58 protein-coding genes and 1 riboswitch (1 of these 59 cut by a window edge) are annotated in these 54,730 nt (G+C 71.1%); of the genes, 12 read left to right on the top strand and 46 right to left on the bottom strand.

The window, feature by feature from the left end:
• Together ACIBAG_RS07575 and ACIBAG_RS07570 are read right to left on the bottom strand one after the other, a co-directional pair.
• Positions 1–686: the 5' portion of a M15 family metallopeptidase gene (locus ACIBAG_RS07575; RefSeq protein WP_399102100.1), read on the bottom strand. Its footprint begins 82 nt before the window's first position; 686 of the gene's 768 nt are visible here — the first part of the coding sequence; it begins with the start codon at positions 684–686; the stop codon falls past the left edge of the window.
• A gap of 48 nt (positions 687–734) precedes the next feature.
• The gene (locus ACIBAG_RS07570; RefSeq protein ID WP_399102098.1) at positions 735–1,532 is read right to left on the bottom strand and encodes a GNAT family N-acetyltransferase; all 798 of its coding nucleotides are present in this window, start codon (positions 1,530–1,532) and stop codon (positions 735–737) included.
• A gap of 112 nt (positions 1,533–1,644) precedes the next feature.
• Here ACIBAG_RS07570 and ACIBAG_RS07565 point away from each other — a divergent pair, with 112 nt between their 5' ends.
• Together ACIBAG_RS07565 and ACIBAG_RS07560 are read left to right on the top strand one after the other, a co-directional pair.
• Positions 1,645–2,025 (top strand): BlaI/MecI/CopY family transcriptional regulator, encoded by a 381-nt coding sequence (locus ACIBAG_RS07565; protein WP_399102096.1) that lies wholly within the window; start codon positions 1,645–1,647, stop codon positions 2,023–2,025.
• Positions 2,026–2,028: 3 nt separating this feature from the next.
• Positions 2,029–3,006 carry a M56 family metallopeptidase gene (locus ACIBAG_RS07560; protein WP_399102094.1) on the top strand — a complete coding sequence of 326 codons (978 nt, stop codon included), beginning with the start codon at positions 2,029–2,031 and terminating at the stop codon, positions 3,004–3,006.
• Between the two features lie 48 nt (positions 3,007–3,054).
• On the opposite strand, the gene ACIBAG_RS07555 is transcribed toward ACIBAG_RS07560, so the two are convergent.
• From ACIBAG_RS07555 to ACIBAG_RS07545, 3 genes are all read right to left on the bottom strand, one after another.
• The gene (locus ACIBAG_RS07555; RefSeq protein WP_399102092.1) at positions 3,055–4,302 is read right to left on the bottom strand and encodes an MDR family MFS transporter; all 1,248 of its coding nucleotides are present in this window, start codon (positions 4,300–4,302) and stop codon (positions 3,055–3,057) included.
• The gene (locus tag ACIBAG_RS07550; RefSeq protein WP_399102090.1) at positions 4,299–5,429 is read right to left on the bottom strand and encodes a PLP-dependent cysteine synthase family protein; all 1,131 of its coding nucleotides are present in this window, start codon (positions 5,427–5,429) and stop codon (positions 4,299–4,301) included. Before ACIBAG_RS07550 ends, ACIBAG_RS07555 begins: the two co-directional genes overlap by 4 nt.
• 133 nt (positions 5,430–5,562) lie before the next feature.
• On the bottom strand, positions 5,563–6,003 hold the full coding sequence (locus ACIBAG_RS07545; protein ID WP_399102088.1) for a hypothetical protein: 441 nt from the start codon (positions 6,001–6,003) through the stop codon (positions 5,563–5,565).
• A 280-nt stretch (positions 6,004–6,283) separates the two neighbouring features.
• Here ACIBAG_RS07545 and ACIBAG_RS07540 point away from each other — a divergent pair, with 280 nt between their 5' ends.
• The gene (locus ACIBAG_RS07540; RefSeq protein ID WP_399102086.1) at positions 6,284–6,826 is read left to right on the top strand and encodes a hypothetical protein; all 543 of its coding nucleotides are present in this window, start codon (positions 6,284–6,286) and stop codon (positions 6,824–6,826) included.
• Positions 6,827–6,851: 25 nt separating this feature from the next.
• Here ACIBAG_RS07540 and ACIBAG_RS07535 read toward each other — a convergent pair whose 3' ends face one another.
• From ACIBAG_RS07535 to ACIBAG_RS07520, 4 genes are all read right to left on the bottom strand, one after another.
• Positions 6,852–7,616 (bottom strand): TIGR03943 family putative permease subunit, encoded by a 765-nt coding sequence (locus ACIBAG_RS07535; RefSeq protein WP_399102084.1) that lies wholly within the window; start codon positions 7,614–7,616, stop codon positions 6,852–6,854.
• Positions 7,613–8,617 carry a permease gene (locus tag ACIBAG_RS07530; protein WP_399103249.1) on the bottom strand — a complete coding sequence of 335 codons (1,005 nt, stop codon included), beginning with the start codon at positions 8,615–8,617 and terminating at the stop codon, positions 7,613–7,615. Before ACIBAG_RS07530 ends, ACIBAG_RS07535 begins: the two co-directional genes overlap by 4 nt.
• A 239-nt stretch (positions 8,618–8,856) precedes the next feature.
• Entirely contained in the window at positions 8,857–9,621 is a 765-nt protein-coding gene (locus tag ACIBAG_RS07525) for a CbtA family protein (protein WP_399102082.1), read from the bottom strand.
• A gap of 24 nt (positions 9,622–9,645) precedes the next feature.
• Complete coding sequence (locus ACIBAG_RS07520) at positions 9,646–9,867, bottom strand: CbtB domain-containing protein (protein ID WP_399102080.1); 222 nt, start codon at positions 9,865–9,867, stop codon at positions 9,646–9,648.
• A gap of 60 nt (positions 9,868–9,927) precedes the next feature.
• Positions 9,928–10,006, bottom strand: a riboswitch (cobalamin riboswitch).
• A gap of 151 nt (positions 10,007–10,157) precedes the next feature.
• Here ACIBAG_RS07520 and ACIBAG_RS07515 point away from each other — a divergent pair.
• Positions 10,158–10,763 (top strand): histidine phosphatase family protein, encoded by a 606-nt coding sequence (locus ACIBAG_RS07515; RefSeq protein WP_399102078.1) that lies wholly within the window; start codon positions 10,158–10,160, stop codon positions 10,761–10,763.
• A gap of 122 nt (positions 10,764–10,885) precedes the next feature.
• On the opposite strand, the gene ACIBAG_RS07510 is transcribed toward ACIBAG_RS07515, so the two are convergent.
• From ACIBAG_RS07510 to chrA, 4 genes are all read right to left on the bottom strand, one after another.
• Entirely contained in the window at positions 10,886–13,375 is a 2,490-nt protein-coding gene (locus ACIBAG_RS07510) for a family 16 glycoside hydrolase (protein ID WP_399102076.1), read from the bottom strand.
• 218 nt (positions 13,376–13,593) lie between these two features.
• Positions 13,594–14,376 (bottom strand): ABC transporter permease, encoded by a 783-nt coding sequence (locus tag ACIBAG_RS07505; RefSeq protein ID WP_399102074.1) that lies wholly within the window; start codon positions 14,374–14,376, stop codon positions 13,594–13,596.
• The gene (locus ACIBAG_RS07500) at positions 14,373–15,065 is read right to left on the bottom strand and encodes an ATP-binding cassette domain-containing protein (protein WP_399102072.1); all 693 of its coding nucleotides are present in this window, start codon (positions 15,063–15,065) and stop codon (positions 14,373–14,375) included. The genes ACIBAG_RS07505 and ACIBAG_RS07500 overlap by 4 nt, the downstream gene beginning before the upstream one ends.
• A 3-nt stretch (positions 15,066–15,068) precedes the next feature.
• Complete coding sequence (chrA, locus tag ACIBAG_RS07495; RefSeq protein ID WP_399102070.1) at positions 15,069–16,472, bottom strand: chromate efflux transporter; 1,404 nt, start codon at positions 16,470–16,472, stop codon at positions 15,069–15,071.
• A 188-nt stretch (positions 16,473–16,660) separates the two neighbouring features.
• On the opposite strand from chrA, the gene ACIBAG_RS07490 reads away from it, so the two are divergent.
• The 7 genes from ACIBAG_RS07490 to ACIBAG_RS07460 all read left to right on the top strand — a co-directional run bounded on the left by ACIBAG_RS07490 (position 16,661) and on the right by ACIBAG_RS07460 (position 22,806).
• A complete protein-coding gene (locus ACIBAG_RS07490) occupies positions 16,661–17,194 on the top strand; it encodes a Chromate resistance protein ChrB (protein ID WP_399102068.1) in 534 nt (177 codons plus the stop codon).
• The gene (locus ACIBAG_RS07485) at positions 17,191–17,625 is read left to right on the top strand and encodes a chromate resistance protein ChrB domain-containing protein (RefSeq protein ID WP_399102066.1); all 435 of its coding nucleotides are present in this window, start codon (positions 17,191–17,193) and stop codon (positions 17,623–17,625) included. Before ACIBAG_RS07490 ends, ACIBAG_RS07485 begins: the two co-directional genes overlap by 4 nt.
• A 69-nt stretch (positions 17,626–17,694) precedes the next feature.
• Entirely contained in the window at positions 17,695–18,387 is a 693-nt protein-coding gene (locus ACIBAG_RS07480) for a DUF488 family protein (protein WP_399102064.1), read from the top strand.
• Positions 18,388–18,516: 129 nt separating this feature from the next.
• A complete protein-coding gene (locus tag ACIBAG_RS07475; RefSeq protein ID WP_399102062.1) occupies positions 18,517–19,302 on the top strand; it encodes a hypothetical protein in 786 nt (261 codons plus the stop codon).
• A gap of 1,225 nt (positions 19,303–20,527) precedes the next feature.
• Positions 20,528–20,965, top strand: coding sequence for a DUF4259 domain-containing protein (locus ACIBAG_RS07470; RefSeq protein ID WP_399102060.1), 438 nt, complete (start codon positions 20,528–20,530; stop codon positions 20,963–20,965).
• A gap of 138 nt (positions 20,966–21,103) precedes the next feature.
• Positions 21,104–21,943, top strand: coding sequence for an SAVMC3_10250 family protein (locus tag ACIBAG_RS07465; RefSeq protein ID WP_399102058.1), 840 nt, complete (start codon positions 21,104–21,106; stop codon positions 21,941–21,943).
• A 296-nt stretch (positions 21,944–22,239) separates the two neighbouring features.
• Entirely contained in the window at positions 22,240–22,806 is a 567-nt protein-coding gene (locus ACIBAG_RS07460; protein WP_399102056.1) for a DUF3291 domain-containing protein, read from the top strand.
• A 48-nt stretch (positions 22,807–22,854) separates the two neighbouring features.
• Here ACIBAG_RS07460 and metF read toward each other — a convergent pair whose 3' ends face one another.
• From metF to ACIBAG_RS07435, 5 genes are all read right to left on the bottom strand, one after another.
• Positions 22,855–23,772 (bottom strand): methylenetetrahydrofolate reductase [NAD(P)H], encoded by a 918-nt coding sequence (metF, locus tag ACIBAG_RS07455; RefSeq protein WP_399102054.1) that lies wholly within the window; start codon positions 23,770–23,772, stop codon positions 22,855–22,857.
• A gap of 220 nt (positions 23,773–23,992) precedes the next feature.
• Positions 23,993–24,343, bottom strand: a complete 351-nt coding sequence (locus ACIBAG_RS07450; protein ID WP_399102052.1) for a DoxX family protein — start codon at positions 24,341–24,343, stop codon at positions 23,993–23,995.
• 113 nt (positions 24,344–24,456) lie between these two features.
• Positions 24,457–25,062: an NADPH-dependent FMN reductase gene (locus ACIBAG_RS07445; protein WP_399102050.1), complete on the bottom strand. Its 606-nt coding sequence runs from the start codon at positions 25,060–25,062 to the stop codon at positions 24,457–24,459.
• A gap of 68 nt (positions 25,063–25,130) precedes the next feature.
• The gene (locus ACIBAG_RS07440) at positions 25,131–26,003 is read right to left on the bottom strand and encodes an aldo/keto reductase (protein WP_399102048.1); all 873 of its coding nucleotides are present in this window, start codon (positions 26,001–26,003) and stop codon (positions 25,131–25,133) included.
• Positions 26,004–26,055: 52 nt separating this feature from the next.
• Entirely contained in the window at positions 26,056–27,597 is a 1,542-nt protein-coding gene (locus ACIBAG_RS07435; protein WP_399102046.1) for an MFS transporter, read from the bottom strand.
• A 67-nt stretch (positions 27,598–27,664) separates the two neighbouring features.
• Between ACIBAG_RS07435 and ACIBAG_RS07430 the strand changes: the two genes are divergently transcribed.
• Entirely contained in the window at positions 27,665–28,324 is a 660-nt protein-coding gene (locus ACIBAG_RS07430) for a TetR/AcrR family transcriptional regulator (protein WP_399102044.1), read from the top strand.
• A gap of 28 nt (positions 28,325–28,352) precedes the next feature.
• Here ACIBAG_RS07430 and ACIBAG_RS07425 read toward each other — a convergent pair whose 3' ends face one another.
• From ACIBAG_RS07425 to ACIBAG_RS07290, 28 genes are all read right to left on the bottom strand, one after another.
• Positions 28,353–28,838: a nuclear transport factor 2 family protein gene (locus tag ACIBAG_RS07425; protein ID WP_399102042.1), complete on the bottom strand. Its 486-nt coding sequence runs from the start codon at positions 28,836–28,838 to the stop codon at positions 28,353–28,355.
• 82 nt (positions 28,839–28,920) lie between these two features.
• Positions 28,921–29,151, bottom strand: a complete 231-nt coding sequence (locus ACIBAG_RS07420; RefSeq protein ID WP_399102040.1) for an acyl-CoA carboxylase subunit epsilon — start codon at positions 29,149–29,151, stop codon at positions 28,921–28,923.
• 14 nt (positions 29,152–29,165) lie between these two features.
• A complete protein-coding gene (locus ACIBAG_RS07415) occupies positions 29,166–30,725 on the bottom strand; it encodes an acyl-CoA carboxylase subunit beta (protein WP_399102038.1) in 1,560 nt (519 codons plus the stop codon).
• 83 nt (positions 30,726–30,808) lie between these two features.
• On the bottom strand, positions 30,809–31,636 hold the full coding sequence (locus ACIBAG_RS07410) for a 4'-phosphopantetheinyl transferase family protein (protein WP_399102036.1): 828 nt from the start codon (positions 31,634–31,636) through the stop codon (positions 30,809–30,811).
• A complete protein-coding gene (locus ACIBAG_RS07405) occupies positions 31,633–32,028 on the bottom strand; it encodes an acyl carrier protein (RefSeq protein WP_399102034.1) in 396 nt (131 codons plus the stop codon). The genes ACIBAG_RS07410 and ACIBAG_RS07405 overlap by 4 nt, the downstream gene beginning before the upstream one ends.
• Positions 32,025–33,326, bottom strand: coding sequence for an MFS transporter (locus ACIBAG_RS07400; RefSeq protein ID WP_399102032.1), 1,302 nt, complete (start codon positions 33,324–33,326; stop codon positions 32,025–32,027). Before ACIBAG_RS07400 ends, ACIBAG_RS07405 begins: the two co-directional genes overlap by 4 nt.
• Positions 33,327–33,342: 16 nt before the next feature.
• Positions 33,343–34,275: an alpha/beta hydrolase gene (locus ACIBAG_RS07395; RefSeq protein WP_399102030.1), complete on the bottom strand. Its 933-nt coding sequence runs from the start codon at positions 34,273–34,275 to the stop codon at positions 33,343–33,345.
• A gap of 69 nt (positions 34,276–34,344) precedes the next feature.
• Positions 34,345–35,760, bottom strand: coding sequence for an NDP-hexose 2,3-dehydratase family protein (locus ACIBAG_RS07390; protein ID WP_399102028.1), 1,416 nt, complete (start codon positions 35,758–35,760; stop codon positions 34,345–34,347).
• On the bottom strand, positions 35,757–36,764 hold the full coding sequence (locus ACIBAG_RS07385) for an NAD-dependent epimerase/dehydratase family protein (RefSeq protein WP_399102026.1): 1,008 nt from the start codon (positions 36,762–36,764) through the stop codon (positions 35,757–35,759). Before ACIBAG_RS07385 ends, ACIBAG_RS07390 begins: the two co-directional genes overlap by 4 nt.
• Complete coding sequence (locus ACIBAG_RS07380; protein ID WP_399102024.1) at positions 36,755–37,366, bottom strand: dTDP-4-dehydrorhamnose 3,5-epimerase family protein; 612 nt, start codon at positions 37,364–37,366, stop codon at positions 36,755–36,757. The genes ACIBAG_RS07385 and ACIBAG_RS07380 overlap by 10 nt, the downstream gene beginning before the upstream one ends.
• Positions 37,363–38,121, bottom strand: a complete 759-nt coding sequence (locus ACIBAG_RS07375; protein ID WP_399102022.1) for a class I SAM-dependent methyltransferase — start codon at positions 38,119–38,121, stop codon at positions 37,363–37,365. Before ACIBAG_RS07375 ends, ACIBAG_RS07380 begins: the two co-directional genes overlap by 4 nt.
• The gene (locus ACIBAG_RS07370) at positions 38,114–39,235 is read right to left on the bottom strand and encodes a DegT/DnrJ/EryC1/StrS family aminotransferase (protein ID WP_399102020.1); all 1,122 of its coding nucleotides are present in this window, start codon (positions 39,233–39,235) and stop codon (positions 38,114–38,116) included. The genes ACIBAG_RS07375 and ACIBAG_RS07370 overlap by 8 nt, the downstream gene beginning before the upstream one ends.
• Positions 39,232–40,248, bottom strand: a complete 1,017-nt coding sequence (locus tag ACIBAG_RS07365; protein ID WP_399102018.1) for a carbohydrate kinase family protein — start codon at positions 40,246–40,248, stop codon at positions 39,232–39,234. Before ACIBAG_RS07365 ends, ACIBAG_RS07370 begins: the two co-directional genes overlap by 4 nt.
• Entirely contained in the window at positions 40,248–41,411 is a 1,164-nt protein-coding gene (metK, locus tag ACIBAG_RS07360) for a methionine adenosyltransferase (RefSeq protein ID WP_399102016.1), read from the bottom strand. The genes ACIBAG_RS07365 and metK overlap by 1 nt, the downstream gene beginning before the upstream one ends.
• Positions 41,412–41,452: 41 nt before the next feature.
• Positions 41,453–41,638 (bottom strand): hypothetical protein, encoded by a 186-nt coding sequence (locus ACIBAG_RS07355; protein WP_399102014.1) that lies wholly within the window; start codon positions 41,636–41,638, stop codon positions 41,453–41,455.
• 41 nt (positions 41,639–41,679) lie between these two features.
• On the bottom strand, positions 41,680–43,170 hold the full coding sequence (locus ACIBAG_RS07350; RefSeq protein ID WP_399102012.1) for an FAD-dependent monooxygenase: 1,491 nt from the start codon (positions 43,168–43,170) through the stop codon (positions 41,680–41,682).
• A gap of 116 nt (positions 43,171–43,286) precedes the next feature.
• Positions 43,287–44,276 carry a dTDP-glucose 4,6-dehydratase gene (gene rfbB / locus ACIBAG_RS07345; protein WP_399102010.1) on the bottom strand — a complete coding sequence of 330 codons (990 nt, stop codon included), beginning with the start codon at positions 44,274–44,276 and terminating at the stop codon, positions 43,287–43,289.
• Complete coding sequence (locus tag ACIBAG_RS07340; protein ID WP_399102008.1) at positions 44,273–45,448, bottom strand: nucleotide disphospho-sugar-binding domain-containing protein; 1,176 nt, start codon at positions 45,446–45,448, stop codon at positions 44,273–44,275. The genes rfbB and ACIBAG_RS07340 overlap by 4 nt, the downstream gene beginning before the upstream one ends.
• Before the next feature lie 75 nt (positions 45,449–45,523).
• Positions 45,524–46,204: an antibiotic biosynthesis monooxygenase gene (locus tag ACIBAG_RS07335; protein ID WP_399102006.1), complete on the bottom strand. Its 681-nt coding sequence runs from the start codon at positions 46,202–46,204 to the stop codon at positions 45,524–45,526.
• 37 nt (positions 46,205–46,241) lie between these two features.
• Positions 46,242–47,111 carry a glucose-1-phosphate thymidylyltransferase RfbA gene (rfbA, locus tag ACIBAG_RS07330; protein ID WP_399102004.1) on the bottom strand — a complete coding sequence of 290 codons (870 nt, stop codon included), beginning with the start codon at positions 47,109–47,111 and terminating at the stop codon, positions 46,242–46,244.
• Positions 47,112–47,215: 104 nt separating this feature from the next.
• On the bottom strand, positions 47,216–48,730 hold the full coding sequence (locus ACIBAG_RS07325) for an FAD-dependent monooxygenase (protein WP_399102002.1): 1,515 nt from the start codon (positions 48,728–48,730) through the stop codon (positions 47,216–47,218).
• 2 nt (positions 48,731–48,732) lie between these two features.
• Positions 48,733–49,668 (bottom strand): aromatase/cyclase, encoded by a 936-nt coding sequence (locus tag ACIBAG_RS07320; protein WP_399102000.1) that lies wholly within the window; start codon positions 49,666–49,668, stop codon positions 48,733–48,735.
• Positions 49,669–49,688: 20 nt separating this feature from the next.
• On the bottom strand, positions 49,689–50,474 hold the full coding sequence (fabG, locus tag ACIBAG_RS07315) for a 3-oxoacyl-ACP reductase FabG (RefSeq protein WP_399101996.1): 786 nt from the start codon (positions 50,472–50,474) through the stop codon (positions 49,689–49,691).
• 117 nt (positions 50,475–50,591) lie between these two features.
• A complete protein-coding gene (locus tag ACIBAG_RS07310; protein WP_399101994.1) occupies positions 50,592–50,861 on the bottom strand; it encodes an acyl carrier protein in 270 nt (89 codons plus the stop codon).
• Positions 50,862–50,994: 133 nt separating this feature from the next.
• Positions 50,995–52,209: a ketosynthase chain-length factor gene (locus ACIBAG_RS07305; RefSeq protein WP_399101992.1), complete on the bottom strand. Its 1,215-nt coding sequence runs from the start codon at positions 52,207–52,209 to the stop codon at positions 50,995–50,997.
• A complete protein-coding gene (locus ACIBAG_RS07300) occupies positions 52,206–53,477 on the bottom strand; it encodes a beta-ketoacyl-[acyl-carrier-protein] synthase family protein (RefSeq protein ID WP_399101990.1) in 1,272 nt (423 codons plus the stop codon). The genes ACIBAG_RS07305 and ACIBAG_RS07300 overlap by 4 nt, the downstream gene beginning before the upstream one ends.
• Positions 53,474–53,803 carry a TcmI family type II polyketide cyclase gene (locus ACIBAG_RS07295; protein WP_399101988.1) on the bottom strand — a complete coding sequence of 110 codons (330 nt, stop codon included), beginning with the start codon at positions 53,801–53,803 and terminating at the stop codon, positions 53,474–53,476. The genes ACIBAG_RS07300 and ACIBAG_RS07295 overlap by 4 nt, the downstream gene beginning before the upstream one ends.
• Before the next feature lie 234 nt (positions 53,804–54,037).
• Positions 54,038–54,730, bottom strand: a 693-nt coding sequence (locus ACIBAG_RS07290; protein WP_399101986.1) for a biotin/lipoyl-containing protein, incomplete at its 5' end; no start/stop codon positions are given.

Below are 54,730 nucleotides of genomic sequence, written 5' to 3'. Positions count from 1 at the left end.
CAGACCCAGCCCTCGTCGGTGAACGCCTGCCAGACGACTCCGCCCTTGACTATCACGCCCTTGCCCGGGACGCGTTCGGCGTACTTCGCGCCGGCGGCCGGGGACCAGCACTTGCAGCGCAGGTCCTGCCACGGGTTCTGCACGGGGTTGATGTCGACGGCCCGGCCGTTGGCGTGCGGCGACTCCTTGACCGGGGCGTTGATCTGGTTCGGGCGGCGGCAGTTGTAGGCGGCCGTGTTGTTGGCGCTCAGGCTGGCGTTGTTGTCGCCGTCGTACGCCTCGACGCCCTGCATCTGGTAGATCGGGAACTTCGCGTCGAACAGCTTGGTGAAGATCCGGGAGATGCTGGCGGTGATGTCCTCGCTGACGACGAGCACGCCACGCTGGATCTCACCCTCGAAGTCCCAGTAGTTGGTCTCCACGCGGCGCAGCGTCTCGCGGGTGGCTGGGCAGCCCTCACGCCACATGCCGGCCTCCACCATGCGCTGCCACTGCGCGACGGTGATCTCCTTGGTCACGGGGTCCGCGGACGGCGGGGGCGGTGTGCTGCGGCTGGGGCTGGGCGAGGATTTCTGGTCGGGCAGCTGGGCCGGGGGCGCGTCGGGGCTGCCGCAGCCGGTGACCGTCAGCGCCAGGGTGAGCAGGACGGCGGCGGAGGCTCGGCGGGTGCGACGTGGGGCTCTCACGGGCGGGACGGTTCCTTTTTGGGACGGGCTCGGGGACGTGCGGCGGCGTCAGATCGGGTCGGGGCGGTGGGCGCCGAGGGGGCGGGCGTAGACGAGGAGGTGTTTGCCGTCGGGCGTGTGGGTCTCAGCGCGCCGCTCCCAGCCACGCCGTTCGTAGTACGGCCCGGCTCCCGCAGGCCCTGCGGCGGTGACGAGCGAGACGCGCGTGCAGCCCGCCACGACGGCGAAGTCCGCGAACCTCTCCATCAGCTGGCCACCTATGCCGTACGAGCGGGCCTCCTCGCAGACCGCGACATGCGCCAGGACCGCCTCCCGGTCGTGCACGGCGGGCGGCGCGGGTGCAGCGGAGGCGGAGGCGCCAGCTCGTCGGCCGGGCAGGAGTTTGCGGGCGTAGCGCGGCAGCCTCGTCCGCAGGAAGTTCACGGCCAGGGCGGGACGGACGGCGAGGGCCGCGGCGGCCCGGACCGCCAGCCCGGGTCCATGCGCACGCAGCAGATGGCGGCGGTGCAGCGCCGGATCGACGACTCCCACCAGGTATCCGACCGGCGCCCCGTCCACCTCGGCCACGAAGCCCACGGCATGCGGGCTGGTGAGGTAGGTCCGGGTGTGCGCGGTCAGGAACCCGGGCCCCAGGCGGGAGAAGAAGCCGTCGGGGAAGAGCCGGCGCTGCTCGCCCACGACGAACCGCAGATGCTCCGTGTCCATGAACCGCACGGACACGGGAGGCGAGACGGGCTCCTCGCTCACTCGCGGGGCGGGAAGGCGCAGCAGGATGGTGGAGCGGTCGGGGTCGGAGGGGGCAAGGGCAGCGTTCGGCAGCGCAGAGGCGCGAGGTTCGGCGTCCACATCCGCAAACTACTACGCAGCGTAGAAATAAATCTACTACGACGTGTAGAAATTCATGGGTGTACGGCAAACTGGTTGCCGCACGGCCGGACCGACCTGGGAGGGAGTGGGCGTGAGAGCGTTCGGAGAGCTGGAGGCCGAGATCATGCGGGTGGTGTGGCGCAGCCCGGAGCCCGTCGCCATCCAGACGATCGTGGACGCCCTCGGGGAACAGCGGCAGCTCGCCTACACCACGGTCATGACCGTCACGGAGCGCCTGCGGGAGAAGGGCTGGCTGACCCGGGTCCGGCAGGGCCGCTCCTACCGCTACTCCGCCGTCCGCACCGCCGACGACTACACCGCAGAGCTGATGGGTCAGGCCCTGCACGCCTCCACCGACCGGGCGGGCGCCCTGGTGCGGTTCGCCGGGCAGCTCAGCGCCGAGGAGGCGGCGGCCCTGCGCTCCGCGCTGAACGAGCCGCAGGCCGGTCCTGACCCGGCGGACGGGGGCTGAGCCGTGCCGGTGATCGCCGCCCTGCTGGCCTACGCCGCGCTGCTCGGCTTCGCCGGGGACCGGGTGCTGACCCGGGCGTCCTGGGCCTCGCGGCATCCCCGGGCCGCGCTGCGGGCCTGGCACGCCTGTGCGTTCACGTTCCTGGTCACCATCACCGCGACCCTGGTCCTGACGGCGCACGACCTGTGGGAGCACGCCGTCGTCTGGCTGTTCCACGCGGGCAAACCCCAGGTGCACGCCGCTTACGCGGGCTCGTGGCACATCGAGGGCGTGGCCGATGGGGCGGTGCTCCTGCTCCTGCTGGCCGCCACCGCGGTCACCGCCCTGGCGGCGCACCGCTTCCTCGCCGTGCGGCGGGAACGGGACCGGGCGAGGCTGATCACCGACGCCCTGGGCAGCCGGGGCGCGGGCGGGCTCGCCGACGTGCACATCCTCGACGACGCCGAGCCCACCGCGTTCTGCGTACCGGGAGGTCGCGGGCGGGACCGGATTGTCGTCAGCCGAGGCACCGTGGATCTGCTCACCGAGGAGCAGTTGGCGGCCGCCGTCACGCACGAGCGAGGACACCTGCGGCTCGCGCACCACCGCATGATCCTGGCCGCCGAGGTCGTGACCGCGGCGGTCGGCTGGAGCGGTGCGCTACGCGGTTACGCCCACCAGGTGCGGCGGCTGTCCGAGATGGCCGCCGACGATCACGCCGCCGCCGTCCACGGGTCCCGCACGGTTGCCTCCGCGCTGCTGGAGATGTGCACCGTCGGCCCACCGGCGGAGGGCTCCGCAACACTGGCGTTGAGCGGCCCGGACCCCGCCGAGCGCATCCGCCGTCTCCTGGCCGCCCGCCCCGGACAGGGCCGCCGCCTGCTACCCGTCCTGATCGGCTGCGCCACGGCCACCGTACTCGTGCTGCCGGCCGTCATGGTCCTCGGCCCCGCGTTCGCCGTCGCGGACACCGCCCATTGCCTGGAGCAGTGCCCGCGGTGACCTCCGGGAGGAGCCGGCACGAGCAGTCGCTGAGTGCAGCGGCCCCGACTACCCCGGCGCCGGAACCGGCGCCGGCCGCGCCGCGAGACACCCGGTGCGGTGCAGCCACTCCACCGATACCGCGCACACAAGCCCGGTGACCACCAGCACCGCCCACGGAAGCCAACGCACCCCCGTGTCGAACAGCGCCCCGACGGCCAGGTTCCCCAGCGAGATCGCGATGCCGGAGGCTGTGTTGTAGGCGCCGTAGTGCGTCGCGACCAGCCGGTCGCCGGAGAGCCTTACGACGGTGTCCATCTCGAACGGGTAGAGCAGCGCCCCGCCCCAGGCCAGCAGCGCCGCGCACACCGTCAGTCCGGCCACCCCGGCCACGGCGTCGTAGGCCCTGGGCAGCAGCGGCAGGAAGGCCGCCCCCATCACCACCAGCCCGTACACGATGGCCCGCGGCCCGGACAGGTTCTGCTTCGCCCAGGCCGTCAGCTTCAGCTGGCCCGACAGCGCGGCCAGAGCCGAGACGGCGAACACCGCTCCCGTCACCAACCCGGTCCGCTCACCGAAGAGTTCGCGGGCACGCAGCGGCAGGGCGAGGTAGACCTGGAAGGCTAGGACGTACGAGCCCGACATGGCGGCGGCGAAGAGCAGGAAGGGCCGGTTGGCGGCGATGGTGCGCCAGTCGGCGGCCACCGCACGCCACGCGGGCTCGGCGCCTCGGTCCTTCGGCGGGCGGGTCGGCAAGGCACGGGCCTGGAGGACGGCCAGCACCCCGAAGATGAGCGCCGCGACCGCGCACACCGCACTGAAGTCCCAGGCCAGCAGGGCGAGTCCGGCGAGCGGGCCGACGAGGATGCCCGCCTGGTAGAAGACATTGAAGGCGGCGAACGCCTCCACGCGCCGTTCCTCGCCGGCCTCCGCCACCAGATAGGCCCGCACGGCCGGATTGAACAACGCCCCGGCCAGGCCCGTCAGGGCCGAAGCGGCGATCAGCGCGGGCAGGCTGCCAGCCACCGCGAGCAGCCCGAAGGCGACCGTTCGCAGCGCGCACCCGGCAAGGATCATCGGCTTGCAGCCGTAGCGGTCGGCGAGGGTGCCGCCGACGAGGAACATGCCCTGCTGGGAGAGGTTGCGCACGCCTAGCACCAGGCCGACCGCCCAGGCCGCGAGCCCGAGGCCGTGGGCCAGGTGGTCGGCGAGGTACGGCATCAGCATGTAGAAGCCGAGGTTGATGGCGAACTGGTTCACCATCAGCAGCCGGGCCGGACGGTCGAAGGAGGCCACCTGGGCCCGCAGCCGCCTCATCGCACGCCCGCCTGCCGCGTGGCTGCCTCGCGCCCCAGCGGATCCCGTACTTGGCTGCATCGCGTCCATGCCGTCACGACGCACTCGTCCTGCTCGGCGATCTCGTCGGGCTCCGGCGGAGGCTCATGGCCCAGGAGGTCGTGTTCGCGGCACCAGGCGTCGTTGTAGACGGTCTCCAGGTAGCGGTGCGGACCGTCGGGGAAGACAGCCACGATCCGGGTGCCGACGGGACAGGTCCGTGCCACCCACCCGGCCACCAGCGCCACCGCCCCCACGCTCCAGCCGCCGGACGCGTAGTGACGACGGGCCAGCTGACGGCACGCCCACACCGCCTCGGCCGGGGCCACCCAGTGGACCTCGGCGAAGGCTTCGTAGTCCACGTTCGACGGGTGGATGCTCGACCCCAGACCGCGCATCAGCCGAGGCGCCGCAGGCTGCCCGAAGATCGTCGAGCCGACCGTGTCCACGCCGATCAGCCTCAGCTCGGGCCACGACTTACGCAGCCCCGCCGAGATGCCGGCGGAGTGTCCCCCAGTGCCCACCGACGCCACCAGGACGTCGATGCGCCCGAGCTGGGCGATGAGCTCGGCGGCCATCGGACGGTAGGCGGCCGTGTTGTCGGGGTTGTGGTACTGGTCCGGGCAGTACGCGTCCGGGGCATCGGCCAGGAGTTCGGCGACACGTTCGCGGCGGGCCTGCTGCCAGCCGCCGTCGGGATGCGGGGCGGCGACCTGGTCGACATGCGCGCCGAGTGCGCCGAGCAGTCGGACCATCGACGACTCCATGCCCGGGTCGGTGACGACGATGACCGGATGGCCGTACGTCAGCCCGGCCAGAGCGAGCCCGAGGCCGAGGGTGCCGCTGGAGGACTCGACGATCGGCGCTCCCGGCACGAGGTCGCCGCGGCGCCGTGCCTCGCGGATCATGTGCAGGCCGGGGCGGTCCTTGATACCGCCGGGGTTGGTGCCTTCCAGCTTGGCGTGGAAGCCGCGGCCCTGCGGGGCGAACGGCTCGTCGATCCACAGGATGGGGGTGTTGCCCACCAGGTGGGCGGGGCGGCGGGCGATCGGGGGAACGGGGACGTCGGCCCCGACGGGGACGAGGGATTCGAGCAGGGTGGGGTCCATGAACGTACGGCTCCTTCGCGCCCGATGGTCGGGCGGGCGCGGTACTGGCGGTGCAGGGGCGCGCGGGCACGCCGGACCGCGGGCCGACGCCGTTCATTGGCGGCGTGACCCGGTCAGGGCGTGCGGGTCGTGCCTACTGACGCCAGACGCAGTGCAGTGCACATGCGGATCGGCCGCCTGCCGGGTCGGGAACACCGACCCCCGGACCGGCGGCGTGCCCGAGCGGTGCGCTCGCGGCGAGCAGGCCGGTGGCAGGCTCCTCGATCTGCGGGGCGTGGGCCGGCCCGTCAACGGAGGACCGGACGCGGTCCACGGCGTGCTCGACGGTGTCCTCGTGCACTTCGTGATCGCGGTCGTGACCGTGATCGTGACCGTGGCCGGATCCAATCGCCTCCGCCTCGACCGGGGCAGCCGACTGCACCACACCTACGGCGGAGAACGGCTGGTGAGAGCCGAGGAAGCCCGGCCCGTGCAGGGCCCCCACCAAGTGGGACGCCACCAGCAGGATCAGCCCGATGAGCAGCACGGATGGCACGGGACGCTGGACGCGGCTGCCGACCATCACAGAGATCACACACGCAGCGTAATCAATCGATTACGCACGATGAGCGCGCGACGCGCTGCCGACGCCCGCCGACACAACCGAATCAGAGCCTCTGAATGCCCCAGTAGGCGGCGACGAGCACGACGACCACAGCCGCCACCACTCCTGCGGCCAGGCCGACACGACGCATCCACGGACTCACAGGCCATTGATTCCCACTGCAGATGACCCCAAGCCCCGTACCGCACGGCGGATGACCCACCGCAAGGCGGGGAACGCGGTCCCGTGAACGCCTCCGAGGAGGAAGACCATGGGTCCACAACGGCGATCACTCCCCGCCACCGTCGCGGCGGCCGCACTCCTCGCAGTCGCCGTCTCGTGCACGGACGACGAACCCCAGCCCCCGCCTCTGACCTCGACGTCGCCCGGCACACCGACTCGGACTCTGCCTCCCACCACCACCCAGCCTCCGACCCCGACGGCGAGCGCCCCCGAGGATCCGGCCGAGGCCGAGGAGGACGTCCGCGACGCCTGGGCCCGCTTCTTCAGCCCCGAAACCTCGGTCGAGGACCGGGCGAAGGTTGCGGAGGACGGCGGCTTGTACCAGCTCATGATCGAGGCGCTCGCCAAGGACCCGACGGTGCGCGCCCTGCGGGTTCGGGTCGATTCGGTGACCTTCACCTCCGACCTGCGCGCGCGAGTCGACTACACCCTGTTCTCCGACGACAGGAAGGTCGGGCCGGACGGCCCCGGGGCGTCCGTACGCCAGGACGACACCTGGAAGGTCTCCGCGAAGACCGTGTGCTCCCTGACGAAGTACGGCAAGGACATCCCTCCGGCCCCGATCTGCTGAGGGCACCGCCGGCTCAGCACAGCAACTACCGCTTCTCGTAGGGATTCTCGGGCTGCCCGACATGCCTGACATCGGTGGCGGCGAGCACGGGCGGCCACGCCTCCTCCGAGCCGAGCTTGCCCTCCGGGACCCAGGTGCCGGTGACGGACACCCAGTTGTCCACGGCAGGCGCGTCGGCCTTACGGATCTCGATCTTGTCCGGCCGTGCGTCGGCGGCACAGCAGGAGATGAGCAGCCGGGTCAGATACCAGGTGCCGTCGTCGTCCTTGGTGACGAACCCGGTCATCCGGATCGTGCGGCCCTTCATCGTCCGCCCGCTGTCGTAAAGAGCGCGGGAGGTGAACTCGCCGAGAGTGAGATCGACCGGGTCGCCCTTGGGCAGCGCGGGGAATGTACCGATGCCCTGAGCGGCGTACTTGGCGGCCTCCCGCTCGGCGCTGTACGCGCCGAGAGCGGGCGGCGGGAAGAGCAGCAGGGCCAGAGCGGGGACGACGAGCAGCCAGGCGACGCGGGGACTGTGGCTGTGGTCGTGCCCGTGTGCGTGCTCGTCCGGCTTCTCGTGCCCGTCGTGCTCATCCACCTCATGCTCGTGCCGGCCCTCGTCGCGAGCGGCCCGGCCGGCGGCGACCGCGCTCACAATCCCCAGCACCAGCAGCAGCACACCCGACGCGATCAAATACGGCCGCAGCCCCGGCTGCACGTACCGCAGGTACAGCTCGCTGAACAACGAGATCCGCAGCACCGCCCCCGCACACAGGACCAGCACCACCGCTGGACCGTACCGCCTCACAGCAACCACCACCCCACCAGCACACTGCTCACCACCGCGACGACCCACGTCATCGCAGAGAACCTGACCGCGAACGCCCGCCCGAACGTCCCCGCCTGCAACGCGATCAGCTTCAGGTCCACCATCGGGCCCACCACCATGAACGCCAGCCGCGCCGTCGGCGAGAACCCGCTCAGCGAAGCGGCGACGAACGCGTCCGCCTCACTGCACACGCACAGCACCACCGCGAGAACGGCTAGCAGCAGCACCGACAGCCAGGCCGAGCCGGTGAACACGTCCAGCGCTGACCTCGGTACATGGATGTTGAAGGTCGCCGCGGCCGCCGCTCCCACCACCAGGAACCCGCCCGCGTGCAGGAAGTCATGCTGCAACCCTGCCCGGAAGTCGCCCCAGCGTCCGCCGCCCGACGACGCCTTGGACGCCGTACGCCTCCGCTGTGGCAGCCACTCCTCCCGCCCGAACCGCACCCACAGCCAGCCCATGACGACAGCGGTGGCGAGGGAGGCGACGAGGCGGGCGGCGACCATCGCCGACTGGCCGGGGAAGGCGATGGAGGTCGCGACCAGCACCACCGGGTTGATCGCGGGCGCGGAGAGCAGGAAGGCGAGAGCGGCGGCCGGGGCGACCCCGCGCCGCATCAGGCTGTCGGCCACGGGCACAGACGCGCACTCGCACCCCGGCAGTACGACGCCGGCGGCACCCGCGACGGGCACGGCGAGCGCCTGGTTGCGCGGCAGGAGACGGGTGAAGACCCGCTCGGGGACGAAGGCGCCGATCGCCGCCGACACCAGCGTGCCGAGCATCAGGAACGGCACGCCCTGGACGACCACGGCCGTGAAGACCGTCCACCAGGCCGCCACCGGCGGCGTGTAGAGATCGAGGGCGAACATCGGGCCGAGGACCGAGCCGACCGTAAGGATCGTGACCAGGGCGAGGCCGCCCAGCACGACGTACACGAGGGTGCGGGCCACCAGCCAGATCCCGTGGGCCAGCCCCCGCACCGGTTCTTCATGACTCTCCTGGCTCACCGCGCCCCTTGCATCCCACCCCGCCTGCACAGACTGCGCCACCGTAGCGCCCGCCCGCGGGAAGCTACCGTTCGAGGCTGTGCCTCAGCCTGGGAGAGCCTGTGGGACGCGGGGTCCACCTGCCAGGACTCTCCGGAAACTCGAAGGCCCCGACCGGAACTTCCAGTCGGGGTCTTCAAGCGGACGCAGCCGAGGCTTTCGGAGTGACGTGCTCAGTGCGGCACGGGAGCCGCCTGCCCAGCAGGCTCGCCGGGCGCCGCTGTCCGAGGAGCCAGCACTCGCTCCGCCAGCACCCCGAAGACGAGCCCGAAGGCGGTCCACAAGGTCACCTGGACGGCGAGAGCCGCCAGGCGGAACTCCCACAGCACGGCGGCCGGGAAATGCTCGGGGACGTTGTTGTAGGACGGCAGGAACGCGTACGCGAACCCGACGACCAGGACGAAGAACGCGCCCGCGGCGAGCGTGGCGTTCCAGTTGCCCAGGCGTGGCACGAGGCGCTTGCCGAGGATCACGGTGGCGACGGCGAGCAGCACGCTGAGCACCACCATCAGGAAGTACAGGGCGGTACGTTGGCCGACGGTGTCGGGATCGCCGACGGCGGGCGGCTGGGCCGGGTACTTCAGGAACGGCACGAGGAACACGGCGATCAGGCCGGCCGCCGCGAGGAGCAGCGCGCTCGCGCGCGGCCCGAAGCGGCCGATGCGGCCCAGCGCGAAGCAGTACGCGAGGGCAGCGATGCCGCCGAACGCGACGCCGTACACCAGGACACCGGTGGACAGGCCGGCGGTGGACTGCATCGTGCGGCTGACCAGCTCCTCGCCGTGTTCGCCGCCGTGGGCGTGGGCCTCCTCGAAGGCGATGGCCGCGTCGACGCTCGGCTCGCCCAGGAAGTAGGAGACGACAAGGGCGAGCAGGCCCGCGGCGAGACCCGCGAGCATGCCACGCACCAGCAGATTACGGACGATTGCGGAGTTCATGGGCTCGTACGTTCCCCGCCGCCGTCAGTGGCAGGGGAAGCCGAGCAGGTGACGGGCGTCGTGCACCCACTCGTGGACGTCCTCTCCGCTCATCACGGAGGTGGCGCTCTGTTCGACGCCGACGAAGTAGAGCAGAACCAGCATGAGGATGCCGAAGAAGACCGCCCAGGGGGCGATCGCGCCGATCGGCAGCTTGGCGGGAATGGAGGTGGGAGTGGTGGTCGGCTGAGCGACAGACTGCGCCATGGCAGGCCCTCCTGGGGAACTCGCGTCCCGTCTCGGTGGTGCACAAGGACAACGGGGCGGGTCTGACTTGCCCTGCCCGCACCTGGGGTGCGAACCGGGCTTACAGTGGCGCGACCGTGCCGGAGTCTCACCGGCTTCCGCGGGACCGTCGTCGATGTCCGTCGTGGACATCGCCCGAGAACGTACCGCGAAGCAAGGGGGCGGCCAAGGGCGCAGGGGCGCACGCCTACGAGCCGTGAAGGACCTCAAATCGTGGGGGAGGCCGGGACGTTGAGCAGGGAAACGGGCATATGACGAGCCGAGTGACGTTGATCTCATCCGCGATCAGTTTGGCGCTGCGGGAGGCCCGGTTCGACGACGGCTGCCCGCTCGACGCCACCGGACTCCGGCACGCGCGGGCTGCGGCCGGAGCGCTCACGGCTGTGGACCGGACCTGGGTCTCCCCGTCGCTCCGCTGCCGGCAGACGGCCGAAGCGCTCGGACTCGACGCCGCGGTCGTACCGGAGTTGGCGGGACTCGACATAGGTCGCTGGCGCGGCGCGACCCTGGCGGACGTGACCGCGAAGGAGCCCGAGCAGGTCGCCCGGTGGATGGCAGACCCATCATCCGCCCCGCACGACGGGGAATCCGTACGGGAGTTCTGCGACCGGATCGCCGCCTGGCTCGACTCCGCCGCACGCTTCGACGGCCGGACGGTCGCCGTGGTGGATCCCGAGGTCATACGGGCCGCGGCGGTACGGGCACTCGGGGCGCCCGAGCCGACCTTCTGGCGGATCGACGTTCCGCCACTGACCGCGACCGAGCTCAGCGGACGTTCCGGGCGCTGGAACCTACGCCTCGGGCAGCCGCTCGGCGACACGCAGCCCGGGACTGGGCGGCTGACCGGGCTGTCGTAACCCAGGGCGGAGTAGGTGGCGATGACGCTGGACACGCTGAGCGGTTCCTGGGGCGAAAGGCGGGTGGCCCGACCGGGGCTGTTCTCCCGGCCGGGCCACGCCTCACGTCACCGGCCCCTCTGTCACAGCTCCTTGATCCGGATGTTCCTGAACCCGACCAGCCCGGTGTGGGCCTGCAGCCCGACAAAACCCGAGGCCGGGTCGGCGGTCGCGGGCTTTCCGCGCCAGGAGTCGGTGTTGGTGAACACCGTGGTCTGGGAGCCGTTCAACTTCACCGTGTAGGCGTCGCCGCGGACCTCGATCTCGCAGTCCGTCCACTGGCCGGCCACCAGCGGCGCCGGGCGCTGGTAGGACTGACCGCCAGGGACGCCCCCGGTCTCGATGTCGTAGATCGCGCCGGTGCGGTGCTTGTCCAGGCCGTCGGGTGCCGCCGTGTCGTCGATCTGGATCTCGAAGCCGGTGTGGACGGCGACCCAAGCCTGGTTCACGTACGCGTGCAGCTTGGCCGGGTCGGTCCGGTCGGGGACGGGGCGGCGCGGGTCCCGGGAGCGTACGAAGATCCCGGAGTTGTCCTGGACGGATCCGACGCGCAGTTGCAGGCGCAGGATGAAGTCGCTGAAGGACTGGCGGGCGTAGTAGAGCAGCCCGAGTTCGCCACCGGGCTGGGGAACGATGGCGCCGTCGATCAGGGCGAAGGCGCCGCCACCGACGCCGCGCCAGAGGGCGAAGGTCTTCTCGGTGCCGTCGAAGAGGTACCGGAACCCGCTTTCGGGAGCCGGGGGTTGGGGCGTCGGCACGAGGTGGTCGCCGGTGCGGCGGGCGAGGGCGACGCCGGACAGCATGGGATTCGGCGAGCCGATGGTGGGGAGCACGGCGGGACCGACGGCGTGCAGGTTGTCGCTCTCGTGCAGTCGGCCCCAGACGTCCGTGACCGAGGAGGACGGGTCCTCGCCCATCCACAGGGTGCCGCTCTCGTGGTGCGTGGAGGAGAGCGTGTCCCGGCGGGCGTCGCGCGTGGGCGGGGTGGGCTGCCAGCCGCCGCTGCCCAGGTACTGGATCGGGCCGCCGTCCGCGAGCATCAGCGCGATCTCGTCGGTGGCCTGGTCCATGGCCTCCCACAGCGCGAGATTGCGGCCCACCGGGTCGGCCGGGTCCTGCGCCTCCAGCCGGACCAGGGCCCTGGGCTGTCCGTAATCGAACGGACCTCGCGGGCCCTGGTGGTCCAGGGCGATCCGGTTGCAGGGGTCGGCAGAGGTCTTGTCGCCGGTCATCTCGCCGATGCCGCGCAGGGTGACGACGACCCATTCGTCGGTCAGGTCGCGGAAGCGGTCGAGGGTGTCCAGATCGGGGATCTTCTTGAACAGCTCCGCCTCGGAGTCCACGCCCATCGCGCCCACGCCGGACGCCGTGATCTGCAGGTGGAAGTGGCCGGTGCTGTGGTCGGTGTGGGTGTGGACGCCCTTGACGAACAGCGCGGAGACGGCGAGTTCCTGTAGGCCCGCGAGGGCCTTGCCCAGGGAGGCGCGGGGCAGCCGGACGGTGACGTTGGAGCGCATGTGCGCCATGAGGTTACGGCCGATCAGCCCGTGCGCGTTGGGCAGCGTGGCCAGGGCGAGCCGGGTGCTCTCCACCGTCCCGCAGGCGAGGAAGACGTGCCCGCCGGCGGGAACGTCCACCGTGCCCTTGTTGGTGACCACCCTGGTGATGTGTCCGCCCTGACGCTCCAGCCGGATGACCTTGGTGTTGTCGACGAGCATCAGACGCTTCTTCACGTCCCGCTCGGCGGGGCCGCCCACGACGCTCTGCTCCGCCTCCGTCTGGGCCAGCCGGGCCGCGCGGATCAGCAGCTGCATGCCGTTGAACTTGTTGAACGGGAAGAACCCCGGACGCGGGGACGCCGACTGCACGGCCAGCGGGGCGTCCAACTCCCGCAACAGCTGCTCCTTCTTCTGGGTCGCGGTCATCGGCGTACCGCGGTGTCCGACGAGAGCGGTCTGGCCGCCGGGGCGGGAGCGCAGGCCGTCGTACAGCCTGCTGCGCAGGGCCTCATGGAGCGGGCCGTAGACAAAGTCGTTGGTCTCGCTCGTGCCGATCTGCTCGGCGGCCGCGTCCAGGTAGGAGCGCGTGGGGTTGTGGACCGGTACGGCAGGGGTGGTGAGGTCGTCGGTCACGGCCTTGGGCCAGCCGTCCAGTTCGGTGTCGATGAAGTACGGCGACCAGCCGCCCCAGAACAACGACCGTCCGCCCGGACAGAACGCAAGACCGGGGAAGCGTTGATTCCACGCCTGCGGACTGTCGGAATTCCAGGGAACGCCCCAGACTTCTCCCGGATTCAATTGGGGCGGAAGATTCTGCGTGTGTTCCGGGAGCACCATGGGACCGGCTTCCAGAACAAGGATTCGATGGGCCCTCGAAGTGTCGTTGAAGAAGAGATGACTTGCGAGCACGGCGCCGAAACTGCCACCGCCCAGCACGATGAGGTCGAAGGGTCGCGCGTCCGCGTGACGGGCCGTATCAGTACTGGCCAGAGCTTCATCGAGGCCGTTGCAGACGTACCGGCCCATCACATCCAGAGAGAAGTCGGTGGACTGCGGAGCAACGCTGGTCGCCATGATCGATCCCTTCTTCCGTTCGGGCAGCATTTTTTACGGCGCAAGAGTCACTGGAGCCATGGTCACTGCAGGACTTTCGCCAGCCTTCGGCAGGAATGGCGCTCTCACCGACGCGCCTGACCCATCGGTTTAATCGTCAAAGGGAGAGCCGTCAACGATTCGGAGGAACTGCAAGGGAGCATTCCTCAACGGCACATGAAAAAGCTACCTGGAAGCCGTCAGATCGGCGACTGATCGGGGAGCGGGCGCAGGCGGTGAGCCTCGTCGAAGAGGACCCGTTCGGTCAGGCGAGCCGCGGTCAGCACGGCGAGGGCCGAGGCGGCCAGCAGCATGTACATCACGACGATCTGGTAGCGGATCGCCGTGAACGGGTCGACTCCGGCAAGGATGAGACCGGTCATCGCGCCGGGCAGGCTGATCAGGCCGACGGTCTTGGTGGAGTCGATGACGGGGACGAGCGCGGTGCGCAGCGCCGACCGCAGGTGCGGGGCGACGGCATCGGCGGCGGACAGACCGAGCGCGAGACGTGCCTCGACCTGGAGCCGCGCGGTACGCGCCTCGTCCCGCAGCCGGATCAGGACCACGGCGGTGAACTGCATCGCGCCGGAAACCACCATCCCGCCCACAGGGATGACGACCCTGGGCCGGGCCTCGATCACCTCCAGGACGAGGAGCACCCCCAGCGTGGCCGCGGTGCCGACGGCGACAGCCGTGGTGGCGGTGACCGTCGCGCGGGGCAGACCGCGGGCGCGGCGGCCGGCGACCTGCCCGGCGATGAGCGTCATCGCGGCGAGCCATCCGAACGCACCGGCCAGACCGGTGTGCTCGAAGACCAGCAGCAGAATCGCCCCGACCGCGGCCAGTTGGAGCCCGGCGCGTACGGCCGCGAGGGTGATCTCGCGCCCCAGTCGCAGGCGACGGCGCCAGGCGACGACCACGGTGAGCGCGACGAGGGACACCGAGGCGAGCACCCCGGCCCAGCCGGGCACCGCCGCGTTCACACGCCCTCCTGGAGAGAGGCGATCCGGTCGGCAGAGCCGGAGGTGATCAGCCGTCCGTTCTCCAGGACGAGGACGTGGTCGGCGATCCGCCGCACCTGCGCAGTGTCGTGGCTGACGACGACCACGGTCATCCCGTCGGCCACGAGTTCACCGATAACGGTCTCCACCGCCTTCGTGGCATGCGCGTCCAGTGCGGAGGTGGGCTCGTCCAGCAGCAGGACACGGGGTTCGACGGCCAAGGCCCGCGCCAGACATATCCGTTGCGCCTCACCACCCGATAGACCGGACGTCGCCCGATCGACCGCGCCTGAGGGCAGACCCATACGTCCGAGCAATGCGGCCGCCGCGTCCCCGTCCAAGTCGGGTCGTCCGACCCGCAGTTCGTCCAGCACTCGGTCGGTGAGCACGACCGGCCGCTGCGCGACGAGCGCGACCTCGCGCCGAAGCGCGAGCACGTCCCAGGCCGGCAGCGGGCGCCCTTGGTAGCTCAGCGCCCCGGCCGTGGGCTCCTCAAAGCGGTTCAGGAGCCGCAGCAACGTGGACTTGCCCGCCCCTGACGGTCCGACCAGCACCGTGCACGCACCGGCGGGTATCCGGCAGGTCACGTCGTCGAGCAACAGCGCGGAGGAGCGCCGTACGGTCACCCCGTCCAGGACGAGGACAGAACTCGGCTCCCCGGACGCCGACACGGATCAGCTTCCGGTCAGTCCGGCCAGTGCGGCCGCCAGTCCGAGGCCGGCGCACACGCCCAACGTGCGCAGGACACTCCAGCGCACCCGGAAGATCAGGACGACGGCGACGAACGCGATCCCGAGGGCAACGGGACGGAAGGTTCCGAGATCCGGCACTGCGAGGTGCAAGGGGCCGAAGGCGCGGTCGTCGACGGTGGTGAAGAGGGTGTGTTCGGCGAAGTAGAGCGCGAGGTTGGCGATGACGCCGACGACAGCCGCCGTGATGCCGCTGAGGGCGGCGGAGACGTGATGGTTGCCGCGCAGCCGCTCGATGTAGGGGGCGCCGAGGAAGATGAACATGAAGCAGGGCACGAAGGTGACCCAGGTGGTCAGCAGTGCGCCGAGCAGTGCAGCCGCCCACGGGTCGAGGGAACCCGGGTCCCGGTAGGCGCCGAGGAACGCGACGAACTGCACCACCATGATCAGCGGCCCCGGCGTGGTTTCGGCCAAAGCCAGGCCGCGCACCATCTCCCCCGCGCTCAGCCAGCCGTACGTCTGCACGGCCTGCTGGGCGACATAGGCGAGGACCGCGTAAGCGCCGCCGAAGGTGACCAGGGCAGTGCCGGAGAAGAACAGCCCCTGTGTGGTGAAGACACTGCCTATGCCCGTCAGTACGGTCACAGCGGCCACCGGGACGGCCCACAGCAGCAGGCCGACCAACAGGATGCGCACGGTGCGGCGGCGGGTCGGGCGCTCGTGATGCAGCGCGTCGTCGGGAATCAGCGGGGCTGGGCCGTCGTCGCCGGAACCGTGCGTGGCGGGCTTGAAGACGCCGGGCGACCAACGGGCAATCAGCCATCCGGCCACCCCGGCGACGACGATCACCACGGGGAACGGCACCTGGAACAGGGCCAAAGCCGCGAAGGACGCCACCGCGAGACCCACCAGCAGCGGGTGCGTCAGCGAACGGCGGCCGACCCGCCACACGGCCTGCGCGACGATGGCGACCACGGCCGGAGCAAGCCCGGCGAACAGACCGGTGACCGCGGCGGTCGAACCGAGGCCGACGTAGAGGGCGGACAGCGCGAGCAGCGCCACGACACCCGGCAGTACGAAGAGGGTGCCGGCGGCCAGGCCGCCCCGGGTGCCGTTGAGCAGCCAGCCGGTGTAAATCGCCAGCTGCTGGGCCTCGGGGCCGGGCAGCAGCATGCAGTAGCTGAGGGCGTGGTTGAAGCGCTGCTGGCCGATCCAGCGCTTCTCCTCGACGAGCGTCCGCTGCATCACGGCGATCTGTCCGGCGGGGCCACCGAAGGTCTGCAGCGAAATGGCGAACCAAGTTCGCAGGGCCTCACGGAACGGTATGAGATCGCCCCGGTCGGACTCGGTCTTCGGCGGTTCCGAGGCCGGGCGGTCGGTGGCGGTCATCCGCGGAGCTCCCCATCCAGGCGGCATCAGTAAAGTGCAACCATGGTTACACCATGATGCCGCGAGGTGGAAGGGAACGAGGTACCGGTGAACATGAACAGCTCGTTGCAGCCGTCGGCCACGGCTGAGCCGCGCCCGCGCCGTACGCTCTGGGCGATGGGAAATCACCGCCGCCCAGGACTCTCCGCGTGAGCGACCACGACAGCCCGGCCCCTCCGACGCCCAGCGCCCCGAGCCAGTGGGTGCTGCTCTCCTACCGGCTGCCCCGCGAGCCCTCGACACCGCGCATCACCGTCTGGCGCAAGCTCAAGCGCCTCGGCGTCGCCCAGATCAGCGACGGCCTGATCGCGCTGCCCGCCGACGCCCGCACCCGCGAGCAACTGGAATGGATCGCCGAGGAGATCACCGACTTCGACGGCGCCGCCACCCTGTGGATCGCCCACCCGGCCGCGCTCGCCGAAGAACGCAGGCTCGCCCGGACCATGGCCGACGCCCGCGCCGCCGAGTACGAAGGCGTACGCGCCCAAGCCGAGGAAGCCCGCCACCAGCCCGACGACGAACGCCAACGCGCCCTGCGCAAGCTGCGCGCCGAGCTGCGCCGCATCCAGCGCCGCGACTACTTCCCCCCGCCGCAACGCCGCACCGCGGAAGCCGCGGTGGAGGCGCTGCACCCAGCGCACACCGCGAACACCACCCCTGCTCCCGAGGAGAACTCCGCATGAAGTGGGCCACCCGCGCTGGCATCCACATCGACCGTGCCGCCTGCGCCTGGCTGCTCCGCCGCTTCGTCGACCCCGATGCCGCGTTCGTTTTCGTCACCGACCCGGCCGAAGTCCCCGCCGACGCAACGCCCTTCGACATGCGCGGCGCCGAACTCGGCCACCACCACGACGACTGCAGCTTCGAGACCATCCTGCGCCGCTACGACCTCACAACCGACGCCGCTCTCGCCCGCATCGCCGAGATCATCCACGAGGCCGACCTCGACGACGAACGCTTCGACGCCCCCGAGGCCCCCGGCCTGGACGTCGTCCTGCGCGGCCTGTCCATGATCGGCGACGACGAGCACACCATGGCCGTCACCAAGCCGCTCTTCGACGGCCTGTACGAGTACTACCGCCGAGCCACCCTCCTGGGCCGCGAACCGGCCTAGAGCACACGAAGGCGGGGATCCGCCGTGCGGCCACGCACCGGAAGTCAACGGCCGTTAGGATCACGGCCCATGGCCGGTCATCACTCAGCGCGTCCCGACGACCACACTCCCGCACGGCTCCTCGCCCTGCGGGTCCGGGAGCTGCGGGAGGCGCGGGGGTGGTCGCGCGAGCGGCTGGCCAAGGAGGCCGGTGTCGGCGTCAGCACGCTGGCACGGCTGGAGAACCAGGGAGCGATTCAGCCAGGTTTCTTCACCGTCGGCGAGCTCGCCCGAGCCCTCGACACCTCGCTCGACGAGCTGTTCCGGGAGACGACCAGCGCCGCGACGCCAGGGCTGTGGTCGGCCGGTTACGAGGGGCGTGACATCGACTCCTTCGTGGCCTCGCTCCTCGACTGCCGGATCGACGTTGTGGCGGACGTACGACTCACGCCGATCAGTCGTAAGCCGGGCTTCAGCAAGACCCGACTCGGACTGGCCCTGAGCGAGGCCGGCATCGAGTACACACACCTCCGTGGCCTGGGGAATCCCAAGGACAACCGGGCGCCGTTCTGGGACGGCCGCCTCGACGTGGGCAGGGCCCGCTTCCGCGGCGTCCTGCGATCCGACGAGGCCCGATCCGACCTCGACAGCCTCGCCGAACGCGCCCGCCAGTCTCGGGTCGCGGTGCTGTGCTTCGAGAAGGACGAGGAGCGCTGTCACCGTCAGGTGGTCCTGGAGACCGTCCGCAAGCGGGTCTCCGTGCCGGTGAATCCCCTGGCCTGACTTCGTCCCTCCCGCCCGCAGGCGCCCTTGCCCACGGCGCATGCCTCTCCTCCAATCGGTTCGGGGAGATCAGCGGAGGGGGCCACGATGGCGGCGAGGGCATCAGGAAAACGGCAACGCGCACGGATCATGATCACGGTCAAGACGTATCCGGAGCTGTCCAACAAGTACCGCGAGACCAGCTGTGTGGCCGGGATACGCCTGGATCAGGGGGCACCCCAGCATGTTCGGCTGTTCCCCGTCCCGTTCCGGCTGCTCACGGAGGACGCCCAGTTCTCCAAGTACTCGATCGTCGAGGTCGACGTAGAGCCGCACAATGAGCCGGGGGACTCTCGGCCGGAGAGCCTGCGGCCGGACCTGGACACTTTGAAGATCGTGGGCGCGGTGTCGCCCGACGAGGGCTGGAAGAACCGGTACCGGTACGTCGAGCCGCTGGTCGCCCCTTCGTTGTGTGCCATCAAGCGGGAGCAGGAGAAGCACGGGACCTCGCTCGGTGTCTTCCGGCCCGCCGAGGTCACGCGCTTCCGGCTCGATCCGGCCGAGCCCTGGTCCGCCTCCAAAGCGGCGTTGGCCGACCAACTCGATCTGTTCGAGCAGGACTTGAATCCTCTGGAGTGGGTGCCGCTCGACTTCCGGTACAGCTTCCGGTGCGCGGACGACGCCTGCCCGACCCACGACATGGGCCTGAAGGACTGGGAGGCCGGGCAGTCGTACCGCAAATTCCTTCGCAAGTACGGCGAGAAAGGCGTCCACAATGCGCTGCGCGAGGTCTGGTACGACCGGATCTGCGCCCCGAACCGGGCTGTTCACCTCTTCGTCGGCAACATGGCCAAGCATCCCAAGACGTTCATGCTGCTGGGCCTGTTCTACCCCGAGCTGAAGGTCGTCCAGAACGTCCAGGACAGCTTGTTCTAGCCGTGCTGCCATGCCTCTATGGGCGGGTCCAGCGGATTGTGCGGACGCGATCCGCACCACCAACCACGGCATCCTGGGGGAGCAGGCTCGCCAACGAGCTACCGCCCTCGCCCGGCCCCCCTGCCGGACGTTTGGATCGCGCATGGCGTCTGAGCCTGTCTTCGGCGGGGTCGGCAGAAAGGCGGGACCAACGGGCTCCTTCCCGAAAACTCCGGAAGATTCACTGGCGGCCGGTCAGACGATCACGTAAGCGCAGGTCAGAGGCACAGCAGACGTGCCCTCGCCAGGTGCCTTCTAAGCGCTTGGCCGCAGGTTCGAGTCCTGCCGGGGGCGCCCTCTTTCCGCCCTCCTTCGGGAGGGCGTTTTTGCTGCTCAGGGCCGATTTCGCGGCGGACGACGAAGCGCCGACCGGGCACTCCCCTGCCGATCATGGGAGGGCTCCGGGCCGTACGGCTGTCAGCAGGTTTTTGCGGGTGGCTGTGTCGAATACGTGTCGCCATGACGATCACACCCGCACTCGCCGTCTCCTGGCCGTGGACGGGGCGCCCAATGGCGCCGAGGGCGACAAGGCCCTGTACTTGGTTCGACGGCGGCGAGCTCACGCCGCAGGCAGTGGAGGGCAGCCTTCTCCAGGCCGACGAGCTGAAGGCCGTCAGGTTCGTTCTCCCGAACGAGATCACAGAACGGACCATCCCGCGACTGGCTCGCCGTAGCCTCACGGCGATCGATGCCCGCGCCGAAAGCGCGCCGGTCTGTCTCGAACACGGCCAAGTGCCGGGCGACGTAGCGGCGTAAGGGCGGCGGGGAGCGAGGGGCGCGGAAAAGCCGAAACACTCGGCCTCAGGCGCAGGGATCACCGTCCAGACAGACGACAGGATCCTCGCCATCCACAGGGCGGACAACGGCACCTGGGAGCAACCCGGCGGCGTCCTGGAACTGCATGAGGCACCACGGGAGGCGTCGCACTCGAGGTCCTCGGGGAGACCGGCATCACGTCGACGTCCGCCAGCTCAGCGGCGGCTAAAGGAAAATGAACACGCACGACCATTGAATCAGCCCAGAGTTCAGGGCGAAGAGGTCGTGCCAGAGGCGTGCCAGATCGTGCGGGGAACCACGGGGAACGCCGGGGAACAAGACCCGCAAGTAACCCAAGCTTCCAAGCTGATGCGCTTCGTTGTCAGTGGCCGTTGCGAAGATCCCGGTCAGCCAACTGCGAGAGGGAGTCATGGGCACATGGGACGTTCATCCGTTCGACAACGACACAGCGGCGGACTTCGCCAACGATCTGGACGACGCCACGATGGCAGAGCGTGAAAGCCTCATCCGTCGAGCTCTCCTTCGTGCTGCCGACAACCAGGACTACCTTGAGGCCCCGGAAGCCGAAGAGGCAGTGGCTGCTGCTGCCTTGGTTGCTGCCCGATGCTCAGTTGGCGAGCCAGTCAGCATTCCGTACGGTCCTGAGGAGCCGATTCCCACCCTGCCCGTCGAGCTCAGGCCGCTGGCTGTCGAAGCCCTTGAGCGAGTCCTCGCAGACGAATCGGAACTCTCGGACCTTTGGGGACAGTCGGAGGGCGGCGTAGATTGGCGAGTAGGCATTGGTCGACTTCGTCAGGTACTCGATCCGGCGCCCCAACCACCTGGGGATGCGCTGTTCGAGATTTGAGCCTGCGCACACCGCTGGCCCGGCCCAGGGCCGTCTGGGCCGGCGCCGAATCGCGCGTCACATAGGGCGTATGGAAGTCCGATGGGCTCGCTCCGCACGAACCGACGCCCTGGGGCCGAGTGATCTCCTTGCCTTGATATGCAGGCGCGTGCATCCACCTCGATAATGTCGATCGCCGGAGGCGTAAATGGATGCACCCCGAGGAGTGTTGTGCGCGAGCTCGTCTACCTCTCTCATGGCAAGCTCAGGCAATTTCTGCCTGAGCGACGCCTTCGTGCGCCTCGGGCGAAGTGGCAGCTCAGCACCCCTGTCGGCGGGGTGGGGTGGGAGCCGGAGGCACTGGATGTAGAGCGCGCGCGGAACGAACGTCTGCATCAGGTGGTTGAGCATGTGTCCGCCAGCGCCCGTTGGTTCACCGAGGGCGACTTACGGGCGGGCTCATGGGTCCAATTTGAAGCTCCGCTCAACTATCTGATGTTGCGTGGACCACTGGCTCCCGACATGGTGCTCTTCGTTGATCCCCCTCGTCCTGTCGAAGGATACGAGACAGGAGGGAGAGTCAGGCTGGTCCTGCATGGCTCCGCACGGCACTTGGTCGGCAGCCAGAACCCGGTCGTTGCCGAGCCACCGCCACTGGACATGGAGCAACTTGGCGCTCTGGGGGGCAGCATCGGAGGCAGCTTTGGCCGACTTGTGCTTCCTCCAGCCGCATCGCTGCTAACCAACTTGGCGGGTGAACCGGCGGTGACCAGTGACCTCCCAAGGCTGGGTGACCCGGAGGGTTGGCGTGAAGTCAGGACCTTGGCGGACGGAACTTGTCAACTCTTGACGACACTTGACGGCCAACTGCCCGCGGAAACGGCCGCGTGGATGTGCGGTTTCGCGCGTATTACAGCGGTCATTGACGCGCCGCCCAGCAGCGAGAGCGCCACGTACGTCGTCGGTACGCCACTGTATGTAGAGTTCGCCGCCGACTAGCGACTGGTCGGGGGAGCCGGTCGACAGCGGCTGATCACTGGTGCCCCGTGGCCTGCCCCCGCAATGACCGGTGCCAGAGGCCACTTGGGCAGGGAAAACGCAACTTCGACATGGCCCGCCGAGGCGGCTACCTTCACCTGGTCTTCGGCGATCGCCCACGGTCGCACAGGATTCCCTCCAGGCTGAGCCGCCCGCTGCGCGATGAGTTGGTCACGTCACGCCCCACGAATCCTCGCCCCCAGGCGTAAGCCACCGAACCGGGTCCACACCAGGCACCCCCAACCAGGGAGAGACGTATGCCCCAGCTTGCGCTGTACACATTCGGCGTCCTGAAGTCACCTCTCGCCGATCCCGGGCCTCTTACGCGCGAGTTCTACGACAGTGGTGAGGCCGTTTACCGGAAGATCAGTCAGCATCCCGGGTACCTCGCGCGTGCTGAACCGGCAGGCGGTGACCTGGGCGTGCTCTTCGAGGCGGACTGGGGTGCGTGGGGGGAGTTCGCCGTACCGGCTTGGTACGGCAAGGGTCGTACGGTGGAAACCACCGCCCTGGCCGCGACCCTCTCGCTCTGGACCGATCTGCGCTCCGCCTTCGACGCCGTCTATACCGGTCTGCACCGTGAGGCGTTGAACAGGCGTTACGACTGGTTCGAGAGGACAGGGCACCCGAATCACGTGACCTGGTGGGTCTCCGACGGCGTCATACCCACCTGGCAGGAGGGGGTTTCCAGGCTGGAACACCTCCACGACCACGGCTCCGCGCCGCACGCCTTCACCTTCCACGACGCGTTCGCCCCGGAGGGAACTCCGGCCAGGATCAAAGACACCGGGCAGCGCCGGCCGAGGAGCGGCCAGGTTCGCTGAGACGCCGCTACCAGCCGCATCCAAGCGCCTGGCCGCAGGTCCACGCCCCTACGCCGGCGTCGGTGTCGGTGTCCGCCGGCGGGTCAGGCCCAGGTTCTGGTGGATCTCGTAGGTCGCCGTCGAGCGGTTCAGGGTGATGTAGTGCAGGCCGGGGGCGCCCTCCGTCAGGAGGCGGGCGGCCATGTCCGTGGCGTGGGCGACGCCGATGCGGTGGCCCTCGGCGGGGTTGTCGCGGGCCGCGTCGAGGCGGTGGGCCAGGTCCTCGGGGAAGGCCGCGTTGCTGAGCCGGGCGAAGCGGCGGATCTGGCGGACGTCGGTGGCCGGCATGATCTCGGGGATGATCGGTGTGGCGCAACCGGCGGCCGCCAGGCGGTCGCGCAGCCTCAGATAGTCGTCGACGTGGAAGAACATCTGCGTGATCGCGTAGTCCGCCCCGGCCCGGCACTTGGCCACGAAGTGCCGGATGTCGTCGGTCCAGTCGGGGGAACGCGGATGGCGCTCGGGGAAGGCCGCGACGCCGATGCTGAAGTCGCTGATGTCCCGTACCAGGGAGACGAGTTCGTGCGCGTAGGTGAAGCCCTGAGGGTGGGGGATCCAGGGGCCGTCGGGATCGCCGGGCGGGTCGCCGCGCAGGACGAGGACGTCACGGACCCCGGCGTCCGCGTACTGGCCGATGATGTGGCGCAGTTCGGCCACGCTGTGGCCGACGGCGGTCAGATGGGCGACCGGCCGCAGGGTGGTCTGCGCCGCGATCTGCCGAGTCACCTCGACCGTGCGGTCCTTCGAGGAGCCTCCCGCCCCGTAGGTGACCGACACGAAAGTCGGTGACAGCGGCTCGATCCGGCGTACGGCGTCCCAGAGGTTGCGGGTCCCGGACTCGGTCTTCGGCGCGAAGAACTCGAAGGAGAACGTGGGCGTACCGGCTGCGAGGTCGCGGGCGAGCACCTCGCGCAGAGTCGTCGTCATGCCTCAAGAGCTTCTTCAATGCCGGAGATGGGGTCAATAAGCCTTATGTCAGAGAACCTTGTTGAGTGTCATGTTTTGTAAGGGCGATCAGGTAGACGGTGGGCAGGGGCCGTGACCTGACCTGACCTGCCCTGACGTGACCTGACGTGACGTGACGTGCCATCGGCCCGTACGCGTCGTCCGTACGGGCCGATCGACTGGTGCGCTCCTACGCGCGCCGTCACAGCGTGGCGAGGCCCAGTACCAGCGGGGCGGCCGACACCAGCACCAGGACGAACGGCACCGGAACGCCCTTGACGTCCTTGACGCGCAGGTGGGAGATGACCGCACCGATGAAGAAGAGCACCACGCCGACGGCGGCGGCGATGCCCAGCGGCCGGTAGAAGATGCCGATCAGCAGGCCCAGGGCGCCGGCGAACTTCAGCAGCGCCAGCATGGTGTACCAGCTGTTCGGCACGCCGAGCCGGGTCAGCGTCTCGACGATGTCCTTGTCCTTGACGAGCATGCTGCGGCCCGAGAAGACCAGCAGGACAGACACCAGGACGGCGAGCACGACGTACGCGATGAACATGACTCCTCCGGGGAGTGATGAGCGGGGTGGGGACGGTGAGGGAGGCAGGTGAGGGAAGGGGTGGAATGGGGGCGTGCCCACGAGGGGCGGGCACGCCCCCGTCCCGTGCCGCGTCAGGCCTGGGGGGCGTAAGGCGACTTGGCGCGGGCCTCGTGGAGGGCGTTGCCCCACCAGGCGAGCTCGTCGAGCATCACCTTGACGGCGCCGGTCGTGCCCTCGGTGTCACGCGGCGCGCCGTCCTCGCCGAACGCCTCCCAGTAGAACGGGAAGGCGACACCGTCGCGGATGGTGACGGCGTGCATCTCGGCGAAGACCTGGCGCAGCTGCTCGACGGCGCGCAGGCCGCCGCTCTGGGCGCCGTAGGAGACGAAGCCGACCGGCTTGGCCTGCCACTCGGTGAAGTGCCAGTCGATGAGGGCCTTCAGGGAGGCCGGGAAGCTGTGGTTGTACTCGGGGGTCACCACGACGAACGCGTCGGCCGCGGCCAGCTTCGCGGAGAGCGGCAGCATCGCGGCCGGACGCACCTCCTCGGTCGCCATGGCGGGCGGCGTCGCCGGGAGGGCGAGCGGCAGCTCCGTCTCGGAGAGGTCGACGACCTCGACGTCGAAGGCGCTGTGCTCCTTGGCCAGCCCGGCGAACCAGTTCGTCACGACCTCACCGAACCGGCCCTCGCGGACCGATCCGAGGATGACGGCGAGCTTCAGGGTCTGTGTGGACATGGTGAGTTGCTCCTCATCAGGATCAGGTTGAACGGAAGGGAAAGGGTGTGGAGTTGGGTGGCCGACGCTCATACGCCCGCCATGGACGCGGCGTCGAGCCGGGCCAGTTCGCCGTCGTCGAGGGCGATGCCCGCCGCGGCGACGTTCTCCTCCAGGTGGTCCAGCCGCCTGGTGCCGGGGATCGGGGTGACCGCGATGCCCCAGACCCGGGCCCGGTGGTGCACCCAGGCCAGCGCGATCTGGCCGGGCCGCACACCCCGTGCGCCGGCGATCTCGCGCAGTACGTCGGGCAGCTCCTCCCGGCCCGGGAAGGTCCGGGCGATCTGCGCCGAGCGGTCGTCCCGGGCGCTGAGCAGCCCGCGGCCGTTCGGCGAGAACGGGACGACGCCGACGCCGAGTTCGGCGCAGACCGGCACCATCGCCTCGATCCGGCGGGCGCCCAGCGACCACTCCGACTGCACCGCGGAGACGGGGTGGACGGCGTGGGCGCGGCGCAGTTCCTCGCCGCTGACCTCGCTGAGCCCGATGTGGCGCACCTTGCCCTCGGCGACCAGGTCGGCCATGGCGCCGATGGTCTCCTCCAGGGGGACGTTCACATGCGGACGGGCCAGGTAGTACAGGTCGATGACGTCGGTGCCGAGGCGCTTGAGGCTGGCCTCGCAGGACGCCCGGACGAAGGGGGCGTCGCCGCGCACCGACCAGCTGTCGCCGGGGCCGAAGACCACGCCGAACCTGGTGCACAGCACGGCCTCGGCACGGCGGTGGCGGATGGCCCGGCCGACCATCTCCTCGTTGCGGCCGCGGCCGTACATGTCGGAGGTGTCGATCATCGTCGCGCCGAGGTCCAGCGCGTGGTTGATGACGGCGGCGGCCTCGGACGGGCCGGTGAGTGTGGCCGGTTCGGTCATCCGCATGCAGCCGAGTCCCTGGGCAGGGGCCATGAGGCCGGTGGTACCCATGGGCATCACGGGGAGTGATGTGCGCATGTCCGCCTCAGCCCTCGTCCGGTACGGCGGCCTCGGCGGGCCGCGCCGTGCTGCGGGCGGTGGTGCCGACCAGGCGGTGGATCACCAGGCCGGACAGCACGCACAGGGCCGTCACCGTCCACAGGACGACATGCCAGGCCTCGGTGTACTGCTCGGCGAGGAAGGCCCGGGAGCCGCCGTCGAGGTTGCCCGCGGCCACCTTGCCGGCCTGCTCCCGGCCGCCGACCTCGGACTGCATCAGGCTGATCAGGGCAGCGCCGAAGACCGCGAGGACCAGCGCGTTGGCGCCGCCGCGTGCCGTGTTCAGCAGGCCGGAGGCCATGCCGATGCGGTCGGGGGGCACGTGCTCCATCGCCTGGGCGTCGACGAGCGCGGCGGACAGACCGTTGCCCACGCCGATCAGCAGCAGCGGGCCGACGAGCTGTACGGCACCGGAGTCCGGGGCCAGCACGGTCATCCAGGCGTTGCCGCCGGCGATGAGAGCGACGGCCAGGGCGATCAGGAGGCGGGCGGGCACGCCCTGGTTCACCAGCTTGCCGGCCAGCGGCGGCACCGCCAGGACCGGCAGGGTCATCGCCAGCATCAGGGTGCCGGCGTCCCCGGCGGAGAAGTCGCCCGCGCCCTGGAGGTAGGTCGGCAGGTAGACCAGGACGCCGACGGTGCCGACGGCCGTGGTCAGCGCGGCGAGCAGCCAGCCCGCGAAGGGGCCGCCGCGCAGCAGCGCCAGGTCCAGGACCGGGTGTTCGGTACGCCGTTCCAGGGCGACGAACACCACGAGCATGAGCAGGCCGGCGCCCAGGAAGCCGAGCACCCGGAGGCTGGTCCAGCCCGCCGACGCCACCTGGTTGGTGCCGTACATCAGGCCGACGATGGCGAGGACGAAGGCGACGGTCCCGGGCAGGTCGAACTTCGGCCGGTGCTCGGCGGAGGACTCCCGCAGGACCAGCGTGCCGGCCACCAGCAGCAGCCCCGCCCCGGCGAAGGCGCCGAACATCGCGCGCCAGCCGAGTGCGCTGACCAGCCAGCCGGCGAAGGTCGGGCCGAAGGCGAGGCCGACGCCGACCGAGGTACCGACCATGGCGAAGGCACGGGTGCGGGCGGGCCCCTCGAAGGTGCTGCCGAGGATGGCGCCGCCGCCGGCCATCACGCCGGCCGCGCCCACCCCGGACAGGGTCCGGGCCGCGTCCAGGACCAGCACATGCGGGGCGAACGCGGCGGCGGCCGTACTGACGACGTAGAGCACGGCTCCCACGGCGAAGATCCGCCGCCGCCCGAAGAGATCACCGAGCGAGCCCGCGATGAGCATCAGACAGGAGGCGGCCAGGAAGTAGCCGGTGACCACCCACTGCAGGGCGCCGCCGCTGCCGCCGAGGTCGGCGGCGATGCGCGGGAGCGCGATGCTCGTGCCGGACATGGCCATCGGGACGATCAGATAGCCGAGGAGCACGGAGGCCATGGTCAGTGCGGACCTGGCGCGTCCCCCGGCACCGGGAGGTAACTCGGCGCCGGACGGCACCGCTGCGTGGTCGAGCTTCCGCGAACCGCTCATGAAGGTAAAGTACAACGTGCATTGCAACGTGTAAAGTGGTCGTTGTAATCGACGAGGAGGTGCCGCAATGGCCAGTGCAGACAGCGGGCAGAACAGGCCGCGCAAGGGGTTCCCGGAGAAGCGGCGGGCCATCCTGGCGGCCTCCCGGAAGGTCTTCGGCCGGGTCGGCTACCAGGGCGCGAGCATCGACATGATCGCCACCGAGGCCTGTGTCTCGACGCGCACGATCTACAACCACTTCGAGAACAAGGAACAGCTCTTCGCCACCGTGCTGATCGACAGCTCGGAGCAGGTGGCCGCGGCCCACGAGGCGATGATCGAGCGCTGTCTCGGCGGCACGGCGAGCCCGGCCGACCTGGAGGCCGACCTGGTGGCTCTCGCCAAGGACTGGGTACGGCCGCGCCCGGAGTTCACCGAGCACTTCGCGATCGTCGCCCGGATCAACGCCGAGGGCGAGAACTTCCCCGGCGACCTGCACGACGCCTGGCAGAAGGCCGGCCCGCTGCGCGTCCAGCGCACGCTCGCCGCCCGGATGGCCCGGCTCGCCGAGCGCGGGCTGCTGCACGTACAGGACTCCGAACTCGCCGCACAGCACTTCGTGGTGCTGGTGACCAACACCTGGGGCCGCGACCGGGCGGGCGTGGACGCGCTGTCCGACGCCGAGACCCACGACATCGCCGCGGCCGGCGTCCACGCCTTCCTGCACGGTTATCTGCCCCGCGGCTGAACCGCCCCGCCGGGGGCCGGCCGCTCGCTCAATGGGCGGCGTCAGGCCCCTGGCCCGCGTTCCACACCAGGTCGAAGGTGAACCGCCGGATCCGCCATCCCACCGGGGTGCGCACCAGCTCGGCGTCGTAGTGCCCGCCGATGTCGAAGTGGGCGGCCGGCTCCTCCCGCTGCCGAACGTGCACCGCCATCAGATGGGCACGCACGCGTGCCCGGTCCTCGTCGCCGTCCGGGTAGAGGTCGATCGCGTAGTTCCCGGCGAGGTGATGGGTGCGCTCGAAGGTCGTACGGGCCATCTGCTGGAAGCCCGCGAGGCCGTCGAAGCCCTTGTACTCGCCGAACGGGAAGGTGAGCTGGACGTCGGCGGTGAACACCGAGTCGAACCAGGCGTCGTTGTGGCGGTTCGCGTCCAGGTGGTGCACATAGCGGTCGCACACCTCGGTGATCCCGGCGCGGTCCCCGAGGGTCCGCACCTGGGTGCGGAGGTACGCCAACTCGTCGTGGGCGGTGGTCATGGCTGCTCCTGATGTCGGATGGTCCGGGTCTTCAGCTGGTCCGGGTCGTTGTCCGGTCCGGGTCGTTGTCCGGTCCGGGTGTTCAGCGGGTGACGCCCCGCCAGCTGCGCGGGCCGTCGAAGCCCTGGGCCCGCTCCAGGCGGCGCCAGCGGGCGACGGCCCGGTGCCGGCGGGACAGGTCGTCGGGTTCGGCGCCGACCGCGGCCGTACGGGAGAGCAGGACCGCGGTGAGCGCGGCCAGTTCCTCGGGGTCGGGGCTGCCCTTCTCGATGCGGAACAGCTGAGCGGGAGTGGTGGTGTTCGCCTGGATCATCGGTACGTCCCCTGTCACTGCGGCGGGTTTCCGTGCTTGCGGCGGGGCAGCTCGGCGTCCTTGCCGGCCAGCATGGCGAGCGCGCGGCAGAGCACCGCGCGGGTCTCGCGGGGGTCGATCACGTCGTCGACCAGGCCGCGCTCGGCGGCGTAGTAGGGGTGGACCAGCTCGGTGCGGTACTCCTCGATCTTCCGGCGGCGCATCGCCTCGGGGTCCTCGGCCGCGGCGATCTCCCGGCGGAAGACCACGTTGGCCGCGCCCTCGGCGCCCATCACCGCGATCTCGTTGGTCGGCCAGGCGAGCGCGATGTCCGCGCCGATCGACCGGGAGTCCATCACGATGTACGCGCCGCCGTAGGCCTTGCGCAGCACCACGGAGATCCGCGGCACGGTGGCGTTGCAGTAGGCGTACAGCAGCTTGGCGCCGCGCCGGATGATGCCGTCGTGCTCCTGGTCGACGCCCGGCAGAAAGCCCGGCACATCGACCAGGGTGACCAGCGGGATATTGAAGGAGTCGCAGAACTGCACGAACCGCGCGCCCTTTTCGCTGGCCCTGATGTCGAGCGCCCCGGCCATCGAGGCGGGCTGGTTGGCGACGATGCCCACGACGTGGCCGTCCAGCCGGGCCAGCGCACAGACGATGTTGGTCGCCCAAGTGGCGTGGACCTCCATGTACTCGCCGTCGTCGACGAGTTCCTCGATCACCGCGCGGATGTCGTACGAGCGGTTGCCGTCCGCGGGGACCAGGTCGAGCAGCGTGTCGCCGGCTCGGTCCGCCGGGTCGGCGCCGCGCACCGTGGGCGGCAGCTCGCGGTTGTTGGAGGGCAGCAGGGACAGCAGGTAGCGCACCTCGGCGAGGCAGCTCTCCTCGTCGTCGTAGACGAAGTGGGCCACGCCGGAGACGCCGCCGTGCACGTCGGCTCCGCCGAGTTCGTTCTGCGTCACCTGCTCGCCGGTGACGGCCTGGACGACGTCCGGGCCGGTGATGAACATCTGGGAGATGTCCCGTACGGCGAAGACGAAGTCGGTGAGCGCGGGCGAGTAGGCCGCGCCGCCGGCACACGGCCCGAGCATGACCGAGATCTGCGGGATCACCCCGGATGCCTTGGTGTTGCGCCGGAAGATGCCGCCGTAGCCGGCGAGTGCGGACACGCCCTCCTGGATGCGGGCGCCGGCACCGTCGTTGAGCGAGACGAGCGGGGCGCCGGCGGCCAGTGCCATGTCCATCAGCTTGTGGATCTTCTGCGCGTGCGCCTCGCCGAGTGCGCCGCCGAAGATGCGGAAGTCATGGGCGTAGACGAAGACGGTACGGCCGTCGACGGTGCCCCAGCCGGTGACCACTCCGTCGGTGTACGGCCGTTTGGCCTCCAGTCCGAAGCCGACGGCTCGGTGCCGGCGCAGTGGCTCGACCTCGGTGAAGCTGCCCTTGTCCAGCAGGAGTTCGATCCGTTCGCGGGCGGTCAGCTTGCCCTTGGCGTGCTGGCGTTCGGTGGCCTTCGGGTCGGGGCCCTGACGGGCCAGCTCCCTGAGGTGGTCGAGCTCTTCCACTCGGCCGGCCGTGGTGGTCTCCCCCATGGTTCTCCTCTGCCTCTCTTCAGCTGCTTCTCTTCGGCTGCTTCTCTTCGGCTGTGAAGGCTCTCGAAACGTCGTCGACGCGGTCATCGGGCCGGCGCCGGCAGGACCATGCACAGAACCGGCTGCGCGGCGGCTATCTCCTCGGCGGCCCGCTGCGGCGGCAACCGCGTGACGTGGTACGGGAGTTCGTGGAGCGCGGCCCGGTGGCCGGTCGTCGCCGCGAGCGCCAGGGCGGCCACGTGCTCGGGGCAGCCGTGCAGATCGGCCACGAGCCAGCCGTCCGGTGCCCGGTGCCCTCCGGCGTGCGCGTGCACGCCGAGGTAGTCCTGGCCGACCCCGTGGCTCAGACCCGTGCCGAGGCCCTTCAGGTAGGCCTCCTTGCGTGCCCACAGCTCCGCGAATGCCCTGCGCCGCCGGTCCTCCGGTGCCCGCTCGATCTCCTCCCGCTCCGCCGGGTGCAGCCGGGGCAGGCACAGCTGCACCGTCCTGGCTGTGGGCACGCGCTGTACGTCCACACCGACCGGGGTTCCCGCCACGCCGTACAGGACGAGGCCGTGGCTGTGGGACATGGAGAAGTGCAGCTCACCCGACCGGCCGGGCAGGACGGGACGGCCGTGCGGGCCGCCGCAGTAGGGGCACGGGGCTCTGCGCAGCCGGAGCAGTCCCGGCGCGATGCCGGTGTACGCCGACAGCAGCCGGCGCAACGCGAGGTGCGCGTGCAGATACGCCAGCCGGGCCTCGGGCCGCAGGAAGCCGGCGGCCCGGCGTCGCTCCTCCGCGTCGAGCTCGCCGATCGCCCGGGGTTCCTCGCGGTCGGTGGGCGGACACAGCGCCCACAGGTGCACCTCGCCCGGGCCGACGGAGAGCCGAAGTGCCCCCGGCGCTGGGCGGCCGCGGTGGCGGACGCTCATGGACTGCCGCCCTCATGAACCTCGGGACCGCCGCCCTCATGAACCTCCGGACCGCAGCCGAGCTCATCCGCCAGCGTTGCCGCGACCTCGCCGAGTGTCCCCTCGCACAGCAGGTCGGCCGGCACCGCGACATCGAGCGCGTGCTCCAGGGCCCGCTTGAGTTGGAGCGCCAGCAGTGGGTGAACGCCCTGGCGGCGCAGGGGGCGGTCGCGGCTGACGCGGTGTGCGGGCGGGACTCGGAGGCGGAGCTGCAACTCGCGGCGCAGGCAGGCCTCCAGGGTGTGGACGCGGATGTCGGTGGGCATGGCGCGCAGTACGGCGGGGGCCGGCAGGCCGGCCGGCTGCCGGGGGCGCCGCGGTGCCGTGGCCGTCGCGGCCGGGACGAGTGTCATGTCGTACCGCCTTTCGTGGGGTGCCGGTGGGCGTGGGACGGCCGGCGTTCCGGAACATCGCGCTGACCGGTGTCGTCCTCGCCCCGGCCGATCCCCCTCCGGACCACCGCCCACGCCGCGAGCGCCGCCGCCGTCGACACCAGCCCTCCGGTCAGGAGCCCCGCACGTGCCCCCAGCCGCTGGGACAGCGCTCCGACGAGCAGGGCGCCCAGGGGTGTCGAACCCTGGAGGATCAGCGTGTACAGGGCCATCACCCGGCCCCGGTAGACGGGGTCGCTGCCCAGCTGGATGCGGTGGTTGGCGGCCTGGGCGAAGTACAGGGAGGCGAATCCGGTCAGGGCCAGCAGAGCCAGCGCGGACGTGAAGTCGGGGGCCCAGGCGGCCGTCGTCTCCAGCACCCCGAAGGCGAGCGCGGAGAGGACGACCGTACCGGCCGAGGGACGGGAGCGGCGTCCCGTGCCGGCCAGCGCGGCCAGCAGGGAACCGGCCGCGAAGGCCGTGGTCAGCAGGCCGAAGGAGGCGGCGTCGGCATGGAAGACGGTCTTGGCGAGCAGGGGCAGCAGCAGCTGGAAGTTGAGGCCGAACAACCCGACGACCGCGATCAGCGCGACGGGCAGCAGCAGGTCCGGACGGCTCGTCACATACCGCAGCCCGTCGGTCACCCCGCCCCGCCCGGCCGCCCGCTCCGGCCGGTGGAGCTCGGCCGTACGCATCATGCGCAGCCCCGCCACGGTCGCCGCGTAGCTCACCGCGTTCAGCAACATCACCCACCCGGTGCCGAACGCGCTGATCAGCAGCCCCGCCAGGGCGGGCCCGGCGACCCTGGCGACGTTGAAATACGCGGCGCTGAGCGCGGAGGCGTTGGGCAGCAGCCGCGCGCCGACCAGTTCGCCGACGAAGGACATCCGGGCCGGCACCTCGACGGCGTTGACCGTGCCGAGGGCGAGCGCGAAGCAGTAGACGTGCCACAGGCGGGCCGAGCCGGAGAGGTCGAGGAGCGCCAGGGCCAGGGCGAGGGCGGCGGAGACCGTGTTGGCCCAGGTCAGCAGGCGCCGCTTGTCGTGGCGGTCGGCGAGCCGGCCGCCGTACAGGGTGAACAGCATCAGCGGCGTGAACTGCAGGGCCGTCACGGTGGCGAGGGCCGCCGCGGAGTCGCGGGTCAGCGAGAGCACCAGCCAGTCCTGCGCCACGACCATCATCCAGGTGCCCGCCACGGAGACGAGCTGACCGGCCGCGAACAGGCGGAAGTTGCGCACCGACAGAGAGCGCAGGCCGCTCGCGAGAGTCTTTCCGAGCATGGCGGTCACCGGTCCGTCAGCGCCCGGCCGGGGCGCACTCGCGCTGGGCGAGACACTCCTCCAGGAAGCCGAGGGCGCGCAGATGGTACGAGCGGGCGGCCCAGCCGAGGCTGATGTTGTGCCCGGCGCCGGGCAGCCGGTCGACCGTCACCCGGGGCGCTCCGGCCAGTTGCTCACGGAGTTCGGCGAGGGTGTCGTCGTCGTGCCGCCACCATGCCTCGTACTCGGCGAACGTGAGCCGCACCGGGACGCTGATCCGTGCGGCCAGCGACGCGAACGTCTCCGGCCAGCGCGGCGCCTCCTCCCGCTCCCGCGCGGGCATGGGGGCGACCAGCGCGCCGCTGTCCCGGAAAGTGCCCGGCGGATACAGGCGCAGCTTTCCCCAGTTCCGGGTCCAGTGGCCGTGGCCGTGTTCGTCCGGCAGCTCCCGCGCCGTCACCGCGTACCGGTGCCCGAGACCGGAGACGTCCAGGCCGAGCAGGCGGCGACCGGCATCGCGCGGGCCGCGTCGCTCGGCGTCGGCGGCCGCGGTGAAGGCGACTTTGCCGCCGTAGGAGTGGGCGAGCAGCAGGAGTCCGGCGCCGGTGTCGTGGCGGCGGGCGAAGTCGTCGAGGGCGGCGTGCAGGCTGTCCGACTGCTCGGCCAGGCGCCGGCCCTCGGGCAGGGCGTGGGCGGAGGCGCCGTAGCCGGGCCGGTCCAGGGCGAGGACGGTGTAGCCGAGCCGGGCGCCGAGGGCGAGCAGGGACTGGCCCGGATGCGCCCGGCCGTCGAAGTAGCCGGCGCTCATGCCGCCGCCGTGCAGGGCGACGACGCAGGCGCGCGGCGCGCCGTGCGCGGGCTCGGCGAGCAGCGCGGACAGCGTGAGGCCGGCGGCGTCCAGGGTGATGCGGCGGACACCGGGTGACAGGGCGGACCCGGGCGGGGTCGTGGCGGGGATGGCGGTGGTCATACGGTCATGCCTCTCCTCGGGGACGGCCGCGCGCACAGGGCGGGCCCGGCCGTCCCCCGTGAGGCGGCGCTACAGCTGTACGGCGCCGGCGTCGATGCAGGACAGAAGGGTCCGGGCCTGGACGTTGACGTAGTGCCCGTGGGCGGTCAGCGCGCCCAGCTGGCCCGGGGTCGCCCACTGGTAGCCGGCGGGCGGCCGCAGCGGGGTCTGGGACTCGTCGGTCTCGATGAAGAGGTAGCGGCTCTCGGCGTTGAGGAACCTGCCGCCCTCCTCCGAGTGGATCGCCGCGTAGCGCACGCGGTCGGCGGGGGCGTCCAGCGCCAGGTCCAGGAACGGCGGCCGGTCCCCGGGCGGCAGGTGCTCCCAGTTGCCGGGGTTGGCCTGCACGGTGGGCGCGAGTTCCACCGTGTCCAGGAACCCGGCCTCCACCTTGGCGTTCACCAGCAGGTGCGGCACTCCGGCGATACGGCGGTACAGGAAGGCCGTGACCCCGGTGCCGGCGGGCTCGAACAGGGGCTGGTCCCAGCCGGTGACCTCCCGGTTGCCGGCCTCGACCCGGACGCCGACGACCCGGAAGTACCGGCCGTCGGGCCGCTCGACCACGTCGTCGCCGCGCTGCCAGCCCTCGACCTCGTCCAGCGGGATCCGCCGGATGTCCACATCGTGCCGGGAGCGCTCGACGGTGAACCAGGACTGCAGTTCGGCGTCGGTGAGCAGGGCACCCGGGGAGGACCGCGCCGGCGGGAAGCAGGCGATGACCGTACGGGCGTCCATGTTGACCAGGTTGTCGCGGCGCAGCAGTTCGCCGAGCTGCCCCAGGGTGAGCCAGCAGAAGTCGTCGTCGAGCGGGACCTCGGTGTCCGGGCCGACCTCGACCAGCATGTTGCGGTTGGCCTTGCGGTAGAACCACGAGCCGTGCTCGGACTGGAGCACGTCCGCGTGGACGCGGGCCCGCCCGGGTCCGGCGAAGTACTCGAGGTACTTCACCTTCGAACCCCGGTGCACGGTGGAGTAGTTGCTCCGGGTGGCCTGCACGGTCGGCGACAGCTGGAGGATGTTGCGGTTGCCGGGCTCCATCTTGGCCTGCATCAGGAAGTGCAGGACCCCGTCGAACTCCTTGGCGAGGATGCCGAGGATGCCGACCTCGGGCTGCCGGATGATCGGCTGCTGCCAGGTGCGCACCGAGCCCTCGCTGAGGGTGACGGACAGTCCTTCGACGCTGAAGAACTTCCCCGTGTGGTGCACGAGGTTGCCGGTGCCCTCGGCGAAGGACCAGCCGTCGAGCCGGCCGAGCGGGTGGCGCCGTACGCGGAAGCGGTGGGCGCCGGCCCGTCCGGCGAGCCAGTCGTCGACGTCGGTGGTGCGCATGCCGTGCCCGGCCTCGGTGGCGGCGGCCGAGCGGGCCAGGCGGGCCGCCAGGTCCTCGGCGGCGCGTGAGCGCAGCACCGGGGCGGCCGGGAGCGAGGGGGCCACGGGCGCGGTCACGTCAGGCTCCCCTCGCGGCCCTCGGCGCAGAACGCGACCGTGCGGCGCAGCGCCTCGCCCAGCGGTGTCTCGGGCTGCCAGCCGGTGGCGGCGCGGAACGCCGAGGCGTCGATGGTGACGCTGCGGAAGTCGCCCGCCTCGGCGTGCGCGGGCGGGGGCACGGAGACCACCGGGACCGCGGGCTTGCCGGTCTGTTCGGCGACCAGGGCCGCGACCGTGGTGAAGACCTCGCCGAGCGGCTCGCCCCGGCCGGTGCCGAGCAGCCAGTGCCGGCCGGCGAGCGCGTCCGCGTGGTCCACGGCGGCGCAGAAGGCGCGGGCCACGTCCTCGACGTAGAGCAGGTCGCGGCGGACCGTGCCGTCGTGCCACATGGTGATCGACTCGCCGGACAGGGCACGGCGCACCATGAGGGTGACGACGCCCTTGTCGCGGGCGGTGGACTCGGGGCCGTAGCCGAAGACGGTGGGCAGCCGGATCGCGGCGCCGCGCAGCACGCCCTCGGCGTCGGCGGCAAGGAGCAGCCGTTCGGCGGTGAGCTTCTGCCGGTCGTACTCGCCCTTGGGCCGGTCGGTCTCGGTGCCGTCGAGGACCTCCTTGTCGAGCGGGCCGGCCTGCGAGGCGGCGCCCGCCCAGAGGACCCGTACGGGTGTGCCGTCGGCGGTGCGGCGCTCGCGCAGGGCCTCGACGAGGTCGCGGACCAGGCCGACGTTGACGCGTTCGGCGGCGGTGTCGCCGTCCTCGACGCGCCAGGTCGTGGCGCCGGCGCTGTACAGCACGGTGTGGATCACCACGTCGGCGCCGTCGACGGCCTCGGCGATCGCGCCGGGCGCGGTGAGGTCGGCGGCCCGCACCTCGATCTGGGCGCGGGCGTCGGCCGGGACCTGCGCGGGGCGGCGGGAGACGGCCCTGATCCGCAGCGGGCGCCGGGCGAGTTCGCGCAGCACGGCCGAGCCGACGAATCCGGTGGCGCCGAGCAGCACCACGAGCGGGGGGTTCACGGCCACAGCTGTGCCTCCACCTCTCGGCAGGCCTCGTACGTGGGCAGCAGGCCCCGCTCCCGGGCCTCGGCGAGGGTGGGCGCGGTCAGGTCGCGCTGCGACTGGGCGGCCCTCAGTTCGGCCGGGAGCGGCAGCCCGAGTTCGGGGTCGAGGGGGCTGACGGCACGCTCGTTCTCGGGGACGTAGCCCTCGGACATGACGTAGACGACCATCGAGTCGTCCCGCAGGGACAGGAAGGCGTGGCCGACGCCGACGGGGATGTACAGGGCGCGGCAGTCGTCGCCGCCGATCTCGGTGGCCTCCCACTGCCCGAAGGTGGGCGAGCCCACCCTCAGGTCGATCAGGAAGTCCTGGACGCGGCCGTAGGGGCAGTAGACGTACTTGGCGCGGCCGGGCGGGGTGGCGGTGTAGTGGATGCCGCGCAGCACGCCGCGGGCGGAGAGGTTGTGGCTGATGTCCTTGACGGGGAACAGCGGCCGGCCGGTGGCCTCGGTGAACGCCGTCTGCTGGTAGGGGGAGGAGAACAGGCCGCGGTCGTCCTTGTAGACGGCCGGCGTGAACTCGAAGGCACCCTCGATGCCGAGCTTGTGCACCTGCACGGCGCTCACTCGCCTTCCTGGTTGCGGGACTTGACGCCCACGAAGAGGCCGTTGCCGGGGTACTCGCCGGTGACGTACTCGACCGTGAACCCGGCCGCGGTGAAGGCGGCCTCGTACTGGGCCCTGCTGTACAGGGCCATGACATGGGTGTCGGAGAAGTGCCGGACGTCCTGGCCGGGGCGGGCGACCAGATAGTGCACGTCCATGCGGCTGGCGTCGCCCGAGTCGTGCAGGACGGTGTGGGAGACGCGGGCGACGGTCATGCCGCCGTGGGTGACGACGCTTCCGCCGACGTGGTCCGGCGTGAAGTTTTCCGGGAACCACCAGGGTTCGAGGACGGCGACACCGCCCGGGACGAGGTGGGCGGCGAACGACCGCAGGGTGGCCGCCAGTTCGTCCTCGCCGGTCAGGTTGCCGATCGCGGCGAAGAGGCAGGCGACCGCGTCGAAGCGGCGCCCCAGCCGGAAGCCGCGCATGTCGGCGCGTTCGACGGGGATGCCGGGGTGGTTGCGGCGGGCGACGTCGAGCATGCCGTCGGCCAGGTCGATGCCGCGTACGTCGCCGAACTCCTCGGCGAAGTGGCCGAGATGGCCGCCGGTGCCGCAGCCGACGTCCAGCAGGGAGGCGGCGGCCGGGAAGCGGGAGCGGATGTGCTTGGCGACGACGGCGGACTCGGCGCGGTAGTCCTTGCCGCGCCCGTTGTAGATCGCGTCGTAGACGTCACCGACGTCGTAGATGCCCAGGGATCCGGATGCCTCAGACACGGGCCAGCACCTCCCGCAGCGCGCCGATGACCTTGTCCTGCAGCCCCTCGGGCAGCGACGGGTACATCGGCAGCGAGAAGATCTCGCCGGCCAGTTTCTCGGTGACCGGCAGGGAGCCCTCGGCCCACCCGAGGTGCTGGTAGCCGGACATGGTGTGCACCGGCCAGGGGTAGCTGATGTTGAGGTGGATGTCGTAGGCCTTGAGTGCCTCGATGATCGCGTCGCGCTTCGGGTGGCGGACGACGTACACGTAGTAGACGTGGGTGTTGCCCGGGTTGGTGGCGGGCAGCAGCAGTCCGCCCGGTCCGGTGACGTCGGCGAGCTGCTCCTCGTAGCGGCGGGCGACGGCGTTGCGCCCGGCGACGTAGGCGTCGAGGCGGGTCAGCTTGCGGCGCAGGATCTCCGCCTGCACCTCGTCCAGGCGGGAGTTGTGGCCCGGCGAGCGCACCACGTAGTAGACCTTGTCCATGCCGTAGTAGCGCAGCTGCTTCATGGCCCGCTCGGTCTCCTCGTCGGCGGTGACGACCGCGCCGCCGTCGCCGTAGGCACCGAGGACCTTGGTGGGGTAGAAGGAGAAGGCCGCCGCGTCGCCCATGGTGCCGGTGAGCCGACCGTGGTGGCGGGCGCCGTGCGACTGGGCGCAGTCCTCCAGGATCTTCAGCCCGTGCTTCTCGGCGATGCGCTTCAGCGGCGCCATGTCGACGCTCTGGCCGTAGAGGTGGACCGGCAGCAGCGCCTTGGTGCGCGGCGTGATGGCCGCTTCGACCTGGTCGGTGTCGATGAGGAAGTCCTCTTCGCGGACGTCCACGAAGACGGGTGTGGCGCCGGCGCCGATGATGGCGACGACGGTCGGCGCGGCCGTGTTGGACACCGTGATGACCTCGTCGCCGGGGCCGATGCCCAGCGCCTGGAGGGCGAGCTTGAGCGCGTTGGTGCCGTTGTCGACTCCGGTGGCGTACGGCAGCCCGTGGTAGGCGGCGAACTCGGCCTCGAAGCCCTTGACGCTCTCGCCCAGCACGAGCTGACCGGACCCGAACACCTTCTGTACGGCGTCCAGGATGTCGTCCTTCTCGGCTGCGTACTCCGGCAGATAGTCCCAGACTCGGGTGGTCACGCGATCGCCTCCTGCTTGAAGTTGCTCGGGGTTCGGTCGGGGCCCAGCCCGGGCCGGGTCTCGTGGGCGGCGGCCGGGCCGTAGGCGGCTTCGATACGGCGGAGCAGCTCGGCCGGGGTCAGCGCGTACTCCTGGGTGCCGACCGTCTCCAGGACGACGGTGGCCAGGGCGCAGCCCAGCCGGGCGGCCGGTTCGTGGGGCAGGCCGCGGGCGGTTCCCGCGAGGAAGCCCGCGCGGAACGCGTCGCCGACTCCGGTGGGGTCGACGGCCCGGGTGGTCGGTACAGCGTCGATGTGCAGCCGCTCGTGTCCGGCGCGGGCGACGTCGACTCCGTCGGCGCCGCGCGTGACGATCCAGGAGCCGGTGCGCCGCAGCACCTCGTCCTCGGTCCAGGCGGCGCGCTCGAGGAGAAGCGCGGCCTCGTACTCGTTGGTGAACAGCAGCTCCGCCCCGGCGACCAGCCGGCGTACCTCGTCGGGTGCGAGGCGGGCGAGCTGCTGGGAGGGGTCGGCGGCGAACGGGATGCGGTGCTGCCGGCACTCCTCGGTGTGCCGCAGCATCGCCTCGGGGTCGTTGGGGCCCACGACCACCAGGTCGGGCCGGCCGCTGTGCTCGGCGACGGAGGCGAGGCTGATGCGGGAGGCCTCCGCCATCGCGCCGGCGTAGAAGGTGGCGATCTGGTTGTGGTCGAGGTCGGTGGTGCACACGAAGCGGGCGGTGTGCAGGGTCTCGCTGACCAGCACCGCGTCCGTGGCCACGCCGTTCTCGCGCAGCCAGGCCGCGTAGTCCGCGAAGTCCGTGCCGGCCGCGCCCACCAGCACCGGTGCGAGGCCCAGCCGGGCCAGTCCCAGGGCGATGTTGGCGGCCACTCCCCCGCGGCGCACCTCCAGACTGTCGGCGAGGAAGGACAGGGAGACCCGGTCCAGCCGGTCGGCGACGAACTGCTCGGCGAACCGGCCGGGGAAGGACAGCAGATGGTCGGTGGCGATGGAGCCCGTGACGGCGATACGCATCAGGCCCCGGCCGCCTTCCGCAGGGCGTCCACGCGGTCGGTGCGTTCCCAGGTGAACTCCGGCAGCTCACGGCCGAAGTGGCCGTACGCCGCGGTCTGGGCGTAGATCGGGCGGAGCAGGTCCAGGTCGCGGATGATCGCGGCCGGGCGGAGGTCGAAGACCTCGGTGATGGCCTCCTGGATCCTCGCCACGCCGGTCGTCTCCGTGCCGAAGGTCTCGACGAACAGGCCGACCGGTTCGGCCTTGCCGATCGCGTACGCCACCTGCACCTCGCAGCGCGCGGCCAGACCCGCCGCGACCACGTTCTTGGCGACCCAGCGCATCGCGTACGCCGCCGAACGGTCCACCTTGGACGGGTCCTTGCCGGAGAACGCGCCACCACCGTGCCGCGCCATACCGCCGTAGGTGTCGATGATGATCTTCCGGCCGGTCAGACCCGCGTCACCCATCGGACCGCCGATCTCGAACCGCCCGGTCGGGTTCACCAGCAGGCGGTAGCCGTCGGTGTCCAGCTTGATGCCCTCGTCCAACAGGGCCTTCAGCTCCGGCTCGACCACGAACTCCCGGATGTCCGGGGCGAGAAGGGAGTCCAGGTCGATGTCGCTCGCGTGCTGCGAGGAGACGACCACCGTGTCGAGGCGTACGGCGCGGTCGCCGTCGTACTCGATGGTGACCTGCGTCTTGCCGTCCGGGCGCAGGTAGGGGATGGTGCCGTTCCTGCGGACGTCCGACAGGCGCTTGGACAGGCGGTGCGCCAGGAAGATGGGCAGCGGCATCAGCGTCGGCGTCTCGTCCGTGGCGTAGCCGAACATCAGGCCCTGGTCGCCCGCGCCGCCCGTGTCGACGCCCTGGGCGATGTCCGGGGACTGGGCGCCGATCGAGACGGACACGCCGCAGGAGGCGCCGTCGAAACCCTTCTTCGAGGAGTCGTAGCCGATCTCGAGGATCTTGTCGCGGACCAGCTGGGCGATGGGGGCGTACGCCGTGGTCGTCACCTCGCCCGCGATGTGCACGAGCCCGGTGGTGATGAGGGTCTCGACGGCGACCCGGGAGGCCGGGTCCTCGCGCAGAAGGGCGTCGAGGACGGTGTCGCTGATCTGGTCGGCGATCTTGTCGGGGTGGCCCTCGGTGACGGACTCCGAGGTGAACAGGCGTACAGCCATGGGCGTTTCCTTCGGTGGGTGGGAAGGGCCGGGTCTGGGCGTCAGCGCGCGGTGGCCGCCTGCTCCGCTGGGCCGAACCAGCGCTCCAGTGCGGCCGTCGCCGGCTCACCGTCGGCCGAGGTCCAGGCGACGTAGCCGTCCGGCCGTACGAGGACGGCGGTGGCGTCGGCGAACCGGTCGGTGCGCGACTCGGTGACGGACTCCGCGGTGAACAGGCGTACAGCCATGGGCGTTTCCTTCGGTGGGTGGGAAGGGCCGGGTTGAGGCGTCAGCGCGCGGCCGCCGCCTGCTCCGCCGGGCCGAACCAGCGCTCCAGTGCGGCCGTCGCCGGCTCACCGTCGGCCGAGGTCCAGGCGACGTAGCCGTCCGGCCGTACCAGGACGGCGGTGGCGTCGGCGAACGGGTCGGTGCGGGACTCGGTGGCGGCGAGGGACGCGGTCACCGTGACCACGCGGTCCTTCCAGGCCTCGGCCGCGTGGCGGAGCCCCGCGTCGTCGGCGAGGTCGAGCAGCACGCCCTGCGCCTGGTGCAGCAGTTCGGCCGTGGTGGTCGTCGTGCCGGTGGCGGTGCGCAGCGCGCGGGGCGGCAGCCGGCGGCCCAGCAGGGGGTGGCTGCCGGTGCCGAGGTCGTAGCGGATGTCGAGGTGGCTGACCGAGCCCGCCAGGTGGCGCTTGACGTCGTCGTACGCGATCAGTTCGGTGAGCAGCTCGCGCAGCGGGCCGGCCTCCTCGCCGCCGAGGAAGACCATGCCCTGGGCGCGGGTGTTGCTCAGCAGCCGCTCGCCGACCGGGTGACGCTCGGCGTGGTAGGAGTCGAGCAGGCCCTCCGGTGCCCGGCCGGCCACCTCGGCGGCCAGCTTCCACCCCAGGTTGACCGCGTCCTGCACGCCCGTGCTCAGGCCCTGCCCGCCGGCCGGCAGATGGATGTGCGCGGCGTCGCCGGCGAGCAGGACGCGGCCGCGCCGGTACTCGGTGACCTGCCGGGTGGCGTCGGTGAAGGAGCTGACCCACTCGGCGCTGCCGTGCGAGATGTCCTCGCCGGTGATGCGCTGCCAGGCGTCGGCGACCTCCTCGAAGGTGACCGTCTCGCTGCGGTCGCGGGCCGGCGTGCCGTGCGGGCAGACGATGATGCGGTCCACGCCCTCGGCGAGCGGGGCCGCCATCACCATGCCGTTCGGCAGCTTCTCGCCGAGGAAGCGGGGCTTGAGAGCGCAGCCGACGACGTCGGCGAGGTACATGCCCCGGGTGGCCGGGGTCCCGGGGAAGTCGAACCCGGCGGCCTTGCGGACCACGCTGTGTCCGCCGTCGCAGCCGACCAGCCAGCCCGCGGTGAGCCGCTGCTCGCCCTCCGGCGTGGCGAGGGTGACCTCGACCCGGTCGCCGTGGTCGGTCAGGGCCGTGAACGCCCAGCCGCGCCGGATGTCCGCGCCCAGCTCGCCGGCCCACTGCTCCAGCACGGCCTCGGTCTGGGACTGAGGTATGCCGCGGGCGCCGAAGTGGGCGTCCTCCAGCGTGGTGTAGTCGAACTGCACGCCGCCGAAGTGGCCGACCGGGCTGGTCTCCAGGCCGCCGAACCTCGGCAGCAGGCCGCGCTGGTCGAAGGCCTCCATGGCACGGGCGGTGAAGCCCAGACCGCGCGACTGCCCCGTGGGCTCGTCGAGCAGCTCCGCCACGACGACCCGCGCCCCGCCGAGGCGAAGCTCACCGGCCAGCATCAGTCCGGTGGGCCCGGCACCGACGATGATCACGTCCGTGTCCACGAACGTCCCCTCCTGTCTGTGGTGGTGTGGTGTCGCGCTGTGCGCCGTGGCACTCGCGCGAGTGGTGTCGCGCGGTGGGGGGCGCTCGCGCGCGATGTGACGGTGTGTCAGGGACGTCAGGCGGCGGCCGCCGACCGCGCCGCGTCCCGGACGGGCCGCCACCACTGCGGGTTGTCCCGGTACCAGGCGACCGTCGCGGCCAGCCCGTCCGCGAAGGCGGTCCGCGGCGACCAGCCGAGCTCCTCGCGGATCTTGGTGTCGTCGAGGGAGTACCGCAGGTCGTGTCCCTTGCGGTCGCTGACGTGCCGGATCATCGAGCGGTCGGCCCCGCACAGCTGGAGGATCCGCTCGGTCAGGTCCAGGTTGGTCAGCTCGTTGCCGCTGCCCACGTTGTAGATCTCGCCGGCCCCGCCGCGCATCAGCACCAGGTGGACGGCCCGGCAGTGGTCGTCGACGTGCAGCCACTCGCGCCGGTTTCGTCCGTCGCCGTAGACCGGGACCGGGATGCCCTGGAGCAGGTTGGTGACGAAGAGCGGGATCAGCTTCTCGGGGTGCTGGTAGGGCCCGTAGTTGTTGGAGCAGCGGGTCACCGAGACGTCGAGGCCGTGGGTGCGCCAGTAGGAGCGGGCGACGAGGTCGGAGCCCGCCTTGGAGGCCGCGTAGGGGGAGTTGGGCAGCAGCGGCCAGTCCTCCGTCCAGGAACCCTCGTCGATCGAGCCGTACACCTCGTCGGTGGAGACGTGCACGACCCGTTCCACTCCGGTGGCCAGTGCCGCGTCCAGCACGGTCTGGGTGCCGAGGGCGTTCGTACGGACGAACTCGGCGGCCCCGGTGACGGAGCGGTCGACATGGGACTCCGCGGCGAAGTGCACCACGGCGTCGTGCCCCGGCAGCAGGTCCAGCAGCAGCTCCCGGTCGCAGATGTCGCCCTGGAAGAAGGCCAGCCTCGGGTCGGCGGCGGGCAGGTTGGCACGGTTGCCGGCGTAGGTCAGCTTGTCGAGGACCGTGACGGCGGTGCCCTGTGCCTCGCCGTACTCCCCCGCGAGCAGGGAGCGCACATAGTGGGAGCCGATGAACCCGGCGCCCCCGGTCACCAGAACCCTCATGACGCCGTCCCCAGCAGCCCGGAGAGCCGGCCCATGACGTCGGCGGGCGTCGGCATGGTCCGCATCTCGGCGGCCACCTCCCGGCTCGCCAGCCGGTAGCGCGGCTCGCCGAGCAGTTCGCGCAGCGCCGCCGCGATGTCGGCGCCGGTGGCCTTCCGGCCCTCCAGCATCAGGCCGGCGCCCCGGGCCACCGGCACCTGGGCGTTGGCCCAGCCGTCGTCGTGCGCCATGGGCACCCCGAGCTGGGGCACACCGGCGTCGAACGCGGCGTACATGGTGCCCATGCCGCCGTGGTGCACGATCGCGTCGCAGGTGGCGAGCAGCGCCCGCAGCGGCATCCAGTCCACCGTGCGCACATGGCCGGGCAACGGCGAGGGCAGGGCGGTCAGTTCGGCGCCGCTGGTGGTGAGAACGACCTCGACGTCGAGTTCCTCGGTGCCCTTGAGGATGTCGCGCAGGTGGGCGCCGTCGCTGTAGAAGGCGCGCAGCGAGCCCAGCGTGACGGCGATCCTGGGCTTCTCGCCGCGGCGCAGCGCCCAGTCGGGCAGTTCGGCGCCGCCCGTGTAGGGGGCGTAGCGCATCGGCAGCGTGTGACCGGCGCCGCCCTGGTGCGGGGCGTCCTGGTGGATGGTCTCCAGGGAGGCCGGGCTCAGGTCGATCTCCGCCTCGGCCTCGTCCAGGGCGGCCACGCCGAAGCGCTCGGCGACCGGCGCGAGCCGGTTCAGCGCGGGACGGAAGGTGGGGCGGCGGGTGCCGATGCCGTGCAGGACGGCGGGGATGCCGGCGGCGCGGGCGGCGAGCAGGCCGGCCACGGCGGGCGGCGGGTAGACGACGGCGTCGGCGTTCCAGGTCTTCGCGACCTCGACCAGGCCGTCGGCCATGCCGCCGGCCACCTCGGCGAAGACCCCGGCGACGTGCTCGATCACCTCCCCCGGGGTGAGGTTCCAGCTCACGTCGGTCTCGGTGAACCGGCGGACGAGGTCTTCGTACGGCCGTACGGACCGGCCGTCGTCGGTGGCGACGGTGTGCAGCCCGGCCGAGGCCGCCGTGGTCCGCGCGGAGCCGTTCGCCGCGACGAGCACGTCGTGGCCGGCGGCGAGGGCGGCGTGGGCCAGCGGGACCAGGGGCAGCATGTGCGAGGCCCCCGGAATGGTGGTGAACAGATAGCGCATGGCTGTGCTACTCCGGTCCTGGTCCGTGGGAGAGGTGCCGTGGGAGAGGTCCCGTGGGAGAGGTCCCGTGGGGAGTCAGCTCTCGGCGGAGCGGGAGTGCCACACGCGGAAGGTGTTCGCCCAGCGGGACGTGGCCAGGGAGCGGGCCCGCACCCGGCCCTTCTGCACGTCGAGCGGCCGCTGTTCGTCGGGGAGCGTGTGGAACGCGTCGTAGGTCTCCTTGCTGTCCCACTGCGCGTAGTTGACGACGGCCGTGCCGTCGAGGGCGCGGAAGTAGGCGTGGGAGCGGTAGCCGGGGACCGTCAGCAGCCAGTCGTCGGGCTTGGCGAGCGCGTCGACGAGGGCCTTCTGGTTCTCCGGCTCGCAGCGCAGCACGAAGATCACGGTGTAGTCGTCGCGCTGGGTGGAGATCTCGGCGGCGTCCCCGAGCGAGGGGTGCCGCTGGGCGAAGACCGCCTCGGTCTGGATGAGCTGCACGGTGGTGGCGAGCCGGTGGAACTCCGGCACGGTCTTCGTCCGGAACTTCTCCCCCGCGTAGCGCGCCTTGAGGTCCTCGGCGCTGCGCCACTGGATGTAGTTGGCGGTGCCGGGGGAATCCTGGCCGGCGTGCACGGTGGAGGAGATCCAGCCGGGATAGTCGGCGTTGTCGACGATGTCCCGCATGGCCTCGAGCACCTGGTCCTGCTTTTCCCGGTCCTCGGTGTCGAAGAGGTTGAACAGGGTCATGTAGCCGTCGTCGGGCGAGATGAAAGGCATGATTCTCCGCAGTTCGAGAAATGAAGGTGAAGAACTCTCAGCCGGCCGCGGCGATTTCCATGACGTAACGGCCGTACGAGGATTTCGCGAGCTTGGTGCCGAGCCGGTGGCAGGCCTCGCGGTCGATGAATCCCATGCGCCAGGCGATTTCCTCGATGCAGGCGATGCGGACGCCCTGCCGGTGTTCCAGGATCTGCACGTACTGGCCGGCCTCGGTGAGGGCGTCGTGCGTGCCGGTGTCCAGCCAGGCGAAGCCCCGCCCGAGGGAGATCAGCTTCGCCTTGCCCCGCTCCAGGTAGACCCGGTTGACATCGGTGATCTCCAGCTCGCCCCGCGCGGAGGGGCGCAGGTTCTTGGCGATGTCGACCACGTCGTTGTCGTAGAGGTAGAGCCCGGTGATGGCCAGGTTGGACCGGGGCCGGGCCGGCTTCTCCTCCAGCGAGACCAGCCTGCCGTCGGCGTCCACCTCGCCCACCCCGTACCGCTCGGGGTCACGCACGGGGTAGCCGAACAGCACACAGCCGTCGACGTCCACGACCGCGTCCTGCAGCAGGCCGCTGAAGCCGGGGCCGTGGAAGATGTTGTCGCCGAGGACCAGCGCCACCGAGTCGTCGCCGACGTGGTCCGCGCCGATGACGAACGCGTCGGCCAGGCCGCGCGGCTCGTCCTGCTCGGCGTAGGTCAGGCGCAGCCCGTAGTCCGAGCCGTCCCCCAGCAGCCGCTGGAAACCGCCCAGATCACGCGGTGCGGAAATGATCTGGATATCGGTGATGCCGGCGAGCATCAGCACCGACAGTGGGTAGTAAATCATTGGCTTGTCGTACACCGGGAGCAATTGCTTCGACATTCCCAGGGTGATCGGCTGAAGCCTTGTCCCATGGCCTCCGGCCAGGATGATCCCTTTCACTGTCCCTGCCTCCAGGCAATTCTGCTGGGTCACGGTCGGGGGAACCGGTGACCAGCTTTCTCGCACGTACGGACGGATTCAAGGGCCGCCAGGTCAGAGCGATGTCAATTTCTGTCAGAAATGCCGAACCACAAGTTCAGCGCGCTTTCCGCATCGCCGTCCTCACCGGTCCACGCGATGTAGCCGTCCGGCCGCACGAGGACGGCACGGGCGCCACCGAGCGGGCCGCCCGGCGCCGGGCGGCCGGTCACCGTGACGATCCGGCCGGCCCAGGGCCGCGCGGCGGTGCGCAGCCGCGCGTCGCCGGCGAGGTCGAGCAGCAGGGCACGGCCGGAGGTGCGCAGCAGATCGGCGGTGCTCGACGGGCCGTCGGGGCCGCCGAGCCGGACATACGGCAGCCGGGCACCGAGCAGTGGATCCGCGCGATCGGCGCGACCGGCACCATCGGCGCCGGCGACGCCGTACCGGATGTCGAGCCCGGAGATCATCCCGGCCAAGTGCTCACGCACCTGGGGCCGTTCGGCGATCAGCTCACCGAGCAGCGCGCGCACCGGCTCGACCTCGGGCCCGCCGAGCAGCAGCAGCGCCTGCGCCCTGATGTTGGCCAGGACACGCCGGCCGACCGCGTGCCGCTCGGCGTGATAGGTGTCCAGGAGCCCTCGCGGGGCCCGGCCGCGCACCTCGGCGGCAAGTTTCCAGCCGAGGTTGACCGCGTCCTGCAGCCCCAGATTGAGCGCCTGACCGCCTGCGGGCATCTGCCGGTGGGCCGCGTCACCGGCGAACAGCACTGGGCCCCGACGGTAGGCGACGAGCTGCCGGTTGGCGTCGCCGAAGGAGTTCACCCACAGCGGGGTGCCGCCGCTGATGTCCTCCCCGGTGACCCGCTTCCAGACCTGGGCCACCTCGCTGAACTCCGGCTCGGCGGACCGTGGTTCGGCGGCGGCGCCGAACTCGTGCACCATGACCCGGGTGACCCCGTCACCGCGCCGGGCGGCGATCGCGAGCCCCCTCTCCAGTCGCTGGAAACGCCGGTTCGGTACGTCGATCCCCGCCACGTCCGCGCGCAGCAGCTCCCGGCCCGCGTCCCGGCCGGGGAACTCGGCCCCGGTCAGGCGGCGCAGGGTGCTGTCCTCGCCGTCGCAGCCGACCACGTACCGCGCCCGGATGCGCAGCGTCCGCCCGCCGGGGCCCGCCGCCACCGCCTCGACGTGGTCCCCGGCCACCCGCACCGCCCGCAGTTCGTGCCCGCGCCGCAGCTCCGCGCCGAGCCCGAGCGCCCACTCCTGCAGCAGCTCCTCGGTACGGGTCTGCGGCACCTTCCACTGGCCGGGCCAGGGGCTGGGCAGCCTCAGGTCGAGCGGTATCCCGCCGAAGTGACCGCGCGGCTCGTGGGGCGGGGTGCCCAGGGCGTCCAGCAGGCCGCGGCTGTCGAGGAGTTCCATGGTGCGGGCGTGCAGCGTCGAGGCCCTGGACTCGGTAGTCGGGGCGGCCCGCCGCTCCAGTACGACCGTCCCGGCGCCGCCGAGCCGCAGCTCCCCGGCGAGCATCAGTCCGACGGGTCCCGCGCCGACGACGAGGACCTCGGTCTCCAGCGTGCGCGTGGCGCTCCGGCCGGCCACGCTCAACGCCTGTTCTCGGCGTAGTCCTTGGCGTGGCCCAGGGTGGCGCGGCTGTTGGTGCTGAGCGCGCTCTGCACGTACGCGCGCGCGTCCGCGACGGTGGCGTCCGCGCCGAGGATCCTGGCGATGTTGGCCGTGTTGAGGACCACGGTGTGCTGCGAGGAGGCGGCGACGCCGGACGCGTTCTCGGCGAAGGTCCAGTAGCCGGTGTGCAGGGTCATCAGCGCGGGCAGGGTGACCTGCTTGTAGGCGATCCGGTGGTGCGGGAACGTCACCCGGTACGACTTGGTGGTGTGCGTGGACCCGTCCTTGGCACGGGTGTCCATCTCCAGGCTCTGCAGGCCCGGGGTGTCCTCGCTGAAGCGGACGGAGGCCACGTGCGGCAGGCGTTCCACCCACAGCCCGGCCTCGTTGATGAAGTCGTACGCGTCCTTGGCGGAGCCGTCGATCTGGACGGTGTCCTCGAAGGAGAAGGTGATCTCCTCGGAGGCGTGGGCGAGTTCGACGTTGGTCTTCAGCGCGGCGAGCTCGGAGCGCGAGTTGCGGTCGACGGCCTCGTCGATCCACTTCAGGCCCTCGGGGTCGTCGTCGATCGCCCGGTAGTCGTGCAGCAGCCTGATCCTGGACGAGGCCGCGGACAGCGGCTCGATGATCCAGGTGCCGCCCATCGCGGCGACCGGCGGGGTGGACACCTCCTGGCGGAAGGTGATGCGCAGGTTCTCCGGGTCCAGGGTGCGGCGGGAGGTCCAGCTCTTGGGCTCGCCGTTGGCGGTGGCCCAGATCCGTATCCGCTCCTCGCCCTCGCCGCGCTCCAGGTGGTCGACGTAGATGGTGGGCGGGAAGATCCGCGGCCAGTTCTCCACCTCGGCGATCAGCCGGTAGACGGCGGCGGCCGGGGCCTCGACGGTGATCTCGTGCTCGACCTGACGGGTCGTCATGGCGTGCTCTCCTCCGTGTGTCAGAAGTTGCCCAGCCCGCCGCAGACGTTCAGCGCCTGCGAGGTGATGGAGGCGGCGGTGTCGGAGGCGAGGTAGCCGACCAGGCCGGCGACCTCCTCGGGGCTCGAGTAGCGACCGAGCGGGATCTTCGCCTGGAACTTCTCCAGGATCGCGTCCTCGGTGGTGTCGTAGGCGGCGGCGTAACCGGCGCGCACCCGCTGGGCCATCGGGGTCTCGACATAGCCGGGGCAGACCGCGTTGACGGTGATGCCGGTCGGGGCGAGCTCGTTGCCGAGCGCCTTGGTGAAGCCGACGACGCCGTGCTTGGAGGCGGAGTAGGGGGCGCCGAGGACGACGCCCTGCTTGCCGGCCGTGGAGGCGATGTTGATGATGCGGCCACGGTCCTTGTGCCGCATTCCTCCGGTGTTCAGCACTTCACGCGTCATCCGGAAGACGCTGTTGAGGTTGGTGTCGACGACGTCTTCCCACAGCTCGTCGGCGATGTCGGCGGTGACGCCGCCGCCGCTGCGGCCCGCGTTGTTGACCAGGACGTCGACGGTGCCGAAGCGGTCGACGGCCGCCTGCACGAAGGCCTTGACGCCGTCGGTGGACCGTACGTCCACGGCGGCGCCGTCCACGTCCAGGCCCTCGGCCTGGAGCTCCTTGACGGTGGAGGCCACGTTCTCCGGGGTGCGGGCGCCGAGGAAGACCCGGTGGCCCTGCTCGGCGAGGAGCCGGGCGACGGCGAGGCCGATCCCGCTGGTGGCTCCGGTGACGAGGGCGACCCGCTGGTGCTGCTGCGCCATGTTCTCTTCTCCCATGGGTAGTGCGGTGCGATGACGGTCGGCGGCCCGGGCGGATGCGGGGCGGGAGACGGCGGGCCGAGGCCCGGACCCGCCCCGCGATCACCTGCGGGCACCGCGTCAGGCGGCGGCGCCCACTTCGAGCAGGGTGTTGACGGCCGCGATCAGGGCGCGCGGCGTGTGGGCGTCGGTCAGGACGTCGTCGTCGAGCGTGATGCCGAACTCCCGCTCGATCCGCCCGCCGGTCTCCAGCAGCGCGAGCGACTCGTAACCGAGCTCCTCGAACCCGGTGTCGAGGATGTCGCCGTCGAGGTCCACGCCCTCGTCGGCACCCGCGCCCTCGCGCAGGATCCGCTTCAGGTCGTCCAGGGTGAATTCCGTGGTGGCCACGTGAGGTTGGTCCCTTCGTGTTCGGGTGTGCAATTGATCGCCGGATGACGGCGTGGTTCGGGCGCCAGGTCGTGTCCGCAAAGTCCCGTCGTCCGCCCGGAGGGCGGGGCAGGCGGGACTTCGCGGACACGGCCTAGGCCACGCCCCGGACCACCACCGCCGAGTTGAAGCCGCCCTGCCCACGGGCCAGCACCAACGCCGTGCGCACCTGCGCCGGGCGCGGCTGGGGACCGACCAGGTCGAGGCCGTACTCGGGCAGCGGCTCGGTGTTGACGGTGGGCGGAATCAGGCCGTCCGCCATGGCGAGGAACGCCGCGGCGAGATCCAGCGGCGCGGCGCCCGAGTACAGGCGCCCGGTCATCGTCTTGGGCGCGGTGACCGGAACACCGCCCGGCCCGAACACCGCGTTGATCGCGTCGGCTTCCGCCCGGTCCAGCTCGGGCACGGCCGCCGCGTCCGCGAAGACCACGTCCACCTCGTCGGGCCGGATCCCGGCATCCGCGAGAGCGGTCTCCAGCGCCCGGCGCAGCCCGGACTCACCCCCGCTCCCCGGCCGGGGATCGATGGTGGCGCCGTACCCGGCGATCTCCCCGTAGACCTTCGCGCCGCGCCGCCGCGCCGCCTCGGCGGACTCCAGGACGAGGATCGCCCCGCCCTCACCGGGCACATGGCCCCGCGCGTCGGCGTCGAAGGGCAGATAGGCGCGGGTGGGCTCGTCACTGGTGCTCAGCCGGTCCCCGGCGAGCTGGGCGACCCAGCCCCACGGGCAGACGGACGCGTCCACCGCCCCGGAGACGATCAGCGCGGTCCCCTTGCGGATCTGCCGTCTGGCCTGCGCGACCGCGTCCAGCCCGCCGGCCTGGTCGCTGACGACCACACCGCTCGGCCCCTTCATCCCGTTGCGGATGGAGATCTGGCCGCTGTTGACGGCGTAGAACCAGGCGAAGGACTGGTACGCGCTGACGTGCTGGCTGCCCAGACTCCACAGCTTGCGCAGCTCGTTCTGCCCGAATTCGAACCCACCGGAGTGGCTCGCGGTGACCACGCCCATGTCGAACTCGGGCAGCTCCGCGGGCGTCACGCCCGCGTCGGCGAGCGCCCAGTCGGCGGCCACCAGCGCGAGCCTGGTCATCCGGTCGGTCTGCGGCAGCAGCCGGTTCGGCAGATGGTCCTCGGCGACGAAGCCCGGGATCTCACCGGCCAGCCGCGCGGGGTACTGGGAGGGGTCGAAGCGGGTGATCCGGCCGATGCCGCTCTTGCCGCCCTTGGTCGCGGCCCAGAAGTCGTTGGTGCCCAGCCCGTTGGGGGACACCACACCGAGGCCGGTCACCACTACGGCCGTGCTCATGCCGCACTCCTCTCGGGCCGGGCGAGCACCATGGCGCTCTGGAAGCCGCCGAACCCGCTGCCGACCGAGAGCACCGCGTCGGTGATCTGGTCGCGGGCCGTCAGCGGCACGTAGTCGAGGTCGCACTCGGGGTCGGGGGTGTGGAGATTGGCCGTGGGCGGCACCACGTTGTGCTCCATCGCCAGCGCGGAGGCCGCGATCTCGATGGAACCGATCGCCCCCAGCGAGTGGCCGACCATCGACTTGATGGAGCTGACCGGGGTGCGGTAGGCGTGCTCGCCCAGACTCCGCTTGAAGGCGGCGGTCTCGTGCCGGTCGTTCTGCTTGGTGCCCGAGCCGTGGGCGTTGATGTAGTCGATCTCCTCCGGGTTCATCCGCGCCTCGTCCAGCGCGACCCGGATCGCCTCGGCCATCTCCGCGCCGTCCGGCCGCAGTCCGGTCATGTGGTACGCGTTGCTGCGCGTGGCGTACCCGGCGATCTCCGCGTAGATGTGCGCGCCGCGCCGACGCGCGCTGCCCAGCTCCTCCAGGACGAACACCGCGGCGCCCTCGCCGAGGACGAAGCCGTTGCGCGTGCCGTCGAAGGGGCGGGAGGCCCGCTCGGGCTCGTCGTGCCGCGGCGTGGTCGCCTTGATCGCGTCGAAGCAGGCCATCGTGATCGGCGAGATCGGCGCGTCCGAGGACCCCGCGACCACCACGTCCGCGGAGCCCTCCCGGATCAGCTCCACCGCGTGGCCGACCGAGTCGATGCCCGAGGTGCAGCCGGTGGACACCACCGTGCTCGGCCCCTGGGCACCGACCGCCCAGGCCACCTCGGCCGCGAAGGAGCTCGGCACCAGGTAGTTGTAGAGGTGCGGTACGGCGTAGGTGTGGTCGACGAGGTCCAGCCGGCCGCCGTCACTGACGATCCGGTACTCCTCGTCCAGCCCCATGGTGGCGCCGACGGCGCTGCCGATGGTGACACCCACCCGGTACGGGTCGTACTCCTCCACCTCGATGCCGCTGTCGGCGACGGCACCGCGGGCCGCGACCACCGCGAACTGCGCGGCGCGGTCCATGCGGCGGACCTCCTGCGGGCTCAGCCCGTGCTCCTGAGGATCGAAGTCGATCTCCGCGGCCACCCGGGAACGGAACGGGGAGGGGTCGAAGAAGGTGATCCCACGGGTCGCGGTCCGGCCCTCGCTCAGCAGGCTCCAGAAGTTCTTGGTGCCGATGCCGCCGGGGGCCAGGACCTCCATCCCCGTGATGACGACTCGTCGTGCCGTCACGCGGACGCCTCCCAGTGGTAGAAGCGGGTCGCCATGGCGTCGGCCGGCGAGCGCCAGGTCGCCGGGTCGTAGGCCTCGATGAACGGCTTGAGGTCGTCGCTGATCCGGACGAACCGCGGATCGGCCTTCGCCTGCTCGATCAGCTCACCGCCGTTGTCCGAGTCGAAGTCCTGAAGATGGAAGTAAAGGCCCCGGTACGAGAACAGCTGGCGGCGCCGGGTACCCATGCGGTGCGGCATGTCGCCGGCGTCGAACTCCGCGAACAGTTTCGCCACGTCGACGCTGGAGTCGGGATCCATCCGAGCCACGATCAAAGTGCTGTGCATGCGTCTCTCTCCTCCACGACAGAGTTTCCCGGTAATTCCACGCGCGGTGACCGGATGAATTCACATCGCATGACTCCCGGAAGAGCTCCGAGAAGCGCGAGAAAGGGAATCTGACAACCAGGTTCTTCGCTTTTACGGCCGCTTTCAAGGGAGTTCAGGTCATACGAATGTCAAACCCCGTCAGAATCCGGTGCGAGAAGTGTGCGGCCAGCGCAGCCTCGCAGGGCAGCGGCGTCAGTCCTTGATTTCGCAGATGGGGGCGCCGGAGGTGAGGGAGGCGCCGACCTCGGCGGACAGGCCCTTGATGGTGCCGGACTTGTGGGCGTTGAGGGGCTGTTCCATCTTCATCGCTTCCAGGACGACGATCAGGTCGCCTTCCTTGACTTCCTGGCCCTCCTCGACGGCGACCTTGACGATGGTGCCCTGCATCGGGGAGGCCAGGGTGTCGCCGGAGGCGGCCGGACCGGACTTCTTCGCCGCGCGCCGCTTGGGCTTGGCGCCGGCCGCCAGGCCGGTGCGGGCCAGGGTCATGCCCAGCGAGGCGGGCAGGGAGACCTCCAGGCGCTTGCCGCCGACCTCGACGACGACCGTCTCACGGCCCGCCTCGTCCTCGGCCTCGCCGGCGTCGGCGGGGGCGGCGAAGGGCTTGATGTCATTGACGAACTCGGTCTCGATCCACCGGGTGTGGACCGTGAACGGCTCGGCACTGCCGGTCAGTTCGGGGGCGAAGGCCGGGTCGGTGACCACCTTGCGGTGGAACGGGATGGCGGTGGCCATGCCCTCGACCTGGAACTCGGCCAGCGCCCGGGCCGCGCGCTGCAGGGCCTGCTCGCGGGTGGCGCCGGTCACGATCAGCTTGGCCAGCAGCGAGTCCCAGGCCGGGCCGATCACGGAGCCGGACTCCACGCCCGCGTCCAGGCGCACACC

Origin of the sequence: Streptomyces sp. NPDC051243 (assembly GCF_044455405.1) — a bacterium.
Lineage (GTDB): Bacteria > Actinomycetota > Actinomycetes > Streptomycetales > Streptomycetaceae > Streptomyces.
This window is presented reverse-complemented; position numbering and strand designations above follow the sequence as displayed.

What these genes read in the sequence shown, in the direction of transcription:
- ACIBAG_RS07555 (WP_399102092.1), bottom strand. Translation starts at nt 4,302, where the DNA reads ATGAGGCGGCTGCGGGCCCAGGTGGCCTCCTTCGACCGTCCGGCCCGG.
- ACIBAG_RS07550 (WP_399102090.1), bottom strand. Translation starts at nt 5,429, where the DNA reads ATGGACCCCACCCTGCTCGAATCCCTCGTCCCCGTCGGGGCCGACGTC.
- ACIBAG_RS07540 (WP_399102086.1), top strand. Translation starts at nt 6,284, where the DNA reads ATGGGTCCACAACGGCGATCACTCCCCGCCACCGTCGCGGCGGCCGCA.
- ACIBAG_RS07525 (WP_399102082.1), bottom strand. Translation starts at nt 9,621, where the DNA reads ATGAACTCCGCAATCGTCCGTAATCTGCTGGTGCGTGGCATGCTCGCG.
- ACIBAG_RS07520 (WP_399102080.1), bottom strand. Translation starts at nt 9,867, where the DNA reads ATGGCGCAGTCTGTCGCTCAGCCGACCACCACTCCCACCTCCATTCCC.
- ACIBAG_RS07515 (WP_399102078.1), top strand. Translation starts at nt 10,158, where the DNA reads ATGACGAGCCGAGTGACGTTGATCTCATCCGCGATCAGTTTGGCGCTG.
- ACIBAG_RS07510 (WP_399102076.1), bottom strand. Translation starts at nt 13,375, where the DNA reads ATGGCGACCAGCGTTGCTCCGCAGTCCACCGACTTCTCTCTGGATGTG.
- chrA (WP_399102070.1), bottom strand. Translation starts at nt 16,472, where the DNA reads ATGACCGCCACCGACCGCCCGGCCTCGGAACCGCCGAAGACCGAGTCC.
- ACIBAG_RS07485 (WP_399102066.1), top strand. Translation starts at nt 17,191, where the DNA reads ATGAAGTGGGCCACCCGCGCTGGCATCCACATCGACCGTGCCGCCTGC.
- ACIBAG_RS07480 (WP_399102064.1), top strand. Translation starts at nt 17,695, where the DNA reads ATGGCCGGTCATCACTCAGCGCGTCCCGACGACCACACTCCCGCACGG.
- ACIBAG_RS07475 (WP_399102062.1), top strand. Translation starts at nt 18,517, where the DNA reads ATGATCACGGTCAAGACGTATCCGGAGCTGTCCAACAAGTACCGCGAG.
- ACIBAG_RS07470 (WP_399102060.1), top strand. Translation starts at nt 20,528, where the DNA reads ATGGGCACATGGGACGTTCATCCGTTCGACAACGACACAGCGGCGGAC.
- ACIBAG_RS07465 (WP_399102058.1), top strand. Translation starts at nt 21,104, where the DNA reads ATGCAGGCGCGTGCATCCACCTCGATAATGTCGATCGCCGGAGGCGTA.
- ACIBAG_RS07460 (WP_399102056.1), top strand. Translation starts at nt 22,240, where the DNA reads ATGCCCCAGCTTGCGCTGTACACATTCGGCGTCCTGAAGTCACCTCTC.
- metF (WP_399102054.1), bottom strand. Translation starts at nt 23,772, where the DNA reads ATGACGACGACTCTGCGCGAGGTGCTCGCCCGCGACCTCGCAGCCGGT.
- ACIBAG_RS07450 (WP_399102052.1), bottom strand. Translation starts at nt 24,343, where the DNA reads ATGTTCATCGCGTACGTCGTGCTCGCCGTCCTGGTGTCTGTCCTGCTG.
- ACIBAG_RS07445 (WP_399102050.1), bottom strand. Translation starts at nt 25,062, where the DNA reads ATGTCCACACAGACCCTGAAGCTCGCCGTCATCCTCGGATCGGTCCGC.
- ACIBAG_RS07440 (WP_399102048.1), bottom strand. Translation starts at nt 26,003, where the DNA reads ATGGCCCCTGCCCAGGGACTCGGCTGCATGCGGATGACCGAACCGGCC.
- ACIBAG_RS07435 (WP_399102046.1), bottom strand. Translation starts at nt 27,597, where the DNA reads ATGAGCGGTTCGCGGAAGCTCGACCACGCAGCGGTGCCGTCCGGCGCC.
- ACIBAG_RS07430 (WP_399102044.1), top strand. Translation starts at nt 27,665, where the DNA reads ATGGCCAGTGCAGACAGCGGGCAGAACAGGCCGCGCAAGGGGTTCCCG.
- ACIBAG_RS07425 (WP_399102042.1), bottom strand. Translation starts at nt 28,838, where the DNA reads ATGACCACCGCCCACGACGAGTTGGCGTACCTCCGCACCCAGGTGCGG.
- ACIBAG_RS07420 (WP_399102040.1), bottom strand. Translation starts at nt 29,151, where the DNA reads ATGATCCAGGCGAACACCACCACTCCCGCTCAGCTGTTCCGCATCGAG.
- ACIBAG_RS07415 (WP_399102038.1), bottom strand. Translation starts at nt 30,725, where the DNA reads ATGGGGGAGACCACCACGGCCGGCCGAGTGGAAGAGCTCGACCACCTC.
- ACIBAG_RS07410 (WP_399102036.1), bottom strand. Translation starts at nt 31,636, where the DNA reads ATGAGCGTCCGCCACCGCGGCCGCCCAGCGCCGGGGGCACTTCGGCTC.
- ACIBAG_RS07405 (WP_399102034.1), bottom strand. Translation starts at nt 32,028, where the DNA reads ATGACACTCGTCCCGGCCGCGACGGCCACGGCACCGCGGCGCCCCCGG.
- ACIBAG_RS07400 (WP_399102032.1), bottom strand. Translation starts at nt 33,326, where the DNA reads ATGCTCGGAAAGACTCTCGCGAGCGGCCTGCGCTCTCTGTCGGTGCGC.
- ACIBAG_RS07395 (WP_399102030.1), bottom strand. Translation starts at nt 34,275, where the DNA reads ATGACCACCGCCATCCCCGCCACGACCCCGCCCGGGTCCGCCCTGTCA.
- ACIBAG_RS07365 (WP_399102018.1), bottom strand. Translation starts at nt 40,248, where the DNA reads ATGCGTATCGCCGTCACGGGCTCCATCGCCACCGACCATCTGCTGTCC.
- metK (WP_399102016.1), bottom strand. Translation starts at nt 41,411, where the DNA reads ATGGCTGTACGCCTGTTCACCTCGGAGTCCGTCACCGAGGGCCACCCC.
- ACIBAG_RS07355 (WP_399102014.1), bottom strand. Translation starts at nt 41,638, where the DNA reads ATGGCTGTACGCCTGTTCACCGCGGAGTCCGTCACCGAGTCGCGCACC.
- rfbB (WP_399102010.1), bottom strand. Translation starts at nt 44,276, where the DNA reads ATGAGGGTTCTGGTGACCGGGGGCGCCGGGTTCATCGGCTCCCACTAT.
- ACIBAG_RS07340 (WP_399102008.1), bottom strand. Translation starts at nt 45,448, where the DNA reads ATGCGCTATCTGTTCACCACCATTCCGGGGGCCTCGCACATGCTGCCC.
- ACIBAG_RS07335 (WP_399102006.1), bottom strand. Translation starts at nt 46,204, where the DNA reads ATGCCTTTCATCTCGCCCGACGACGGCTACATGACCCTGTTCAACCTC.
- ACIBAG_RS07320 (WP_399102000.1), bottom strand. Translation starts at nt 49,668, where the DNA reads ATGACGACCCGTCAGGTCGAGCACGAGATCACCGTCGAGGCCCCGGCC.
- fabG (WP_399101996.1), bottom strand. Translation starts at nt 50,474, where the DNA reads ATGGCGCAGCAGCACCAGCGGGTCGCCCTCGTCACCGGAGCCACCAGC.
- ACIBAG_RS07305 (WP_399101992.1), bottom strand. Translation starts at nt 52,209, where the DNA reads ATGAGCACGGCCGTAGTGGTGACCGGCCTCGGTGTGGTGTCCCCCAAC.
- ACIBAG_RS07295 (WP_399101988.1), bottom strand. Translation starts at nt 53,803, where the DNA reads ATGCACAGCACTTTGATCGTGGCTCGGATGGATCCCGACTCCAGCGTC.